This is a genomic window from Methanobrevibacter sp. (genome assembly GCA_022775905.1).
GTDB lineage: Archaea > Methanobacteriota > Methanobacteria > Methanobacteriales > Methanobacteriaceae > Methanocatella.
The window spans coordinates 230,209-287,879 of sequence record JALFJX010000009.1 but is presented as its reverse complement, the minus strand read 5'-3'; the positions used below and the strand labels follow the sequence as shown (position 1 = coordinate 287,879).

Below are 57,671 nucleotides of genomic sequence, written 5' to 3'. Positions count from 1 at the left end.
ATGACCCATTAGAAGACATCCAATTTTTGGAAGAAGAAATTGTAATGTGGATGTATGGAATATTGTCAAGAAATTGGGTAAGGCTTATAAGAAAAGTTGGTGCTGAACATTTAGATATTTCAAAAGTATTATTTGACCAATTATCTGGTACTGGAATAACTATTGAGGATATTATTGAAGCTAAAAGAAATATTGAACCAGATTACAACAAATGGGAAGAAGAAGATTTAATTGAACTCACAAGAAATATCTTAAAAATCGCTAAACCGATGATGGTTATTGCAAATAAGGCAGACCTTCCAACTTCTGCAGCAAATATTGAAAGAATCAAAGAAAAATATCCATATGTAATTCCAACTTCAGCAGAATCTGAAATTGCACTTGTAAGGGCAGCAGAAGCAGGTTTGATTTCATATGTTTCAGGTGATGATCATTTTGATATTTTAGAATCTGAAAAGTTAAATGCAAATCAATTAAAAGCACTTGAATACATCCAAACTAATATTTTGGACAAATATGGAAGTACTGGAGTTCAGGATGCATTAAACTATGGTATTTTTGAATTATTAAATAGGATTGTTGTATATCCGGTTCAAGATGAACACAAATACACAGACCAAAAAGGCAATGTATTGCCTGATGGTTTCTTAGTTCCAAATGGTGCAACTCCTCGTGAATTGGCATACATCGTACACACAGATATTGGTGATAAGTTCATGCATGCTGTTGATGCGAGAAAAAACATGCGTGTAGCTAGTGACTACGAATTAAAAGATGGAGACATTATCAGTATTGTAACAAGAGGATAATCCCCTCTTCTTTTTTTATTTATAGATTTTTATGGTTAAATTAACTAAAAATTTAAGTCCTGATGAATTTAAAGAGTATTATTTTTTAAAAGAGGATTTGAAAGATTTTTGCAGATCTGAAGGTCTTAAAGTCAGCGGTAGTAAAGGAGAATTGGAGAATAGGATTGTCCATTATTTGTCTACTGGTGAAAAGTTGGTGGAAACATCTACTAATCATTCTTCAAATGAAAATGTATCTGAAATTAGTTTGGATTCTCCATTAGGTGAAAATTTCAAATGCAGTGAAGATAAAAGGCGATTTTTTGAAAATAAAATAGGTAAAGGATTTAAATTTAAAGTTAAATTCCAAAAATGGCTAAAGGCAAATCCTAATAAAACTTACGGGGATGCAATTGAAGCATTCTATGAAATTCAAAATTCAAAAGAGAAAACAGATATTGGTAAACAGTTCCAATACAATCAATACATAAGAGATTTCTTTGAAAATAATAATGATAAGTCCTTAGATGATGCAATCAAATGCTGGAAATATAAAAAAAGTCTTAAAGGACATAATAGATATGAAGATATTGATTTGGAGATATTATGAAAAAAGTAAAAATTACAGTCATGAGAAAAGTCAGACATGATGATTTAATTGAAAAATATGAAAATCCGCTAGAACATGAATGTGTTGTTGAAGAAGGTCAGGTTTTCATTGCGAATGGTTGGAAAATACCTGATGACTTCTGCGATAGTGCTTGGGAAAGTCTTTCCCCTTTCGTTTTGGCTTTAGCTAATGGTGCAAGTGACTTTTATGATGGTTGGATGAAAAATAAAAAATCTGCAATGATTTCATGCAATGATGGATTCAGACCGGTAAGTTTTCTTTTGGAAACCCTTGATGAAGATGCCGATTAGTTAGGTTATATTATGGCTAATTTTATGGATAAAACATTTAATTTTTTTAAAAAGGAAAGTGTATTTTCAATATCTTTAATTTTAGCTATTCTTTCTTGTTTTTTTGTTAAACCAAGTATAAACTATCTTAGTTATATCAATTGGGATACTCTTTCGCTGCTTTTTGTAATAATGATATTTGTAGAAATTCTTAAGAATTTGTCTGTTTTTGAGATTCTGGTTCGTAAATTGCTAATTAAAGTTGGGAACTCACGTTCACTTGTACTGTTTTTGGTGTTTACCTGTTTTTTCAGTGCAATATTTATTACAAATGATGTTTCTTTGATTATTTTTGTACCATTTGCAATTTTAGCTTTAAAAAAGTTAATAGAATTGATTTAATAATTTTAACAGTTTCATTGCAGACTATTGCTGCTAACATTGGATGTATGGTGCTTCCAATTGGTGCTCCTCATAATATTGTGATGTATGCTGTATCAAAAATTCCATTTGAATCATTTTTCTCATTGTTATTGCCATATGTTATTGTTTCAGTTGTATTTTTAATTATTTTGGTATTTTTTGTATCAAAAAAGACTATTACTTTGCCTGATGTAAAAAAAGTAGAAGTTAACACAGATGATTTCTTTAAAAGGGTATTTTTAGGAGTAGATTATTATTTGTTATTGACTTTTATTGCACTTTTTATTCTGATTGGTAATTTGGAACATATTTCATTTTTCACATTTATTTTTAAAAAGTGGATTGTTGGTAATGAGGTTGTTTGTGGTATTATTGCATCTCAAATAATGTCTAATGTTCCAGCTGCGATGTTGTTAAGTGGTTTTAGTAACAATTTCGAATCTATTATAATAGGAATTAATATTGGTGGATTTGGAACTTTAATAGCTTCAATGGCTAATCTTATTTCATATAAACTCCTTGTTGATGAGTGTGAAGAATTCAAAACAAAATACTTGGTTGTATTTACAGTTCTCAATGTTCTTTTATTGGTTATTTTGTATGGAGTTTATATTTTAACTAATTAAAAAATAAAAAATTAAAGATTATTATTGTAACCATTATTCGTAGTTTACATCTGTTTGGTTCCAAGTAATGATGCTTCTCCATCAAATCCAATTGTTTTTCCGGTTTTTCTTGCAGTGTTTTTAGCATTAACTGCTAAGCGATCTACTTCATTGTTTAGTCTGTTATTGGAATGTCCTTTAAAACTTTTACAAATCTCAAATTGCATTCTTTTTCAATATCTCTCATTAAATTCCATATTGCTTTGATAATTTCGAGATTTTGAATAGGTTTGCCGTCTCCTTTTTTCCACCCTTTTCTCTTCCAACCTTTGACCCATTGGGTAAATATGTTAATGCAGTAACCGGAATCGGAATGGATTTCTATTTCATCGCCAGGTCTGCAAAATCTGGAAAAATCTTTCATTGAAGCATAAATTGCATAAAGTTCCATTTTCATTATTCGTTGTTGTGGGACAATCGCCTGATGCATTTGAATATTTTTCTCCATCTTTAAGTAAAATAAAAGCCCAGCCACCTGCTTCTCTGAGGTATTTTCCTTTTTTATTTATCATTGTTGCTGCGCCATCAGTATAATATGAATATTTGCTCATTATAATCCTTCTTTATATAGTTCATTGGTAAATTTAATCTTACTGAGGATTTTATTCAGCAATCTGACTATTAAGGATAAAAAACTTTAATTTTTATCCCAATCCCTTAATTACAATATTTGATTTAATCTATCTACTTTTAATGGTTGTATGAATTTAATGGAATTATTCATCCCATAAATCTGCAACTTTATTTGCAATAAATACGCAGCAATCGACACATGGGGATTTGTCATCACCGTTATTTGTTATCGCACCGCAGCATACAGTACCATATTCTTCTTTGAAAGTATTGAAAATTTCTTTTGCATTAGCTTTGATTTTGGATGGATCATCTAAGACTAATCCATTTGCGATTACTGCACCGGTAACAGCACCACATGTTCCTTCATCAAATGTTCCACCAATTCCACCTGCAAACCCACAAGTGATTTTGCACATTTCTGCTTTACTCATTGGATATTCTGCACATTCGCAAAGTCCCATTAATGTTGATTCAGAGCAACTTTTAAAAATTCTGTATTCTCTGATTTTTTCTTCTAAAATTTTTTTGTCAAGTTTCATAAATGCAATCTCCCAATTGTTCAATTGTATAATTATATTAATTAAGAATTTTAAATAATTATTTGTTAAATTAATTTTAGGTGAAAAAATATGCATCCAAGACCAAGTCCAATTGCAGCATCTCTTTATACATTAAGAGATATGAATGTTGATGTTATTGTTATGCACGGGCCAAATGGTTGTTGTTTCAGAACAGGAAGACTCCTTGAAACTGATGGCGTAAGAGTCTTGACAACAGCAATGGCTGAAAATGATTTTATTTTAGGGGCTGGCGAAAAGCTGGAAGAAACTTTAAGGGAAGCTTATGACATGTTTAACCCAAAACTGATGGGTGTTGTAGGTACTTGTGCCAGTATGATTATTGGTGAAGATTTAAAAGAGGCTATTGCTAATGCTGATTTGCCATGTACTGTTGTGCCGGTTGAATCTCATGGAGGTTCTGGTGAAGGAGACAACACTGTTGGTGCAATCATGGTTTTAGAAGCAGCAGTTGAATGTGGCGTAATTCCTCCAGAAGAAGCAGACAGACAAATTGAAATGCTTGAAAAAGCAACCGAAGTTGAAAAAACCAGGGGAATGGCACAAGGTAAATATATCAAGCCAAACTTTGGTGATTCAAAAGAAAGTGTTGCTAAGATAGTTGTTCAAGCAATTAAAGATGGTAAAAAGGTAGCTTTTGTTCATAATGCTAAAAAAGAAACTTCATACTTATTTGCAGACATAATTAATTTTGATTATAAAGACATTAATGAAGACAATAAACCAATCATTGTTGCAAATCTTGATGAAAATATTGGTCTTGAGAGAATCAGAGGTCATGCAAGAAGAATCAAGGAAGAATTGCCAATTGATATCGATTACATTACTGGTGGTCTTGATGAATATCCTATAACTGCTAATGCAGCAGCAGAATATCTAAAAGATAAAGATTTGGACTTACTTGTTGTATTTGGTGTTCCTCATGCATTTCCAATCGAAGATTTTGATGCAGAATCAGTTGCAATCACTGATGGGCCTCGTTTGGTAGGACCTTTAAGAGATTTAGGTTATAATCATGTTGTTGCAGAGCTTGATGCACACTCAAAAACTCTTGGAACTGATAAAATAGTATTTTCAGACTTTGGTGGAATGATTAGATCAGCTATTGGGTGGTTAGACGAATGATTACAATTATTGATTATAAAAGTGGAAACTTAAAAAGTATTTCAAATGGATTTAGAAAGATCGGTGCTGAATTTCAAATCACTGATGATAAAGAAGTAATCGCTAATAGTGATTATTTGGTTTTACCTGGTGTGGGTGCATTTGGAAGTGCAATGGAAAATTTAAGGCCCTTTGAAGATGTGATTTTTGAACATGTATCTGATGACAAACCATTTTTGGGAATTTGTCTTGGCCAACAGGTTTTAATGAGTTCAAGTGAAGAATCAGTTGGTGTTGACGGATTGGACTTATTTAAAGGACATGCAGAATTGTTGTCAGGGGATGTTAAGATACCACATATGGGATGGAATAAATTAAAAGTATGCAATGATTCTCCTATTTTGGAAGGTATTGATGGAGAGTATTTCTATTTTGTACACTCTTACCATGTTGTTCCTGATGATGAAAGCATTATTGCTGGAGTTTGTGAATACGGTGGCGATGTTGTAGCAAGTTTAAGTCAAAATAATTTATTTTCAACACAATTCCACCCAGAAAAAAGTGGTGTAGCGGGACTTAAGATTTTAAAGAATTTTACTAATTTGGAGTTATAAAAATGGATATTGAAGGATTTGTAAGAGCTAGAATTGACGATTATGATTACAATGATTTAGCAGATATTTTGGCTGTAAGAATAAGAGAATACAAAAAAATTTCAGAAGAAAACTCAGTTGAAATGGCAAAAGCAGTAATTGATGAAGTTTCAACAACCCTCAAATTACAGGAAAGTGATGATGAGTTTTTAAAAGAAATTGCTAACGTTAACAAAGCGGATGTTTTAATGGGTGAAATGGGAGTTGGATCTCGTGGAGCTGGAGATTTCTTCGTTCACAGAAAAATTGCAGAAATCGTTTCATCAACAAACACAGCATCACTCGTAAACCCATCAGAACAGGATGATGGTGGGGTTGTTAAAGCAAAAGCAAACAACGATGAAGTTTATATTACCACAGCAGTTGATGGAATTCATTCACGTCTAAGTGAATATCCATTTTTAGGTGGTTTTCACGTAACAAGAGCAACACTTAGAGATGTTTGTGTAATGGGTGCAGACCCTGTTGCAATTTTAAGTGATGTTCACTTGGCTGATGATGGGGATGTTGCTAAAATATTTGACTTTACTGCAGGTGTTGCAGCAGTATCTGAGCTTGTAGATGTTCCAATTGTGGCTGGAAGTACCTTACGTGTCGGTGGAGATATGGTTTTAGGAGATAGGTTTGTTTCAGCAGTTGGAAGTGTAGGTGTATCAAATCATCCTCCAACAGCAAGAAAAGGAGCAACTGATGGTGATGCGATTCTTTTAACTGAAGGTTCTGGTGGAGGAACAATCACAACTACTGCATTATACAATGGATTCTTTGATGTTGTATGGGATACAATGAATGTAAACTTCGTTCAAGCTTCCCATGCATTATTTGAAGCAGATCTAGTAAAAGACATTCACGCAATGACTGATGTAACCAACGGTGGTTTAAGAGGAGATGCACACGAAATCTCAAATACTACTGGTGTCGGTTTGGAATTCTACGAAAAAGAAATCAGACAAATGGTTGCACCAAATGTATTAAATATGCTTGAAACATTAAACATCGACCCACTTGGAGTTTCAACTGACTCATTGATGTTAATTGCACCTCCTGAAATCGTTGGAGATATTAAGAAAGCTGTTGGAAAATACGATGTTGCAATATCTGAAATTGGGGAAGTTAACACTTCTGGTGAACCAATATTAATTAAAGAAGATTCATCTGAAGAGAAACTCGTACCATTATTCAGAGAAGCTGCTTATACTAAAATCAAAAAATTAGTAGGAGATACAACTCCTGAAGACTTTGAAGAAATGAAAGAAAAAGTTCAAAGGGCTTCTGATGCAGCTATTGCTAAAAAAGAAAAAGTGATTAATCACATTCGTGCAAATTAATTTTTGCACACTTTACTATTTTTTTAATATTTTAAAATCCTATTTTCATTCATGTTAGATGAAAAAGGATATTTTTACATAATTGATGCTATTCTTGCAGTATTTTTACTTTTAACAGTATTTTTAGTTGTTAATGTTACAATATCAATTCCAAGTCCGGAATATGCATATGATTCTCATGAAATCAGAACGGCTCAGGATATTATGGAAATTCTAAGTGGAAAAGTGAATTTTACAGATGGTACTTTTATTGGTGATATTTCCAATATCTTAAAAGAAAATGAAAATTCAAAAGAATCAATTAGGAGTGTTTCTGAAATTTGTAAAAATAAATTTAATTGCTTTAATCTTACAAATTATAGGTTTAGTGAGAATAATATTTTAAATGGGAAAGTATTATCTTCTTCTGGTGATTATTCTAAATCTAATAAAGTTTCAGTAGCTACAAGAAATTATGATGATTATTCATATACTTTGTCTGTATGGTAATTATTAAATACTATTAAAATCATAAAATTATATGTTATCTTATTTTATTAGCCCTGGTGGTGTAGTTTGGATAACACATGGGACTGCGGATCCCATTCCCCGGGTTCAAATCCCGGCCAGGGCACTACATTTTTCCGTGATTATTATGTTAAATGCTAATACTTATGTTACATCTCAAAAAGGTATTGGTGGAACAATTAGAAACCAATATGAAGATTTTTACGTTGAAGAAATTCCTGAAATCATTCCTGATGGGGAAGGACCTAATGTTTATGTGTGGATTGAAAAATTAGGAAGAACCACATTGGATGTTGTTTTAGACATTGCTCGTGATTTACATATATCAAGAAAAAGAATGGGCTTTGCAGGAATGAAAGATAAAAAAGCTATCACTCGCCAATGGATTTGTATTGCAAATATGGATTCAGAAGAGCAATTTAAACAGGTTGAAGCTTTAGATATTTATAAAACTGATTTTTTAAAAGTTGTCCGTGGCCGTAAAAAACTTAGGATGGGTCAACTTAGAGGAAACAAGTTCAGAATTCTTGTTAAGGATTTGGATGATATTGAAAAAAGTGCTGATGTTGCAAATGAGGTTTTAGGAGAACTCCAAAAAACTGGTGTTCCTAACTACTTCGGTTGGCAAAGGTTTGGAAAACCAAGAACAATAACTCATTTGGTAGGTGAGGCATTGGTTGAAAATGACCTGGAAAAAGCTGTTGGTGTTTACATTGGTAATCCTCAGGATGATGAGTCTGAAGAAAACCAAAAGGCAAGACAAGCATATGATGACGGCAACCTTGAAGAAGCTCTTGATTTGATGGGTAAAGGCATGCGTTATGAAAAAATGATGCTTAAAGAATTAGTCAGAGCATCTAAAAAAGGTGAATTGACTGATAAAGCATATATGAATGCATTACATGCACTTCCAAAACCACTTCAAAGAATGTTTGTTCATGCTTATCAATCTTATTTATTTAATGAAGCTGTAAGTAAAAGAGTTGAAATGGGAATGGACAAATATATTGAAGGAGATATTATTATTGACACAGAAGAACATATTGTTCGTGATAAAACTCCTGAAGAATTCCAGGAATTGATTGATAACTTCCAAGCTAGTCCAACTTGCCCGTTATATGGTACAAAAGTTCCATTTGCAGGTGGTGAAGTCGGTAAAATGGAAGAGAATATATTGACTAATTATAATATTACAAAAGCAGATTTTGAAGTTCCAAAAATGCCACGTTTAGGAAGTCATGGTCTTAGAAGATCCATGAGATTCCAAGTATGGGATGCATCAGCTACTCCGACTGATGATGGTCTTTTATGTGAATTTTCAATTGATAAAGGTTCTTATGCTACTGCTGTTTTAAGAGAAGTAATGAAAAAAGATGTTATTTAAGTGATTTATATGATTTCATGTAGAAATATTGCAAAAGGAAAAGGAAAAGGGGAATTAATTGTATCATCTGAACCGATTAGTTTCCTTGGTGGTGTTGATCCGGAAACTGGAATTATAATCGACCCTACTCATGAATTAAAGGGAGAATGCATTAAGGATAAAGTTTTATTCATTCCTGGTGGAAAAGGTTCTACTGTGGGTTCTTATGTTATTTTCCAAATGATGAAAAACGATACTGCTCCAAATGCTATAATCTGCCTTAATGCAGAGCCTATTATTGCAACTGGGGCTATCATGTCTGATATTCCTATGGTTGACTCACCAGCTCAAACTAAAGATTTAACTACTGGAACCTTGGTTGAAGTTGATGGGGACAATGGAACAATTGAAATTTTATAGTGATTAAAATGCAAACTCTAATTGAAAATGTAAATATCATTAACCCAAATGATGAAGTAAAAAATCATCAGAATGTCCTGATTGAAGATAATTTAATTAAGGAAATCTCTTCTGATAAAACATCTACAAAAGATAATGTTAATGTCATTGATGGTGAAGATAATTACTTGCTTCCAGGTTTTATTGATTGTCATACTCATATCTTTGCAAAAGGATTCCACAAAGAAGAAAACATGGCGAATCCATTGGGTATTCATTTTTATAATGCAGTTCCTCATTCATTGCAGACAATCAATGCAGGTGTTACAACAATTAGGGATTGTGGACCTGCTGATTTAAGTTTTAAATTGGCTCAACAAAGAAAATTATTTACTGCTCCTAAAATTCACTTGTCAATAACTCCTCTTGTCATGACTGGAGGTCATTTTGATTTGCTTCTTCCGTCCGGATGGGATATGGAGATAATGTATCCCGGATTTCCAAAAGGAAGATGCGATGGTGTTGAAGAGGTATTGAAAAAGACTCGTGAAATAAAAAGGGCAGGTGCTGATTTTATTAAAGTAATGTGTAGTGGTGGAGTTTTAACAACAAACACTTCACCGGAATTTGCACAATTCAACAAAAAAGAATTAAAAACTATTGTTTGTGAAGCTAATGCAAACAACATGAAAGTTTCAGCACATTGTCATAGTTTAAAAGGAATAAACAACTGTATCAAAGCAGGATTTTCATCAATCGAACATGGAACATTCATTGATAGAAAAACAGCTTCCAAAATGGCTAAAAACAATGTAAGTTTAGTTCCAACACTTTTGGTTCATCAATTCTTGTACAAAAACGGTTTTCCTGCATGGGATAATTATGCAGCTGAAAAAACCGCAAAATTAAAAGAAATTGTTAAAGTTCACAAAGAAAACATCTCTGTTGCTTATGAAGAGGGAGTAAACATCTTGATGGGGACTGACAGTGGAGTTATTCCTCATGGACATAACCTGGAAGAATTGGTTCACTTGACTGATATTGGAATGAGTGAAGAAGAAGCAATAGCTAGTGGAACTGTCAAAGCAGCTAAATACTTAGGTTGTGAAAATCTTGGTCAAGTTAGTGAAAACTGCATTGCTGATTTAATTTTGGTCAATTCTAATCCGTTGGATGATGTTTCTATTTTAAGTGATAATGATAATATTTTAACTGTTATGCAAGATGGAATTGTGGTTAAATGAAATTAATTATTGATACTGATTTGTGTACTGCTTGTAAACTTTGTTCACAAGTATGTATTCGTGATAATATTGCTGTTGATGACTTTGCAGTTGAAATAGGTGATAACTGTTTTGAATGTGGACACTGTATGGCAGTATGTAAGGTCAGTGCAATTACTCTTAAAAGCTTTGAAGACCATAAAGATAAAATTCAGGATTATGATTCTAAAAATATTCCAGTTGAATATGATGATTTGCTTCAATTATTAAAGCAAAGAAGATCAATACGATGGTTTAAAAATAAGAAAATTGATAATGAAACATTTGATAAACTTTTTGAAGGAGCATATTATTCTCCATCTGCTCAAAACGAACAGGATGTCGAATTTGTAGTTGTCGATGAAAAACTTGATGACTTCATGAATCTTGTCTATGATATCATTAAAGTCGATGATGACAAATTTTTCAGAATCAAAGAGTTCGGTGAGTATCTAAAAGACAGTTCTACAAAGAAACTCCATCCATTATTGTGGGAAGGAAAACAACTTATCTTAACATTTTCAACAGATAAAACAAGTGCTGTTATTGCAAATACTCGTTTAGAATTACTTGCTTATTCTTTAGGTCTTGGTGGTTTTTATTCATTGTTTATTCTTAAAGCAGATGAGCTTGATCATAATAAATTAATGGAATTTTTCCCAAAAATTGATAAAAACAAACATATGTATTCTACTTTTATTATTGGCTATCCTAAAGTGAGATTCAGAAGGACAATTCCTCACAAAAATATCAATGTCACCTATTACTAACATAAAAGTGACAAAACCTTTATATGTTAGTTAAACTAATACTCGTTTTATAAAAGAAAAAAATATAACGAATGTGATTTAATGGCATATCTTAAAAGTATGGATTTGCCCATTGAAGGAATGCATTGTGCTTCTTGTGTATTAAGTGTAAATAAAACTTTTGGCAAAGTCGAAGGTGTAGAAGAAGTGGATGCTGATTTGGCGGCAAATAGATTACATATCACAATTAACCCTAAAAAAATTTCTTATGAAGAAATGGAAAGATTAGTTAAAAACTTAGGTTTTGAACTTCACTCTGATGAAATGACATTAAGAATTCAAGGTATGCATTGTGCATCTTGTACAATGAATGTTGAAAAATTCTTAATTAGAGTAGATGGTATTTTTGATGTTAAAGCAGATTTAACCTCTCAAACTGCTAAAATTAGATACGACTCATCTAAATTGGATATGAATGAAGTCGAAAAAGTAATCGAATCATTAGGTTTCGAACTTTTAGGTATTGAAGGTCAAACTGAAATAGATGAGGAAGCAATTTATCAACAAGATTTAAAAGACAAGCTCACAAGAATTATTGTTGGTGTAATTTTCACAGCAATTTTGATGGTTTTAATGTTTAGTGGATGGGATCCATTAATGGGACCTATTGCAAGTTTAAATCAAGCTACTGGTCTTCATATCTCAGCAATGGGATTACTTTCATTAATTGTAAGTATTGGACCGTTCATTTACATTTCATTACCTATCTTAAAAGCAGGATGGAATGGATTACGCAATAAAAACTTGAACATGGATGTAATGTATTCCATGGGTATTATGGTTGCTTATGTTTCAAGTATTCTTGGAACATTTGGTATTGTACTTGACCACACTTTCATGTTTTATGATTCTGCTGTAATGCTTCCAGCATTCTTGATGATTGGAAGATACTTAGAAGCAAGAGCTAAGAAAAGAACTTCTGATTCAATTAAAGAGTTAATCGGTCTTCAGCCAACTGTTGCAACTGCAATTGAAGTTGATGAAAACGGTGAGATCCTCTCTCAAAAAGAAGTATCTATTGCAGATATTGTATTAGATGATTTGTTACTTGTAAAACCTGGTGAAAAGATTCCTGTTGATGGAGATGTCGTTGGTGGGGAATCATATGTTGATGAATCAATGATTAATGGGGAACCAATTCCTAAAGTTAAAAAAGATGGAGAAGAAGTCTTTGCAGGTACTATCAATCAGGATGGTGTACTTTATACTAAAGCTAAAAAGATTGGAAAAGAAACTGTATTGTCCAATATTATTCGTTTGGTTGAAAAAGCACAATCCTCAAGACCTCCAGTTCAAAAATTTGCAAATACTATTGTTTCATACTTCATTCCAGTTATCTTAACAATAGCTATTGTTGTATTCATACTTTGGTACTTTGTATTCGGAGCAACTTTACTCTTCTCACTCACATGTTTGATTTCAATTTTAGTTGTTGCATGTCCATGTGCATTAGGTCTTGCAACTCCAACTGCAGTTACAGTAGGTGTTGGAAGAGCAGCTGAATTTGGTATTTTAATTAAAAATGGTGACACATTAGAAAATGCAGGTCAACTTGATGTTGCAGCATTCGATAAGACTGGAACTATTACTGAAGGAAAACCTGAAGTGGATGATGTAATTGCATACAACACTACTGATGAAGATTTGATCAAACTTGCAGCTAGTGTAGAGCAAAATTCAACTCACCCAATTGCAAAAGCTATTGTAAATAAAGCTAAAGATTTAGGTATTGAATTAGACCAGACTTCTGGATTTGAAAACATTACTGGTAAAGGTTTAAAAGCTGAACTTAACTCCAAAGAAGTTCTTGCAGGTAACTTAGCTTTAATGGAAGCGGAAAATGTGGATGTTTCATCTGATCTTGTAGATAAATATCATGAACTTGAAGAATTGTCAAAAACAATTATTTTCCTAGCTGAAGATAAAACTGTTAAAGGTATTTTAAGTTTATCTGATAAAATCAAAGAAAATTCAAAAAGAACAATTGAAGAATTGCATAAAATGGGTGTTGAAACCTATATGCTTACTGGGGACAACGAAGCTACTGCATTGAATGTGGCTCGTGAAGTTGGCATTGACAACGTAAAAGCTTGTGTTCTTCCTGAAAACAAATTAGAAATTGTTAAAGAAGCTCAAGCAAATGGTAGTAAAACTGTATTGTTTGTTGGAGATGGAATTAATGATGCTCCTGCACTTACACAAGCAGATATTGGTGTAGCTATGGGTAATGGTACTGATATTGCTATGGAAAGTGGGGATATTGTTGTAATGGAAGGTGACTTGGAAAATGTTGTTGCTGCAGTTCAATTCTCAAGAAAAGTAATGCGTAGAATCAAAGAAAACATTTTCTGGGCATTTGCATATAACTCAATATTGATTCCTATTGCTGCTGGTGTTTTATATCCTGCATTTGGAATTACATTTGAACCTGCATTAGCCGGTCTTGCAATGGCAATGAGTTCTGTAACTGTTATATCTCTTTCATTATTACTTAAGAGATATGTTCCTGAAATAAAAAGAAAAAGTAATAATTAAAATTAATTGATTTATATCAATTAATTCTATTTTTTTAAATTTTAAAACCATTCTTGTGATTTTTCAAGTAATTCATCAATAATGGTTGGTATAGATCCTGTATAAGTATGTGGATCCATTATTTTGTCAACGTCTTCTTGAGTTAAGTATTTTTTAACTTCTTCGTCTTCTAAAATTAACTCACCAAGTAATAATTTCTCTTTATTAGCTTTAATAGCGTTTTTCCTTACAATTCCGTAAGCAGTTTGTTTTCCCATTCCTGCACGGGTAAGTTCAGCCATTAATCTTTCAGCCATAACGAGTCCGTTGGTGAAGTTTAAGTTTCTTTCGATGTTCTCATCGTAGAATACGAGATTGCTCATTAATTTGATTGTTAAGTTTAAGATGTAATCAGTTAAAATACAACTTTCTGGGAACATGATTCTTTCACAAGAGGAGTTGGTTAAATCTCTTTCGTGCCAGAGTGGGTTGTTGTCTAAAGCTGCATTCACATATGATTTAACGATTCTTGCAACACCACAAATTCTTTCGGCAGTAATTGGGTTCATTTTGTGAGGCATAGTACTACTTCCAACTTGTTTTTCAGGATCGAAGTATTCGCCTAACTCCATGATTTCGGTTCTTTGTAAGCTTCTGATTTCAAGTCCGATTTTGTCTAAAGTACTTGCAATGTTAGCTAATACACTAATGAATTCCACGTGGTTGTCTCTTTGCACAACTTGGTTTGTAATTGTTGCTGCAGGCAATCCTAAGATTTCAGCAACTGTTTTATGAATTTCCCAACCTTGTTCGCCTAATGCTGCAGTAGTACCTACTGCACCATCCATCATTCCAACACATACATTTGATTCAGCATGTTCTAATCTGTCGTATTGTCTGTGGAGTTCATCTGCCCATAAAGCAAATTTCATTCCGTAGGTTGTTGGAAGTGCATGTTGTCCATGGGTACGTCCGATACAGACTTTCATTTTGTTTTCACTTGCTAAATCTAACATTATTTTTGTTAATCTTTCTAATTTTTCTTTTAATACAGTAATTGAATCTTTGATCAATAATGAATTTGAGCTGTCAACAATATCATTAGATGTTGCTCCGAAGTGAACGTATTCACCTGCACCATTTTCACAAACTTCTGTAATGGATTTGGATAATGCTGCAATATCGTGATTGGTTGCTGCTTCAATTTCTTTCATTCTTGCTAATTTAACATATTTTGTGTTAGCTTTTGCTGAAATTTCATCAGCTACGTCCTGAGGGATAATTCCGAGTTTTCCTTCAGCTTGAGCCAATGCAGATTCCACATCTAACATTCTTTGTAATTTATTTTCTTCTTCCCAAATATTTTTCATTTCAGGAGTCCCATATCTAAATTCAATAGGGTGTATAGCCATTTTATCATCTCACATAATAATTATGAATAACAATATAATATTTTCACTTTAAGATTATTATATTTAAGGTTTTGTTTAGGTAACATTTATATAGGTTTTAAATAAAGATTAATAAACGCTATTAATCGTATTTAATAAGTGATATATTTGGAAACAAAAATACGACAGTTGCGCCAAGAGAAAGGCATGACTCAACAAGAGCTTGCTGAATCTGTTGGGGTGACACGTCAGACAATAAATGCTTTAGAAAACGCTCGCTATAACCCTTCCTTATTATTATCCTATCATATTACTAAGATACTGGGTAAAACAGCGATTGAAGATGTTTTCGTCTTTAATGATGATGATTAATGTTAAATTTTATTAAAATATAACAATTGATTATGCTGGTCTATTGCTAAGTAGATTATGTAAGAAACAAATTTCATTTTTTTGATAATATGTCTTTATTCAATGAAAAACTTAATAATATTCAGTTAAAAGACTTATTACTACTTATTATTTTTATTTTAGTTATTAAACTATTTATGGATTATTTAAATTTAATTCAAATAGATTTAAGTTGGATTTATTTTGTTATAATTTTTTACTTTTTTATTAGATTTAGGGGATGTTTTTCAAGTTTTAAAGAAGATTTTTTAAAAATTTTCACTTTTGAATCACTGAAACTTGTTGTGGGTATTGTAATTTTGAATATTTTTGTATCTTATGGTTTACTTTATCTATCTGATTTCATTTTGCAGTTTATTCCATCTTTAAGTCCATTAATATTGTTTAATACTTTTAACTCTGTATTTGCTTTTGGAAGTTTTATAACAACTGTTATTCTTTCACCTATTGCAGAGGAATTAATATTTAGGGGTGTCTTATTAAATAAATTAAAATTAATTGTGCCAATGTCTTTTTCAATATTGATTTCGTCAATATTATTTGCATCTCTACATAGTTTTGGAGGAATTATTGCAGCATTCATTTTTGCTGTTTGCATGTCTATCCTGTATTTAAAAACAGACAATATTTTAGTTCCAATATTTGCTCACTTTTTGAATAATTTCATTGCTGAATGCATTGTCATTATCGATAAGAGTAATGTTTTATTTACTGACGTTAATGTTATGATGGTAATGTCTATCTTGGCTATCATTTCTGCAATTTTGATATTTATTGTAGTTAAAAATCAATGGAATGTATTAAATATTAATAAATTATAGAATATTTTTAAGGAGTTTTAGTATGGATTTAAGAAAAATAGGTATTCTTTTAATTTTTGTTGGAATTTTTGTTACAATCTTTTTCATAAATGATGATAAACTTTTTGTTCCTGCATTGACTGTAACTGTTTTAGGGTTTTTCATAACAGTTGTGGGTTTTGTTATTGAAATTAGAAAACAAAAAATCAAAAATGATCAATTGGAAAAAGATATTGGTTCTATTCTCCAACCATTGATTACCAAATATTCAAATCTCAATAAACAATATCGCAGAGATTTTGAAGGTGATAAGTATACTGAAAAAAGGCTTCAGTTAAATCGTGATTTGGAAAAGGAGATTACAGAAAAAATTCCATATCTTGAAAGTAGGGAAATTAAAAAAATAGTAATTCAGTTTAGCCAAGAACAGGATAAGATGAATTAATTTTTTTTAATAATATACACCAATGTACATTTTATTACAACAAGGATTTAAATAGTACATTATGCATAATAAATTATGAGAATGAAATATTGAGTGATAATATGTTTTCCCCAAGTTTAGATGAAGTAAAGGAAATTGGAAAAAATAAAGAATATAAAAGGATTCCAGTATCTTATGAATTGTTTTCAGATATTGCAACTCCTATAGAAGTTTTAAGAATTTTAAAAGGTATAAGTAACCATACTTACATGTTGGAAAGTGTTGAAGATTCAAAAAAATGGGGAAGATACAGTTTTTTAGGTTTTGATCCACTTTTAGAAGTTACCTGTCAGAATGGTGTTGTCAATGTCAGGGGAGATAAAGATTTCAATGAACTTAATGATGAAGAAGTAGTAATTGAAACTGATGCTCCAGGGGATGTAATCAAAGATTTGGTCAGAAAAAATAAGTCTCCAAAATTGGACTACTTGCCGCCGTTTACAGGAGGTTTTGTTGGATACTTTGCATATGATTACATCAAATATAGTGAACCTTCCCTTAATCTTGATGCTGAAAATCAGGATCAATTCAAAGATATGGACTTGATGTTATTTGATAAGGTTATTGCATTTGATAACTTCAAACAAAAAATTATTGTCATAACAAACATGAAAACTGATGATTTGGAAAATAATTATAATGATGCATGTGAAGAATTAAAAAAGATAGCTAATTTGATTAAAAATGGTAAAAAAGCAGAGATAAAACCACTTAAATTAAAATCAGAATTTACACCTGTATTTTCACGTGAAAAATACTGTGAGATGGTTGATAAAGCTAAAAATTATATTTATGAAGGAGATATATTTCAGGTTGTTCTTTCAAATAGGATTGAAGCGGACATATCTGGAAGTTTATTTGACACCTATAGAGTTTTAAGAACAACAAATCCTTCTCCTTACATGTTCTATTTCTCAAGTAATGATATTGAAATAGCAGGTGCTTCACCTGAAACATTAGTCAAATTAAATGACAATCAGTTATATACCTTCCCTCTTGCAGGAACAAGACCTCGTGGAAAAACTGAAGAAGAGGATTTAAGACTTGAAGAAGAATTGCTTTCAGATGAAAAAGAATTGGCTGAGCATAATATGTTAGTTGATTTGGGACGTAACGATATCGGAAGAATATCTGAAATAGGTTCTGTAAGTGTGGATAAATATTTATCAATTGAAAGATTTTCACATGTAATGCATATTGGATCTACTGTTAGCGGAATATTAAGAAGTGATTTGGATTCACTTGCAGCTATTGATTCAATTCTTCCTGCAGGAACTTTGTCCGGTGCTCCAAAATTAAGAGCTTGTGAAATTATCAACGAGCTTGAGGATAATAAAAGAGGAATTTATGGTGGGGCTATTGGATATGTTGATTTAAGTGGAAATATAGACACTTGTATCTCAATTAGAATTGCATTTGCACGTAACAACAAAGTTTTCATACGTTCCGGTGCAGGAATCGTTGCAGACAGTGTTCCGGATAAAGAGTTTGATGAATGTTTAAACAAAGCAGCAGCAGTAATTAATGCTTTAAAAATAGCTGATGGAGGAATTTTATGATTCTTTTAATAGATAATTACGATAGTTTTTCATATAACTTATTCCAATTGATTGGGGAGGTTAATGAAGATATTCAAGTTTACAGAAATGACAAAATAACCATTGAAGAAATAGAAAATTTAAATCCTGAAGCAATTATCTTATCTCCAGGTCCTGGAAAACCTGAAGACGCAGGAATTTGCATTGATGTAGTTAAAGCATTTCATGATAAAATACCAATCGTAGGTGTTTGTTTAGGTCATCAAGCAATATGTACTGCATTTGGTGGCAATGTTTCACATGCTAAAAGATTGATGCATGGTAAATCATCAAAGATTTCTTTGGATTATGATTTTTTATTCAAAGGATTACCTAATGAAATCACAGTCGGAAGATACCATTCCTTAAGTTTGAAGGAATATACTCTTCCAGATTGTTTGGAAATTATTTCAAAAGCTAAAGATGATGGCGAAGTCATGGCAGTCAAACATAAGGATTACAATGTTTATGGACTTCAGTTCCATCCAGAATCAATATTAACTCCAGATGGTTTAACAATTATGGAAAATTTTATGGAAAAAGTTGAAAGAGGGATATTATGATTAAAGAAGCAATTTTAAAAGTATATCAAAATCAAGATTTAACTTATGATGAAGCATATCAGACTATGGATGAAATCATGAGTGGTGAAGCAAGTGAAGTTCAAATGAGTGCTTACTTAACCGCCATGTCAATGAAAGGAGAAACAATTGAAGAAATTACTGCTTCTGCTGAAGCTATGAGGGCACATTGTGTAAAAATATTGGATGATAGGGAAGTTTTAGAAATTGTTGGAACTGGTGGTGATGGTTCAAACACATTTAACATATCTACTACTTCATCAATTGTAATCTCTGCAGCTGGAGTCCCTGTTGCAAAACATGGTAACAGATCAGCTTCAAGTAAATGTGGTGCAGCAGATGTTTTGGAAGCATTGGGTGTTAACATCTACATTGATCCTGAAAAAAGTATCAAATGCTTAGATGAAATCAATTTATGTTTCCTATTTGCTCAAAATTATCATTTATCAATGAAATATGTTGCTGGCATTAGAAAAGAACTTTCAATAAGGACAATATTCAATATTTTAGGTCCTCTAACAAATCCTGCTGGTGCTACTATGCAGGTATTGGGTGTTTATGAAAAAGACCTTGTTGAACCATTGATTGATGTTTTAAGGAATTTAGGTGTTACTTCAGCACTTTCCGTTTATGGGATGGATGGTATGGATGAAATCTCTGCTAGTGACAAGACCTTCGTATCAGAGCTCAAAGATGGTAAAACATTGTCTTATGAAATCTCACCAGAATACTTTGGCATGGAAGTAGCATCAAAAGAAGATCTTGTAGGTGGGGATGCTAGTGAAAATGCAGAAATCATATTATCTATCTTAAAAGGTGAAAAAGGACCAAGAAGAAATGCTGTTCTATTAAATTCTGCAGCTGGTTTGTATGTTGCAGGCAAAGTCGAGTCTTTAAGGGATGGTGTTGACCTTGCAGCTGAAATGATTGATTCTGGTAAAGCTTTAGAACAACTTGAAAAATTCATTGAATTTACAAATAGTTGATTATTATGTTGGATGAAATTGTCGAAAAAACAAAAGAAAGAGTTGAACAGGCTAAAAAATTAGTTCCTTTAGAAGACCTTAAGAAAGAAGTTTCAACAATGGAAATTAATGATGAATTCTCATTTAAAAAGGCTTTAAAAGAAGATGGAATTTCTATTATTGCGGAAGTTAAAAAAGCATCTCCTTCTAAAGGTTTAATTGCTGAAGATTTTGACTATGTTGCTATTGCAAAGGATTATGAACAGGCAGGAGCATCTGCAATTTCAGTCTTAACTGAACCTTTCTTTTTCATGGGGTCTGATGATTATTTGAGTGAAATTGCTGAAAATGTTTCAATTCCTCTTTTGAGAAAGGATTTCGTCGTTGACGAATATATGATATGGGAAGCTAAACTATTGGGTGCATCAGCTATTTTATTAATTGTTTCTGTACTTGATGTTGTTCAATTAAAGAAATATTTGGATTTAGCGCATAAATTAGGGCTTTCAGCTATTGTTGAGACTCATGATGGTGATGAAATCAGAAAAGCAATGATTGTTGGGGCTGAAATCATTGGTGTCAACAATAGAAATTTAAAAGATTTCACTGTTGATATTAATAATAGTATCAATCTACGTAGATGTGTAAGTGGGGATGTCGTGTTTATTTCAGAAAGTGGTATTAAAACAAAAGAAGATGTCACTAGATTAAAAGAAAATGATGTTGATGCTGTTTTAATCGGTGAAACTTTAATGAAAAGTGATGATAAAAAGTCTATGATTGCGGAGTTAAAAAATGGTTAAAGTTAAAATCTGTGGGCTTAAAAGATTAGAAGATATTGAATTGGTAAACAAATATAATCCTGATTACATAGGTTTTGTATTTGCTGATTCAAAAAGGAAGGTTTCACATGATTTGGCTTCTAAAATGAAAGATGAGTTAAATTCAGGAATTGTTTCTGTCGGTGTTTTTGTAAATGCATCTCAAGATGAAATATTGGATTTATATGATGATGGGATAATTGAAATTGCACAGCTTCATGGTAGTGAAAGTGAAGAGTATATAAAAGATTTAAAAGAAAAAACAAATAATAGGTTAAAAATTATTAATGCTATAGAAATGTCAAATGATGTTGACCTGTTAACATATGATCGATCACAAGCGGATTATCTGTTGCTTGATAGTGGCAAAGGGAGTGGAAAAACCTTTGACTGGCGGTTGATTAGAAATGATTTAAAAAAGGACTTTTTCTTGGCTGGTGGATTAAATAGTGAGAATGTAAAAGAAGCTATTTCTGAATTTAATCCATATGCTATTGATTTAAGTTCTAGCCTTGAAACTGATGGATTTAAAGATGAAAATAAGATTAAAGAACTTGTGGAGGTTATAAATTGAGTAAAGGAAGATATGGAGAATATGGTGGGCAATACATATCTGAAACATTGATGAATGAATTGATCTATTTGGAAGAACAATATAATCATTACATGAATGACCCAGATTTCGTAGAAGAACTCAATACTTTATTAAAAGAGTATGCAGGACGTCCATCCTTATTATATTATGCTGAAAGAATGACAAAAGACCTTGGTGGAGCTAAAATCTACTTAAAACGTGAAGATTTAAACCACACTGGGGCTCACAAGATTAATAATGTTTTAGGTCAGGTTTTACTTGCTAAAAAAATGGGAAAAACAAGAGTTATTGCTGAGACTGGTGCAGGTCAGCACGGTGTAGCTACAGCTACTGCAGCAGCACTATTGGATATGGAATGTGAAGTATTCATGGGTGAAGTGGATACTAAAAGACAAGCTTTAAACGTTTATAGAATGGAGCTTTTAGGAGCAAAAGTTCATCCTGTAAAATCCGGAACCAAAACATTGAAAGATGCTGTAAATGATGCATTCAGAGATTGGATTGCTCGTGTTCATGATACTAATTATGTAATCGGCTCAACTATGGGACCACATCCATTCCCAATGATGGTTCGTGATTTCCAAGCTGTAATCAGTGCTGAAGCACGTGAACAATTCCTGGAAAAAGAAGGAAGACTTCCAACTGCGGTTGTTGCATGTGTTGGTGGTGGAAGTAATTCAATAGGTGCATTCTACAATTTCATTGAAGATGAGGATGTCAGGTTAATCGGTTGTGAAGCTGGTGGAAAAGGTGTTGACACTCCTTATAATGCTGCTGCTTTAACTAAGGGTAAAATAGGAATATTCCATGGAATGAAATCAATCTTCAACCAGAGTCATTCCGGTCAAATTGCACCTGTATATTCAGTATCTGCAGGTCTTGACTATCCTGGAGTCGGCCCAGAACACGCTTACTTAAGAGATATTGGAAGAGCGGAATATGTTCCTGTAAATGATGAAGAAGCAGTAGATGCATTTGAATATCTAGCTAAAATGGAAGGAATTATTCCTGCTATTGAAAGTGCACATGCTGTCGCTCATGCTATGAAAATTGCTCCAGAGATGGATGAAGATGATATTATAATGATTTGTCTTTCAGGAAGAGGAGATAAGGATGTCAGATCAATTGCAGAATATAGGGGAGTTGAATTAAATGAGTAAAATAGCTAACGCATTTAAAAATGGAACTGCATTTATCGGTTTTTTAACTGCAGGAGATCCAACAATCGATAAAACTATTGAATATATCTTGGCTATGGAAGAGGCTGGCTGTGATTTAATTGAGATTGGTATTCCGTTCTCTGATCCTATGGCGGAAGGTGTTGTAATTCAAGATGCTAATGTACGTGCTTTAAAACATGATACAACTACTGATGATGTATTTGAAATGGTGAGAAGAGTTCGTGAAGTAACTGATATTCCATTGGTATTCTTAACTTATATCAACCCTGTTTTCTTCTATGGTTATGAAGAGTTCTTTAAGAAATGTGGTGAATTAGGAATCGACGGTATCATCTCACCGGATTTACCTTATGAAGAAAAAGGTGAAATTAAGGATATTGCTCTTAAGAATGATGTTGATGTCATCTCTTTAATTGCTCCAACTTCAAGTGAAAGAATCAAAATGATTGCTAATGATGCAACTGGATTTATTTATGTTGTATCTTCTTTAGGAGTTACTGGAATGCGTTCAGAAATTAAAACAGACTTGAATGCTATCTTATCTGATATTCGTGAAGTAACTGATTTGCCTTTGGCTGTTGGTTTTGGAATTAACACTCCACAACAAGCGGAAGATATTTCTAAAATTGCAGATGGTGTCATTGTGGGTAGTGCAATCGTAAAAATAATAGAAGAATATGGTGAAAATGCTAGTGAAGCTTTAAAAGAATATGTTTCAAGTATGAAAAATGCCTGCAATAAATAAAAAGATAAACTTATTATATATAAAAAACAAATATAATTACATTATTTATAAGAGGATTATTTATGTTTAAAGCAGAATTAAGTGATTCTAGTATTCTAAAAACCAGTTTTGATGCTATTTCATCCATTGTTGATGAAGTACAAATTCAAACTGACAGTGAGGGCATGAGATTAGATGCCTTAGATCGTAGTCACATAACTTTCGTACACTTAGAGCTTAAATCTAGTTTATTTGATGAATATATTTGTGATGTTCCTGAAAAAATTAACATTGATACTGATGAATTCATGAGAGTTCTCAAAAGAGCTAAATCACAAGATAGAGTTTTAATGTCTGTTGATGAAGGTAATTTCATTATTACTTTTGAAGGTGATGCAACAAGAACTTTCAAAATAAGATTAATTGATATGGAATATGATAATCCTGTTCCACCTCAAATTAGTCATCCAACAACCTTTAAAGTACGTTTCTCAATCTTAAAAGATTGTATCAATGATATTGATATCTTTTCAGATAAAATTGCTTTACAAGTTGATGAAGATTACTTTATTGCATCTGCTGATGGTGAATTTGGTGATGCAAGTATCAAATATCTCCACGGAGAAAATATCCAAGAACATGCAAAATCTTTATTCTCATTAGACAAGATTAGAGAAATGCTTAAAGCGGACAAATTTTCAGAGGAAGCTGAAATTAGTTTAGGTACTGACATGCCATTAAGTTTAACTCTTAACATGGTTACTGGTGACGGTAAACTCAGTTTCTTGCTTGCTCCTAGATTAGAAACAGATGAATAATTTTTCATTTGTTTATCCTTTTTTTATTTTTAAAAGACAACTTTAGAGATGATATTAAGTGGATCAGTTTTATCAAGAATTGCGTAAAATTCAAAAAAAAGAACGTAATAATGGTACTTTAGCTCGTGTAGAAGAAGATTTTTATGCAAGTATTCATGAATATTTGGATGAGCTAAGACAAGAAGCAATGAGAGATCCATTTTCTAATGTACATGGAATGCTTAAAGAGGCTCAAATTATTGCAACAGAGATTTGTGAAAGAAGAGAACATAAAATCACTGATGCTGCTGTTGTTAATATTCACAGGTCTTATCATTTATTTACTGGTAAGCCTAAATTTGATTTAATTGACACTACTCCTCTTAATTTGACTCCAGAAGAGGAAAAATTTTATTTTTCTTTAATTGATACCTTAAAAAACCATAGGGGAAATATTTCTTTAGAAAAATTATCTGATGATGAAGATAAAGTTATCAAACCTAAAGATGTTCAGACTAATACTTTGATTTCACCGGATGAAGTTAAACCTAAAGTTAGTGCAGTGATACCTAGCGATGAAGAACCTAAAGATGAAGTCTTGGAACGCTTGGATGAGATTAGTAGGGCAAAAGTAATTCCTCAAGAACCTCCAAAACCTAAAGTAGCTCCAGCTCCAAAACCTCCTGCGAAAAAAGCAGCTTATGGTAGTATTGAAGACAATCCTAATGCTTTTGATGAACAAGATGAATTCTATGACTTGGAATCTAAAAAATTAGCTAGGGATACAGAACTTGTTACAATGCTTGTTTTTGATGATGTTGGGTCTATTGTTGGTGTTGATGAAAAAATTTATGGTCCATTCAGACCTCAGGATTTGGTTACTCTTCCATTGATAAATGCAAAAATATTTTTCAAAAACAGAAAAGGTAGACAAGTCAAAATTTAACTATTTTCCATTACCTTTAAATAACTTAATAAATAGATATATCAATTGTATCTATTTGTGATAATAAAAAATTATATATTATATAATTTGGATTTTTGCTGTGTGTAGACTTGATGCGTTACAATACAGTTTTAATCTCTAGTTTTTTAATAAAAATATTAGATTTAGATAAATTCATAGATAGGTTTACAATGATTTATTAATTACGGTGAAAATATGAAAATACCAAAAGAAAAAAGAACTTACTGTCCTCACTGTAAAAAACACACTATGCACGAAGTTCACACTGCTAAAAAAAGAAAAGCTAGTGAATTAACCTGGGGACAAAGACAATTCAGACGTGTAACTGCTGGTTACAGAGGTTACCCAAGACCTTTACCTGCTGGAAACAAACCTGTTAAAAAATTAGATTTAAGACTCAAATGTAAAGAATGTGGTAAATCTCACATCAAACAATCTTTCAGAACAGGAAAACCTGAATTTGTAGCTAAATAGGTGATTAACATGGTTAGTAAAGGTAGAGGAAACTTTTTAAAAGTTAAATGTTTAGATTGTGACAACGAACAAGTAATCTTTGATCGTGCAGCTTCTGACGTAAAATGTATTATTTGTGGTAAAACTCTTGTCAAATCTCGCGGTGCTAAAGCTAAAATCACTGCACACATTGAAAAAGTTTTAAACTAGATTTCCTAGTTTAAACTTATTTTTTACTATTTTTTATAATTTTTATTAATGTTGGTGAGAATATGGTAAGAAAAAGTCAAGAATGGCCTGATGAAGGAGAACTTATTGTAGGTACTGTTTATAAAGTTCTCAATTATGGTGCATTCGCTAAATTAGAAGAATATCAAGGCAAAGAAGCTTTTATTCATATTTCTGAAGTGTCTTCTGGTTGGGTTAAAAATATCAGAGATCATGTAAGAGAAAATCAAAAAATTGTTTGTCGTGTTCTCAGAGTTAATCCTAAAAAAGGGCATGTTGATGCTTCCTTAAAAAGGATTCGTGAAGATCAAAGAACTAAAAAAATCCAACATTGGAAAATAGAGCAAAAAGCTGAAAAATTCTTAGAATTATCTGCAAAATCATTAGATAAAAGTTTAGATGATGCTTACGATGAAGTGGGTTATGAACTCATGGACATCTTCGGTGATGTTTATGGGGCATTTGAAACCGCTTCTGAAGAAGGTGCAGAATCCCTTACTGAAGAAGGAATTCCTCAAGATTGGGCTGATGCTATAACTGAAGTAGCTCAGAAAAACATTACTCCTCCTGAAGTTCACATTAGTGGTTATGTCGACATTGAAACTTTCGTACCAAATGGTGTTGAAATTATCATTGATGCTCTTAAGGCTGCTGAAGACAATGGGGATGAAGAGGAAGAAATTAAAGTCCAATGTGTAGGTGCTCCTAGATATAGGATTACTGTAAAATCTACTGATTATATCTTAGCTGAAAAAGCTCTTAAAGCTGCAGCTGATAGATGTATTGCAGTAGTTGAAGAATCTGAAGGTAATGGTTCTTTCCTAAGAGAGTTAGATAATTAGATTCTTATGAATATGAAAATGAATAAATGTCCGGAATGCGGAATTTATACTTTAAAAGATTCCTGCCCTAAATGTGGTGGGAAACTTAAAGTTATTTATCCTCCTAAGTTTTCTGTTGAGGATAAATATGGAAAATATCGTCGTATTTTAAAAAAGGAATCAATGAAGGGGTAATGTAAATGAATGCTGCTGAAATTAATATTTTAGAAGAAGTTGAACTCGAAAATCCTATTTTCATTGAAGCATTACCAGGCCTTGGACATGTCGGTAAATTAGCTGCAGACCATATGATTGATGAATTGGGAGCAACTAAATTTGCTGAAATTTATTCTCCAACTTTTCCACCTCAAGTTCTTATTAAAGAGGATGGAATCATAGGAAATATGCTCAATGAGTTATATTACTTAAAAGATGTTGGTGAAGACAAGTTAGATTTAATTATTCTTGTTGGTAACACACAAGCTTTATCTCCTGAAGGACAATATTTAATCTGTAAGGATATTTTAGATTTTGTTAAAGGTTATGGAATAAGCAGAATTTTCACTCTTGGTGGAATGGCTATCCCTCAGCCGGTTGAAAATCCAAAAGTTTATGGTGCTGCCACTAATGAAGCTAATATTGAGTTATTAAAAGAAGCTGATATTGATATCAGATCTAATGATGGTGGTATTGTTGGTGCTTCTGGTTTATTCTTGGGTTTAGGAGTTCGTCAAGGACTTGAAGGTATTTGCCTCATGGGTGAAACTCCAGGATATTTCATTGATGCTGAATCTGCTGAAGCTATTTTAAAAAAATTGTCATTATTACTTAATTTTGAAGTTAATACTGATAAATTAGATGAAAGAGCTGAAGAAACCAGACAAATGATTGCTAAGGCTCAACAAATGGAACAAGATTTAATTAATAAGGCTAATGCTGGAAATGCCGATGATTTAAGATATATTGGATAATTTCAATATATTATTTTTTTACTTTTTTTTATAAGTGCTATTGCACTAGTTTATTTACTCAAATTTTAATCTAATTAGAAAAATAAATATAATTTTAGTTTCTAACATTTAATCATGTTGGTAAATGCTGATTTTCATGTTCACAGTTGTTTTTCAATGGCTTCCTCAAAGGATATGCTAATAAAAAATATGGCTCCTAAGGCTAAATTAAAAGGTTTGAATCTTTTGGGAACAGGTGATGCTTTTCATCAGGGATGGCTTGATATTGTTGAAGAAAGCACAACTTATTTGGGGGATGGTATTTACAGTATGGATGATATGAATTTTGTCTTAACAACTGAAGTCGAGGGAAAAAATAGGATTCATCATTTAATCATTATACCAAATATTGATATTGCACGTGAATTATCAGATGTGATTCCATCTAAAAATAAGGGAATTGATGGAAGGCCGAAAACAAATTTGTCTGGTGTTGAACTTTTGGAATTGGTCCGTGAGTATGATTGTTTAATTGGCCCAGCACATGCATTTACACCTTGGACTGGAATGTATAAATCTAATGATAGTATTTATGATTGTTATGAGAAAAAAGTTGATTTTGTAGAGTTGGGTTTATCTGCAGATACATTCATGGCTGATAGGATATCTGAACTAAAGGATTTTCCATTTCTTACTAATTCTGATGCACATTCACCATGGCCACATAGGTTAGGTAGGGAGTTTAATCAAATAGACATTAAAGATATTTCATACTCATCAATTAAAAATGCATTTAAACATAATAAAATCAAAGCAAATTATGGTCTAGTTCCAAACTTGGGAAAATATCATATGACTGCATGTACAAAATGCTATAAATTAATCAATCCTGCAGTTGCTCGTGAAAATAAGATGAAATGTAGTTGTGGCGGAACAATTAAAAAAGGTGTTGATTATAGAATTTCTGAAATCGCAGATTATGATCATCCTAAACATCCAGATTTCAGACCTAAATATGTTCATTTGATGCCTTTGGCTGAAATAATAGCTACTGTTTATGATAAAGGTGTCACTACAAAAACAGTTCAGGGCAAATGGCAGAAATTAATTGATAAATTTAACACTGAAATTAATGTTCTTGTTGATGTTTCTATTAAAGATATTGAAAAAATAGATTCTGCAATTGCTCCTGCAATTAAATCATTTAGAAATGATGAACTTGATATTATTCCTGGTGGTGGGGGTAAATATGGGCAAATTTCTTTTAATAAACTAAAAAAGCAAGATTCACCTAAAATTGTTACTTTGGATAATTTTTAAAAAACGGACTTGGAGGGATTTGAACCCTCGATCTTAAGATTAGGAGTCTTACGCCCTTCCAGACTAGGCTACAAGCCCATTAAATATTATAAAATTAATTTAAATAAAATATTCTAGAAAAAAAGAGTATATTAAGAGCGGACCCGCCGGGATTTGAACCCGGGGTCTTCGGATTAGAAGTCCGACGCCCTATCCAGCTAGGCTACGGGCCCTCACATACAACAATAATAATTTTGTTAGTTTTATTATATATAGTTAACTATTTTTCGTATTCTTGATAAAAAATAAAAAAAGGAATAATTTAAAATTATCCTCTTCCAGTAGCACCAGTTGCATCATTTACGCTTATGGTATCTACTGCATTACCATTTGCATCATATACTGTAAAGTACCAGTATCCTCCGGAATATGATCCACTTCCTGCATAACATCCATCTTCCTCAATAGCACTACTTGCAATGCTTTTTGCTTCTGCTTGAGTTAAATGTGTTCCTGAACCTGATCCACTTCCTGAACCTGAGCCTGAGCCTGAGCCTGAGCCAGAACCTGATCCACTTCCTGAACCTGAGCTTGATCCACTGCTAGTTCCAGTTCCACTTCCAGCACCGGTTCCACTTCCTGAGCTTGAACCACTTGATCCTGAATCTGCACTTCCTGAACTAGATGAAGTTGTTGCTATGGTGTCTCCACTTCCATTTCCAGTAACGGTATTATTTCCTATTCCATTTCCAGCGTCATTGTCACTTGAGAACATACTGGTTAAGTCAGAAAAGATTGGATTATCGCTGTTGGTAATGCCATATGCTGCAACTGCTGCTGCAACACATAAAACGATAATGATTGAAATAATTATGTTTGCTTTATCCAATTTTTCCCCTCCTTTAAATTGAATATTAATTATAATAATATAATTTTTTTACATATTATATATATAGTTTTCTATATCTTTTTTTTAGGAGTACTTATTAATATTTGTTAATATATATAGTAACCGTTAGTTTCTAATTTCTATAATTGAGGTGACATATTTGAAAGATAGAGTAGTTATATCTCCTACAACTCGTCAAGAAGGCCATGCCGAATTAGTCATGGAAGTTGATGATGAGGGGATAGTTACAAAAGGTATGTATTTAAGTATTACTCCTGTAAGGGGTTTAGAAAAGATGGTTCTTGACAAAGCTCCAGAAACAGCTCCTGTTTTATGTCAAAGAATTTGTGGTGTTTGTCCAATCCCACATACTTTGGCTTCCGCAGAAGCAGTTGATATGGCATTAGGAATCGAAATTCCTAAAGACGCTAAATTGTTAAGAAAAGCTACCTTAGCAGCACACAACATTAACAGTGCAGCTATCCACCACTTCTTAATTGCAACTGACTTTGTACCTGAAAACTTATTTACCACTGCTGTTGACAGTGTAAGTAACATCAGAAAAACTGTACAATACGTTGTAGATATGATCGCTGGTGAAGGTATCCACCCATCTGATATTAGAGTTGGAGGAATGGCTAGAAACATCACTCCTTTCACTAAAGAAAGATTAGTTGAAAGAATGACTGCACTCAGACCTGCACTCGAAGAACATGTTGAATTAATCAAAGGCTTAGTAGCTGATAAAGGTTTACCTGCTGATTTAGGTGTAGTAGACAGACCTTTAATGGCAACTGATGCAACTTACGGTACCAACGATTTTGATATGGACGTTTTCTCAGAAGTTTTACCTGAAGCATGGTATGATGACCCTGAAATCGGTAAAAAAGCATGTTCTGTAATTCCATTAATCAATGGTGAAAATGTTGAAACCGGTCCTAGAGCAAGAATGGAAAAATTCGCAGGATTCAAAGACAAAGGTGTAATCGCACAACACGTAGCTCGTGCAGATGAAATGTTGAAAAACTACGACGCATGTATGGAAGCTTTAGATGCAATTAACCCTGCAGCTCCTGCAAACGTAAGTTATGATAAAAGAGGAACTGGAGAACTTGGTTTTGGTGTAATTGAAGGTCCTAGAGGAACCAACGTACACATGGCTAAAGTTGTCGAAGGAAAAACCAGATTCTACTCTGCTATCGTACCAACTACCTGGAACATCCCAACCATGGGACCTGCTACCGAAGGATTCCATCACGAATATGGACCACACGTTATCAGAGCATATGACCCTTGTTTATCATGTGCAACTCACGTAATGGTTCTTGATGATGAAGATAAATCCATTCTTAAAAATGAAATGGTGAGAATATAAATTGTGGAGGATAAATAATGCCTTATGATTCAGATATAATCGTTATTGGATGTGGTAATATCTTATTTAAAGATGATGGTTACGGTCCAATTGTTATTAATCTTTTACAAAAATATTTTGAGGATAAAAATGATTATTATGATCCCGCAGTTACAGAATATGTTGAAGAAGAATTTGATAAGGATGTTTTAAATCAAATCAAAGAAAAATTTGAAGATGTAACTTTGCCTAATAGTGTACAGTTTGTTGATGGAGGAACTGCAGCACCAATGAATTTCTTCCCTTTATACAAAGAGTATGATTGGAAAAAACTAATTGTTATTGATGTAGTTGAATCAAATGCTGAACCAGGTACTGTAGATATTTTTGACCCTAATGCTATGCAAGTTGGTAAATATGATAACCCTCATGGTATGACAGTCGAAGAACCTCTTCAAAAAATTTCTGAAAAATGTGAAGTTGTAATTGTTGGTTGTAAACCTGCTTCTATCCCAATACCTGACATCGATGTGGGTTTGTCTGAATCTGTAGAGAAGGCAATTCCTGAAGCTATTGATATTATTTTAAAAGAAATCGGGGTAAAATAATGTTTGATAAATTGAAAAAAGCTTTTGGTGGCTCTAATGCTGAAGAACCAAAAGTAGAGGAAAAAGTTGAAGAGGTAGCTCCTGTAGAAACCAAAGCACCTGCAGAAGAACCTAAAGCAGTTTCATCAAAACCACGTATTGGTTACATACACTTAAGTGGTTGTACTGGAGATGCAATGTCTTTAACCGAAAATTATGATATCTTATCCACAGTTTTAACTGATATGGTTGATATTGTATATGGACAAACTTTAGTTGACAAATGGATTCACGGAACTTATGCTGAAGAAATGCCTGAAATGGATTTATGTTTAATTGAAGGATCAGTTTGTTTACAAGATGAGCACAGTGTTCACGAACTCTTAGAAGCAAGGAAAAAATCCGGTTTAATTGCAGCATTCGGTTCTTGTGCTATTACTGGTTGTTTCACTACCTTTGCACGTGGTGGACAACAAGCTCAACCTAAACATGAATCTTTCTTACCTATTAGTTCATTAGTTAAAGTAGATGTAGCACTTCCTGGTTGTCCTGTAGCTCCTGAAATGATTGCAAAAACTGTAGTTGCTTTATGTGAAGGTAACTTAGATTACTTAAAACCTGCAATGGATTTAGCTGCATGTGACCAAGGATGTGGTTGTGACGTATTAACTAGCGTAGTCCGCCAAGGATTATGTACTGGTTGTGGAACTTGTGCTCTTGCTTGTCCAACTAGAGCAATGGGCTTTTCAGAAGGTAGGCCTAGCTGTGATAGGGACAGATGTATTAAATGTGGTTCCTGTTCAGTAATGTGTCCAAGAACATGGTTACCTGAAACTGAAATTAAAAAGGAAACAGGACTTTAGGAGGAATGGAAATGCCATTAGGTACTTATAAAGAAGCAATCTCAGCTAGATCTACTGAGAAAAAAATCTTAGATGTATCACAAGACGGAGGAATTGTATCTGCATTACTCTGTTACGCACTTGATGAAGGAATTATTGAAGGTGCAGTTGTAGCTGGAACTCCTGATGACGATTGGAGACCTGTCCCTACTGTAGTAACTTCTTCTGATGAAGTAATTGCTGCAGCTGGAACTAAATACTCCATGTCTCCTACTTTATCTGCTTTAAAAACAGCAACCCGTCAATACGGACTTGAAAAAGTTGGAGTTGTAGCAACACCATGTCAAACCCAAGGTTTAAGAAAAGCACAAGCTTACCCATTCACTAGATTTGTCGCTGGTAAAGTTAAATTAATCATCGGTATCTACTGTATGGAAAACTTCCCTATGGCTTCTCTTGACACTTTTGCTACTGCAAAATTAGGATTTGACAGCTTAACTGATGCTACTAAAATGGACATCGGTAAAGGTAAATTCTGGTTAACAAAAGACGGAGAAGACTCTGGTTTAAAAATTAAAGAAACCCACGGTTACGAACAAGCTGGATGTAACATTTGTAATGATTATGTTGCTGAATGGGCTGACGTATCTACCGGTTCTGTAGGATCTCCAGATGGATGGTCTACTGTTTTAACCAGAACTGAAGACGGTAACAGTATCTTTAAAGCTGCTGTGTCTGCTGGTTTAATTGAAACAAAACCAATGGATGAAGTAAAACCTGGTCTTCCGTTACTTGAAAAATTAGCTCAAGGTAAAAAAGACAAAAACAATGCAGAACGTGAAAGAAGAGCAAAAATGGGAGTTAAAATCCCTACAATTTATTAAATCTTCTTTCTTTTTTCTTTTTTTTAAGATAAATTTAATAAAAAAATAAGTTGAAGAAAATTAAATTTCTTCTAAATAGTTGTAACAGTACAACCTTCTTTTTCAATAATTACAGTATGTTCTTTTTGACTTACAAAACAGTTTTCTTTTTCACGAAGAGGTGCATAAGGATAAACTGCCATTGCTTCTGATAATTGTTTTAATGCGATATTTCCTTTTCTCTCACCGAACTCATCTGTAATCCATCTTCCTGAAAACGGAACATCTCTGTGGTTGTGTTGAATATATTTTAATACTCTTTGTGTACTTTTCATTCTAAATGGTTTGTTTGCCATATATGAGAAAATGTAATGTCCTGGTGCATCATTTACAATACCTTCACCGTTAGTTGCAAAAGGTTCAATTGCAATAGCCTGGCCTTCTTCTAAAACGTAATTGTCATGGTTGTCATAATTTGGAATGGATATTCCTGCGTGTAAATTGAATTGTTCTAAACTATGTCCGGTTAAATTGAATATTGGGTTTAAATGATATTCTGCAATTGCTTCATGGACTGCAGCACCAATTTTGGATACTTCGATGCCTGCTCTTGCTGTTGCTATTGCTGCTTCTAGGCCAGCTGCTGAAGCTTCAACTATTTCTTCATGCAAATTAATTTCGTCTTGGGTGTAATTTTCACTAATGTCTCCATCAGCTATGATTGTAATTGCTGAATCTGCAATACATCCATTAACCATTGCTCCTAAATCTAATTTCACCATATCTCCTGCTTTAAATGCAGTTTTATCTCCGACTGGTGATGTGTAGTGAGCAGCAATTTCATTTATGGATACATTACATGGAAATGCAATTTCAGCACCAGTTTTTAATATTTCACTTTCTACGTAGTTTACAAGATCTATAACTAATGCTCCATCGGTTATCATTTTTGAAGCTTCACTACGTATGTCTGAAACAATTTTTCCAGCTTTTATATAAGATTCTATCATATGTTATTACCTTCTTGAATATAATAATTAATTATTTAATAAATAAAATTTATATTTATATTTATATTAGTTTACTCTATAAATATACTTGGAGGTTAAAAAAATGGACACTTTTACTGCAATCCCTGATCAAATTTTTTATTTGATTATTTTAGTAATTGTTGCTATTGTTTTAATTGTTATTGTTTTCCAATGGAAAAAAGTTGCAGAATCAAGAAATTCAATTTTAATCCTTGAAAAAGAGATTGAACTCAAAAAAATGTCTATGGTAGAAAAAGACATTGAATCTAAAAGATTAATGGACAATCCAATTCCATTACCACAAGAGCAACAAGACAGTCTTTCAGCAATCAGACAGTCTACTACTGAAGTAAGAAGCAATGTTGGTTATCTTCATTCAGAAATCAATGAAAGATTGGCTAGACTTGAAGCTGAAACTGAACAAAGAAAATTAGAAAAAATGCTTAAAGAAATTGAAGCAAAAGAGAAAAAACTTAGCAAAATGAATAAATAGGTGGTAATATGGATGCTATTGAAGCAGTTGCAATATTAATTTTGGTTGTTGCGATTGTTATTTTAGTTTATTATTATTTACTAAACAGTCCATCCACTATGGATAAATTAAAAAGTATTGTTCCTGAAAGTGCTGATGCACATATGGATGAAGTTCTAGGCAAAAATAAAAAAGATGCTACTTCAGAATATGAAAATTTATCTAAAGAGGATATTTTGGACGATAAAGAAGAATCTGAATCAATGGGTAAAAGAATCAAAGTTAAATTAAGTGATATTGAAGGTTCTACTATCAATACCAGTGCATTTTCACATAAGCTTGATGCATTCTTGGACCAAAAAAGCGATCAATTAATTAAAGATTGGTCATTAGCTACAACAAATGATTTGGACAATCTTGAAGCTAAATTCAATGAAACCACTAATAATGTTGATAATTTGGAAAAAAGTTTCAATGAATTTAAACAATCATCTGAAGAATTCCAAAAGCTCACTGAGGAAAGATTGGGTGATTTGGATAAAAGAATAGAATCTTTGGAAAATAAATAATTTATTTTTTTAAAATAAATTTATTTTCTTTAATTTATTCTATTTTTCCGAAATCTTTATATAGTATGTTTATCATAAGATATAGTATAAACATATACTTGTTTTTATTCGTATAGCAGGGTGGGGTAGTCTGGTGATCCCGCGGGGCTCATAACCCCGAGATCCCTAGTTCAAATCTAGGCCCTGCTACTATTATTATAATTAATTATTTTTTCATGGCAAGTTAAAGACAGCTGCTGGTTTTTTATTAAACTAAGGAAACTCCGCCCATCGCACAATACTATGGCGTTGAAAAACGTATGCTGAGAGGCATGACACTGGAGCAGAAACGATACGTCTTTTAATGGTAGACTATGATATTTAATTGAGGACATTAAAAGAATAGGTGAAACGGCCATTCCATAGGATGCAAGAGCAAATTTGCCGATAATCTGTTGAGTAGGCAAGGTAGCACGCTAAGACGAATGCTGTATAAAACAGAAGGTGGGTTACTCTTAACAGGCCATGATTAATTAATTATATGTGCTTATTTTGAAAAGATTTAATTATTTTTATATTAATATTTTATTTTATGGAAAAAATTACCTATGATGATGTTGTTGAGTATAATTATCTGTTTACATTTGCACCTTCTTTTTTATTAGAAAGAATGGCTAAAAAGAATTCTAATTTAGTTAAAAAATTTAAATCAACAATTCAATCTTATATGGATAATTTGACAGATATTCAATGTGTTAAACTAAATGTCATATTGGATAGTGATGTTTCTGAATTGCAAGCGATTATGCAGGAAGCATATGAAAAAACTAATAAAAAACAATATAGAATTTTAGCTAATCCTAATTATAGTCAATTTATCGAGTTAAATCTCAATGAATTAAAAGGTATGGTTTAAAAAGTAAATTAGGACTATTGGTTAAATAGTCCATCTAAAAAGTCTGTTTCTGAAGTATCATTGGTGCTATTCATTACATCCGATACTTCAGTTTGGTAACTGTTAATGTCTCCTTGAACATTTTGTATTTGCTCAATACTGTCTGCAAGGTTTTCAATATCATTGTTTGAAAGGTTGATGTTGTAATTAATGGTAGTGTTATTGATTATATTTACGATAGTTTGATGATCTGTAATGTTTTCTTCTTTAACGGTTTCTTTTACATCGTCAACTAAGTTGGATAAGTCATCAGCACTAACATTTGATTCTTTTACAATTTCTGCTTGTGTGTAAATTTCGTTGTTTGCAGCTTCTTTAACAGTGTCTGGAATTTCAACATCAGTAGCAACTTCATATGAATTCATAATTCCTGCTAATGCAGATTCACCAGTTGCAGTTACTGGGCTTGTTACATATACATGTCCACTAGTAATTCCTGCTGATTTTAATGCAGATAAGTACATGTCACCAGTTATTGTGGTGATTTTTGATTTATCTACGGTAACTTTAAGGTTTTCGTTATCTCCTAAATCAACTAATGCTGATGAGAAAATTTGATTTGAATTATAATTTTTTCCAGTAATTGTACTTGAAATTTTATTTACCTCACTAGCAGTAATTATTTTTGAACTTACTCCTTTTAAATCTATATGTGCTTGATTTTCAAAGAATGAATCAACGATATTCTTGTAATCAGCATTATTTTTTGTAGTTTCACCATAGGTTAATACAACTTGATTGTCATTAGTTGAAAAACCTGCTGGTATAATCATTCCAATAATGATTATTGATAAAACAATCATAATAATACTATTTTTACGCATTAATGTCACCTCTTTTCTATTGGTACATTTTATTAGTAGGATTATATATTTAAATGTATCTTATTTGTGTTAACATATATATGAAAAGTATTAAGTTTATTTTAATTTTAATAAACTTTATATGTTTTCAAATTAAATTTAATAGTATAGTAGATTATTAAAATTGCTATGTAATCAATGTAAAAAGGGGGTGAAAATCACGAAAAAGTTAGACAATAGGTTATTATTTACATTATGCGTGTTAATTTTAATTTTATTCTCTGTAAGTTGTGTTTCAGCACAGGATAATGAAACTGCGTCTGATTTAATATCAGTTCCTGCAGATTCTGTGGATGTTGATCAAGTTCAAAGTTCACAGGTTGATGAGCCTGTGTTGGAAGCGACTGACAATGCAATTAAAATTATTAATGTTAAGCATCATTATAATGAGACTGCCAATACTTGGGATGAAGAGGGTTATGCTTTAAAAGATGCAACAGTTAAGTTGTATGATTCAAATAATAATTTAGTTTCAACACATAAGACTGATTCAAAAGGTTCTGTTGTAATTAAAAACTTAAAATCAACAAAATATCATGTTGAAGTCAGTTATGCTGATTATGAAACTCAATCTTCAGGAATTCTTGATTTTACTAAAAAATCAGGTACTTTGGAAGGTTCATTTGATTTCATTCCGGACATTTTGCTGTTAGTTGATTATACTTCTCATAAGGAAAAAATCAATGTTTTAATGAATATGTCCAAACGTGTTGCATATATTGATGTTAGAAACTATGATTCATCTAGGGAATGGTTGGTTGAAAATGCAAAGTTCATTCATATTGACATGTTTGCTGAAGGTTCATATACTGCATTTACTGCTGAAAAACTAAAGCAGTTGCTTGCAGTTGCTCCGGCTAATGCAAATTATAATGTTGCATATACATTTGGTGTTTATAGTGATAGTATTTTAAATTCAACAGGTTTGCACATTGTTGGTGCAAGTTCAAATAACAATACGTATCATACAATTGAAAATACATATATTGGATCATATTTCCAGGCTGAAGATATTAATTCATCTGATGTTTTGTATCATAATATGGAAAATTACTTGAAATATGTTTATTATTTGATTAATCCGTCAAAATACGAAAATCCTACTCTTGACGATGCTAATGCTCCTCAAATGGGTGCTGAATGTGGTTTTTATCATCCAGATTTAGGTGTTTATACAATATCACCAGAAGGTAGTTTAATTAATCAATGGATTAAGAAAAATCCTGGTTATAATTGTGATGGAAAAGGTAGTTTAAATTGGATGGTTCAAGACTATTCTGACTGGTTTGAAGAGGTTTTAGATCCTACTTCATTATTTGAACAGTTTGAATATGCTTTTATCGAAAAATTCGATCCAGATACAAAATTCATAGCTATCGTTACTTATTATTGTGGTGGAGACGTAGTTGATTCCTTGATTAGAGGTTTTGAGGATGTTGGTAGGCCTGCATTTAATATTTTTAAATTTTCTACAAACCCTTCAATGTCTTCAATATTGAATAAAATTAACAATATCTCAAAAGTAGGAATCTCTTCTATGGTTTCATTATATAGTTGGTCTTTAAGTTATGCTAATGGTACTGCAGAAAGCGATTTATCTGATATTGATGTGGAAATCCTTAAAGGAGTAAATGAAATTTCACAATCCAGTTATGAAAGTACACTTGGGCCTCAAACAGAATGGACATATTCTGTAACTTATCCAAGTTTTGAAGGAGTATTCAGTCCGGTTATTTTATCCTATGTTGATGATAATGGGAAAGTTCATGTTATTCAATCTGGTGTGGATAAGATGGTTCAGCTCAGCAGTAAATGGGCTGATTTAAAGGATTTGGAGAACTCTGAAAAGGTAATTGTTATAGTCCTCTACAACTATCCTGCAGGTAAGGCGGAAATTGGTGCATCTTATTTGGATGTAGTGCAAAGTACTTATGATTTGATTCTCAAGTTATATGAAGCAGGTTATACTACTTGCAATATCAGTGAATTGATGAATATAACAGAGTTCAGTGATTTGCTATTTGATAATGGCAACAAAGGTTCATGGGCTGGAGGTGTTCTTAAGGAATATGTTGAAAGAAATTGGGATAGTCTTGTTGAACATCATCAATTAATATCAATGGATGATTTCATTAACTTGACTGATGATCTTTCTGACAGTTTATATGAGCAAATGGTTACTCAATGGGGTGCCGGTTTAGGTAAATGTATGGTTTATACTGCTGATGATGGTCAACAATATTTAGTTATCCCAGGTTTCTGGTTAGGTAATATTTTCATTACATATCAGCCAAGTAGAGGTTGGGAAGAAGCTAATGTTACAGAAGTTGTTGAAGATTATCATGATTTGACCTTGGCTCCTCATCAACAGTATGTTGCATTCTATGAATGGTTGGATAAGGTTGCTGGTGTAAATGCAATTGTAAGTATGGGAACTCACGGAACATTGGAGTGGTTACCTGGTAAAACTTTAGGTGTTGGTGAAGGTGATTGGTCATTTGAATTAACCAAGATTCCAACAATATATCCATATATTGTATCTAACCCTGGAGAAGCTATGGTTGCAAGAGATAGAAGTTCTGCAATGGTTATTACTCACATGACTCCAGCTATTGTAAATTCAGAGTTATATGGTAACTATTCTGTATTGAATAATTATATTACTTCTTACAAGGATCAAATGAAACTTAATGTAACTTCCAATGCGGAAGTGTACAGGGAAAAAATTCTTAAATTGGCTCCATCATTAGGTTTTAGGAATATGTCTGAAGGTGAATCCTTTGATGACTGGTTGGATGAATTGCATCTTTATCTTGAAAACATGGCTGATGATTTCATTACATATGGTTTGCATACTTTAGGTAAGGTTTTAACTGGTGATGAATTGTCTGGTGAAGTTGTTACAATTGTAACTTCTCAAACTAAAATCTATAATCAAATCATGGAATTCCTATATCCTGAACTCAAAGGCAAGGATTTCTATAGTGATATTCAATCAGATGTAAACTATTTAACTGAACGTCATGCAATTGAGGCTTTCATGCAGAATATTGCTGATGAATTAGTCAATGGATCTTCTGTTGATGAATTGGCTGATAAATTGGGAATTGATAAGAATAGTTCTTTATATAATTCAATAAGTTATGCTGCACAGGTTATTGTAAACATCCAGAACAACAATGAATGGAATGCAATTCTCACTGCATTGTCTGGTGGTTATGTTGAAGCTGGTTTACTTGCAGATCCAGCATATGGAGATTCTATTCCTACTGGATATGATGGATATGCATCTGACTCAACAAAAATGCCTTCTAAAGCAGCTTATGAATCTGCAGTTAAAATTGTGGACTTGTTGCTTTCAGAATATTATGAAGAACATGGTGAATGGCCTGAAATGACTGCATTGATCTTGTGGGGTACTGAAATTTCAAGAACTGAAGGAATTGGTATTGCTGAGTTCTTATATCTCTTAGGATGTCAACCAGTATGGTCTGAAAATGGAAAAGTTATTGGTGTTGAATTACTTCCTTTGGAAAATTTAACAGTGACCTTAAGTAATGGTTCTGTAGTCAACAGACCTAGAATTGATGTATATGCAAGTACTGTAACCAGTAATAAAGATTGGATAACTTGGATGGTGACTGCTACAAGATTGGCTGCAAATGCTAATGAGACAGAAGAGGATAATTATGTTATAAAACATTATAATGAAAATCCTACACTAGACAGGATATTTGGTCTTTCAGGTAATGTTCTTGAGGGAACTGGTATGAGTACTCTTATTCCAAGTACTTCTGAATGGAATATTTCAACTGTTAATGAAGTTGGAATGAACACTTATTTGGATACAGTTTCATTTGCGTGGACTATTGATGAAGATGGTAATATTCAAATCAGTAAACAAAAAGATACCTATGAGTATCTCCTTAAAAAGACAGATTTAATTACTCAAAACCTTGACAGTACATGGAGAATTTTAGATTCTGATGATTACTATGATTGGTTTGGTGGATTATACAATGCTGCTTCAATTTTGAGGGAAAGAGATGGTTTAAGTAGGCCTGACACTTCATTTGTAGATATACGTGACAAAAACAGATATGTTGCTAGATCATATGAGGATGAAATGGAGTTTGAACTTAGAACAACTCTTTTAAATCCAAAATATCTGGAACCTCTTAAAGGAACTGCTGCAGGTATGAACTGGATTGCATCTAGAATGCAGAATACATTTGGTTTATTGACTGTAAGTAACAATAAGTTAAATACTGAATTGGGAAATCAAATGACTGATACTTTATTAGGTTTGCAGAGTAGTGTTACCAGTGCAAGTACTTCTGTAGGTTTGCAGTCTTCTCTTGCGCACATGTTTTATCTTGGAACTCAAGGTACTTGGGCTGCAGACAGCAAAACACTTCAAAAGATTGCAGACGCATATATGCAACAAGTTCTTCAATATGGTGTTGCATGTTGTCACCACACTTGTAAGAATTTAGATTTTAATATGAAAATTATTCAAGCAAGTTCTTTGACTGCTGCTCAAAAAGCACAGTTTGCAAAGATATTGGCTGAAGCTACAAACACTGATCCGTTGTATGAAATGGATGAAAAGGATTCCACAACTGATGATAATAAAAATGCACAGGAATTGGGCAATGGAACTAATGCTGAAAAACAATCAAGTAGTAGTTCTGGTGGTAAAACATCTGCAGGTCAAGATGCATCCCAAACAGGTGATGCAAAATCTGCTTCACAATCTGATGCTTCAAGTTCTTCATCAGGAGAATCTGGTGCTAATGCATATGAATTATCTCAACAATCTGCTTCAAAATCCGCAGCTTCATCTGAATCCAGTATGCCAATATTTGTTATAATTGCTATTATTATATTAATTGCAATTTTCTTGGTTGGATACGTTAGAGATCAAAAAGACGAAGATTATGATGATTATTAATTTAATCATCAACTTTTTTTATTTTAGAAATTTTTAAATATACTTTAATTATAAAAGTATTAGTGTATTAGATTATTTTTAAAGTTAACTTAAATTTAGCTTTAAAATATAATTGAATTTAATGTGATTGAGGTATATTGAATGGTTAAAAAAATTAATTTTTTATTAGTTTTATTATTACTTATTTTTATTTCAATGGCTAGTGTATGTGCTAGTGATGATTTAAATGAAACTGTAAGTAGTAATGATGCTATTTTAGATAATTCATTATCTGATGAAGTATTATTTTCTTCTGATGGTGATTTATTAAGTGAACCTGTTACATATGAGATAAGTTCGGATGATTATTCCACTTATTTTAGTAGTAATGGAAATCTAATTTCTTCCAAGGTTAATTCTGGGGATACAATCAAATTAACTGGAGATTGGAATAATAAGGAATTTAAGTTTAATAAAACTGTAAATGTTGTTTATTCTGGATCTAAAACCATGAAAAATTGTATTTTTACATTTACTAATGGTGCTAATGGAAGTTCTATTGTTGGTTTGAAAATTGCCAATAATAAAGATTATAATTATGGAATCTTTTTGAATGGTGTAATAAATTGTACTGTAAAAGATTGTTTCATTAATAATACTGGAATGTCTTCCTATGCGATTTGTATAGCTAATGAAGCAAATTACAACAACATAACAAATAATGTTTTTAACACTTATGGTATAACTTATGGTCAGGGAACCCGATCCACATCTCCTGTTCTCTTGTGTGGTGCTCATCATAATTACATTGCAAACAATCAAATCAGTTGTGATGATGCAAATGCAATATATTTGTCCAAATTTGATGGAGGTCCTTTGAAAGGTGGTGTTTCCAATTATAATTTAATTTACAATAATACTATAAAATATAATGTATTGCCAACTTCATGGGCTTATGGTATTCAAGTTATGGGTGGAAATAACAAAATTGATTCTAACATTGTCATTGGTGCATTTAGAGGTATTGCAACTACTGATGGTAATTATAATGAAATAATTAACAATAAAATTGTAAATGTCACTGGTGCTGATTACAATAATCCTAATGTTGTATCTGGAGGAGAATTTGCAATTGTCGGTTCTTCATATTCAATAATAGCAAACAACACAATTGTAAATGCAAATGTTCTTTCAGGTTTTGCCGGAATTTATGCTGGAACTAACGTTGTTGTTGAAAATAATTCTATTGAGATTATATCTTCAGGATATGGTATTCAGGCTGCTGGAAATAATGTTACTATTAAAAACAATAATGTAAGTACTAATTTAGGAGCCGGAGTTTTCTTGAAAGGCAATTTTGTTGAATTGCATGTAATTGGTAACAATATTACAAGTAATTCTGGTGTGGGTGTTTTAATAACAAAAGAAAGTGCTAAGAAAATGCCTGGAAATGTAACTATTGTTGATAATTATATTGCAACTGGAAACTCATATGCAATTAATGCGGGCGATATTGATTCATCAACTGAAAATACTATTGAAGATAATGAGATTCCTAAAGGTAAGGGTAATGTAGTAACTCCGGAAGGTACTTATGACCCATCAAAACCTAAATATATATTCAATGGTGCTGTGTATACAGTAACTCCAGAAAATTATAATGATTACTTCGATGTTGGAGGTACATTAAATCCTTCAGTTAAGAATGGTGATATTTTATCATTTGAAGGGAATTTCATAAATCTTGGTGTAATCTATGTTAATGCGGCTATTAAATTAACTGGAAGTAATCCAACATTCACCAATACAACATTCAGATTGTCAGATGGTGTTTGGATTGAAAATTTCACTATTAAAAATAAAAATTCCGAAAGAATTAATGCATGGGGAATTCTTGTTTACAATACTTGTGGTGCAAAAATTTTAAATTGTACTATTGATGTGACAGATCCAAATGCTGCTTATGCAATTTATGTTGTTGAATCCAGTGATGTGGATGTCATAAACAATACATTGACTTCAAGCGGTAATTATTTAACTTACACATTGCTTGCAATATCTGTTGAAGACTGTAATTTCATCAACAATACAATTTATACTGTGGGAACTGGTATTGAACATGGATTTGAAAGCAATCATTGTGTAGATGGTAATTCTACCTGTGTGGATGGAAACACTAACTGTGCCGATGGAAATACAGTATGTACTGATGGTAGTTGTGTGGATGGTTCTTCTTGTGTTGGTGGGGATTCTGTTTGTACTGATGGTAGTACTAACTGTGCTGATGGCAATTCAGTTTGTGCAGATGGGTCAGTATGTACAAGTGGAAATACAATAACTGGAAACCATGTTTTAAGGGAAGTATACAGGACTTATGGTATATTGATGACTTATTCATCTGGATGTAATGTTTCTGGAAACAAAGTAAATGTCACATCTAAATTAAGTAAAACTGCAAGTTCAACCAATTCTTCTGTTAGTGGTCATAATAACTTGTCAACAAACTCTGTTGTAGGTATTGATTTATATTATGATAGTCACAATAATGTATTTTCAAATAATGAAGTTTACATAAAAGCTAATGATACTTATATTTATGGAATGGGTGTTTTAGGATATTACACTGGTCATGATGCTCCTGAAGGTCAAGGTGCAACTGATAATCAATTTATTAATAATAAAATAGTTTTAGAAGGAACATATTTTGTCCAAGGTTTGGTCATTGGCGACTCATCTGAAAGTACAATAATTATTGGTAATGATGTCAGTGCAAAATCTATGAATTATTCATATGGTATTAATTTAGAAATGTCTCAAAATTCAACTATTAAAGATAATGCTTTCACATTAAATTCAGATATTGTTTATGGACTTGAAGCATTCACTTCTAACAATAATATTATTAATGGAAATAAATTTGACATAAAAGCTAAACAAGCGTATGGTATGGTACTTTCCAATGCGGAAAATAACATTATTTTGGAAAATATTATCATGAATAATGTAACTGGTGAAAAGATAACATATAGGATTTATGATTCTGTTGGTAGTGGTGTTGCTGCTGTTTACATTAAATCCAAGTCTTTGAATAATGTGATTAGATGTAATAATTTCACTTCAGTAAAAGGTTATGCAGTGCTTGTTGATGATTTGGCAGTTAATAATGAAATTGCGGATAATTATCTGATGTCTGAAAAAGGCAGTGGAAATGCAGCTATCAATAATTCAGACAGTAATAACATTAATGGTAATTATGTTTATGTGTTTAATGGTTCATTTGATGAAGTGTCTAGTAAATATTTAGATACTGTAAATATTACTGTAAATGTTGATGTTGATGGTGCATTGGTCAAGTTTTACATTGGTGATGAGGAAATTGGAAGTACAATTTCTTCAAATGGTGTTGCAACATTAAAATATAAATTGGGTTCTGATTTTGATCCGGCTACTTACAAAGTGAATGCAATAATTACTAAGGATAACTATTTATCTAATGAGTTATCTTCTACTTTATATGTTGGAGAAGGCTCTTTGGATGTTACTTTTAATGATGTGTCTGCATATATTGGAAATAAAGGTAAATTCATAGCTACTGTAAAAGATGCTGATGGAAATCCTATATCTGGAATTACAGTCAAATTTTACAAATTCCAAGGTAGATATGTTTATGTGGGAATGGCAAAAACAGATAAAAATGGTGTAGCTACACTTAATGCAGAAGTACCTACTACAATTGGCAGTTATAAAATGCTTGCCAACATTTCAGATGACTCCAATACTTTTGAATCTTCAAGTAAAGAATCTAGTTTGACTGTAACCTATAAACCGGCAATTACTCTTTATAAAACCAGTTCGGTTTATTATGGAAACACAATCAAGTATAAAGTTCGCATTAAAGATGATACCGGTAAATATGCTGTTGCAGGTAAAATTGTAACTATTAAAGTAAATGGCAAATCTTACAGTGTTAAAACAGATAAGGGTGGTTATGCATACAAGTCTATTGCACTTAAAGCAGGATCTTACACTGTATCTGTCCAATATAAAGGAATCTCTTCATCAAGTAAGATAACTTTCAAGCCAATTTTGATAGCTAAAAGCATTACTAAAAAGAAAGCTAAAACAATTAAGTTTTCTGTTAAATTAGTTAATAAATACGGTAAAATCTTAAAATACAAAAAAGTCACCTTCAAGTTCAAAGGCAAAAAATACACAGCTAAAACCAATAAGTACGGTTATGCTACTGTATCTCTTAAAAACTTGAAAGTTGGCAAGTATGCTATTACATCAACTTATGGTGGATGTACAGTTTCAAATAAAATAACTATAAAAAAATAAAGGTTTCATCCTTTATTTTAACTTTTTTTCAAAAATAATTTAATAACTTTTAAATATACTTAAATATAAATCATTATTTGTAGTCAATTAAATTAAAGTTTATATCAAATAATTTAGACTATTAGTATAATTTAATATTTTTTAAATGAGGTGGAATTATTAAAGGGAAAAGGTTTTTCGTCTCTTTGATTTTACTTTCAGTAATCTTGTTGTCTGTTGGCGCTGCTTTTGCGGTGTCTGATGATAATAGTACTATGGCTGTCGATGAGGCGATTCAAGATGATAATGCTCTAGCAATTGATCCTGATGATTCTAGTTTATCAGATGATTCAATTCCGGAAACACAATCTAGTGTAGTAACAAAAGACACATTCCATGATTATTTTGATGAGTCTGGAACTTTAAAAGATGATGTTTCTAGTGATGAATTGATATTTGAAGGAGATTTTACTGGACTTGATGTTAGTTATATGACAATTGGTAAATCTATTAAATTATCTGGTAATAATGTTGCACTTAATGGTGTTTCTTTTGCTGTTATTGCAGATAATGTTGTAATTGATGGATTCAACCTTATTCATTCTGATTATAGTATATTTACTGTTTATGGTGTATCTGGTGTAACTTTATCAAATAACTTAATTAATTTTAAGACACTTGAGGGAAATGAGGGTTATGCTATTCATGCTGATACAGTATGTGACTTGAAAATTTTAAACAATACAATAAATTATGTTGGAAACACTGATGGTACTGTTGTAAACAATGCTATCCGTGTAACTGGTGATGAAGATTCAGAAATTACTTCTACAAACATTGTTGTTGATGGTAATGTATTCAATATAGAAATTCCTTCTGTTGTTGTAGGTTATGACCCTGAAACTTGGGCAACAAAAGCTCTCTCTGAAGGTATTGTATTTTATTACTGTGATGGTGTTAAATTCACAAACAATCGTGTTGACTTGAAATATAATAGTGCAAAAGGTTCTTATGATACTATATATGCAGTAAGTGTAAGGGGAAATGCTTATAACTTCGAATCAGAAAATCCTATTGTTTCTTCTAATGTTGAAATTTTCAACAACACAATAACTGCTGCTGGTCACAATTATATTTATGCGCTTTTCGTATCTGCTGAAGATTTCAATGTTTCATACAATGTAATCAATGCAACTTCTGATGTTTACTATGCTAATGCAATTACAATTGATGGTCCTGCATCTGAAGGTATGATAAATAATAACTTTATTGTTGTTAATTCCCCAAAATGTGCTTATGGTGTTTATTCTTACCAATACAATGGTGCAATTCAAGATATTTCTTATGTAAATAACACAATCATAGGTAACTCTTATGCTGTCTGCGGTATGGAAATATTCGAGGATAATCCTTATATTGAAAACAATGTAATTTCAGTAGTGGGTAACTATTCTACAGGTATTGTTGCAGGTATGAAAAAAAATGGTACTATTTCTAATAATTATATAGTTGCTACTGGATCCAATAATGGTACAGATCCTACTGGGGATCCTTTACTTCCATATAATTCTGTAGCTGTTAAGGTTAAAGGTAATACATCAATTAGAAATAATAGAATTGAATCTACTGGTATTGGTATTAATCTTGTAAAAGAAGGTGCTGTAACTATTGAAAACAACATTATTGATGTTAATAATTTTGGTGCTGTTGAAAGTTATGCAATCTATTCTGAAATCGGAAATTTAACTATTTTAAACAATGAAATCAAATTTACTGGAAATACAACTGGTGCTGTCGTTAACAATGCAATTTTTGTAACTGGTGATGATGATAAACAGAAAGCTGCTAAAAATATTGTTGTTAAAAATAATACTTTTGACATTAAATTGCCTTCTGTTGCTGTAGGTTATGACCCAGATACTTGGGCTTCTACTGTCATGTCTGAAGGTATCGTTTTCTACTACTGTGAAAATGTAACTTTCACTGATAATCGTGTAAATCTCAAATATAATAATGTAAATGGTTATTATGATACCCTTTATGTTGTAAGTGTTAAAAGTGATGCTTATAATTATGATATGGATGATGATTATAATATGATTTACAATATTGTAAGTTCTAATGTTTTAATTTCCAATAACACTATTGTTGCTGAAGGTCACAGCTATATTTATGGTGTTTTTGTTGCAGCTGACAACTTCTCTGTAAGTGATAACTCCATTGCAGTATCCTCTGATGCATATTATGCAAATGGTGTTGATGTTGATTCATTATCTACAAATGGATTTGTGAAGAATAATGAAATTTCTGTGACTGCTCCAAATAGTGCTTATGGTATTTATTCTGCAAATTGGATGGGTCCTGTTGAAAATGTGACATATGATAAAAACACAATTAATGTAAATGCATATGCTGCTTGTGGTATGGAATTGAGTGAAGCAAATCCATATATTTCTAATAATGCTGTTGTTGCAATTGGTAATTACACTTATGGTATTGTAGCAAGTATTAAAGATAATGCAACACTCATTTCTAATGATATTAAATGTATTGGTACTGAAACTGGTGAAACTAGTACTGGTGATTCTCTTTTACCTAAAACATCTTTAGCTATTAGTACTAAAGGTGATGTATTAATTAAAGAGAATAATGTTACAGCTACTGGTACTGGAATAAAAACTTTAAATGGTGAAGTTGAAATAGAAAATAATACTATTAAAACAACTGGGGACTATGCAATTGAGGCTACTGGTTCTGATTTAACTGTTAAAAATAATTATTTAGCAGCTAAAAAAGGTGTTGGATCAAATTCAATAGTTTCTGATAAATCAGTTGCTTCAGAAAATAATGTTCCTGAATTTAAAGTAATCATTTTAGCTCCAAGTGTATCTACTGAATACATTAAAGGTGCTGTTTTCTCAGCTTATGCATATGATGAAAATGGTGATCCGATTTCAAACATTGTCATTTCAGTAGCTATTGATGGTGTTGTTTATAATGCTACAACTAATGCAAATGGTTTAGTTAAATTTAATTTCAATCCTGATGCTGGTGTTCATGATGTTGTAGTTTCATTTGCAGGTAATGATGTTTATGGACCTAAAGAAGTAACAAGTAATATTATTGTAAATCAATCTGCAAGTAAAGTAGTTGCAAAAACTTCTTCTACTGTTTACTTAACTACTGTTAAATCTGGTTCTTATTTCACTGTAAAAGTAACTGACATTAATGGTAAAGTTTTAGCAAATAAAAAAGTTTCTATTACATTCAATGGTAAAACTAAAACATACACAACCAATGCTAATGGTGTAATAAAATACAAACTTTCTGCTTCTAAAACAGGAACTTACACTTTAAAAATGAAGTTTGCAGGTGATAACAATTATGTGGCTTCTTCTGCTACTGCAACAATTAAAATCACTAAACAGGCATCTAAAGTAACTGCTGCTAAGAAAACTTTCAAAGCTGCAACAAAAACCAAAAAATACACTGTTACTTTAAAAGACAGTAAAGGTAAAGTTATTAAGAATGCAAAACTCACAATCAAAGTTAATGGTAAAACATATAAAGCAACTACCAATTCCAAAGGTAAAGCTACATTTAAAATTACCAAATTAACTAAAAGAGGAACTTTCTCAGCTAGAGTTAAATATGTAGGTAACACCTACTACAAAGCAACTTCAAAAACTGTTAAAATTACAGTCAAAAGATAGGGATTTTTAATCTCTGTCTATTTTTTTATTTTTTCATGTAGATTACTTGATTTAAATTTATTATTTTTTGATTATGGATTAATTATTTTATATATTTACTTTATAATAATTAATAATTAACCGATAACTATCTATTTAATTAATCACATTTCTTATTATTCGATAGTTAAATTCTCTTTGTGTTTTTCAATATCTATAAAAAAAGCAAATTGAGTATATTGAAAATAATTTCTTAAAAATAGGAGGAAAGTAAATCAGCACAATGCCAATTTACTTCATTGCATCTTTGACTCTGTCGAAGAGTCCTTTTTCAACATGTTGTATTTCGTCTCCGCTGATTTCAGCGAATTCTTTAAGTAAGTTTTTTTGTTTTGAACTTAATTTTTTAGGAACAACAACTACAACTTTCACATAGAGGTTTCCTCTGCTTGAATGTCTAACAGAGTTCATACCTTGTCCTCTTAATTTGTAAACAGTTTCGCTTTGTGTCCCAGGAGTGACTTTGAATTCAACTTCTTTTCCTTCAATGGTTGGGATGCTAAGCACATCTCCAAGTGCTGCTTGAGGGAAGCTGATTTGTTTTTCTAAGTATAAGTGATCTCCTTCACGTGTGAATTGCTTATGTTTTTTAACATGTACTGTAACAATTAAATCTCCTTCAAGTCCTTCTTTATCACCATTGTTTCCTTCACCAGAAACTCTTAAGTGGTTTCCTTCGTCAACTCCTTCAGGAATCTCAATTTTAATTGTTTTAGTTTTTCTTACACTACCTCTTCCGTGACATTCATCACAAGGGTCTGTAATAATCTTACCAGTACCTCCACATTCTCTACATGGTCTTACATTAACCATTTGTCCAAGGAATGTGTTACTGACTTCTTTGATTTGTCCTGTTCCTCCACAAACTTTACATGTTTCTGGATTGGAACCTGGTTTAGATTTAGATCCTTTGCAGGTTGGACATAATTCACTTCTAGTGATTTTTATTTCTTTTTCGCATCCGTTGAATGCTTCTTCTAAAGTAATTGGTATCTCGGTGTAGATATCTGAACCTCTTTGAGGACCTGCTCTTCCACCTTTAGAACGTGCTCCTCCACCAAAACCGAACATATCGAAAATGTTTCCTATATCAAATCCCTGGAAAATATCTTCAAAGTTTACGTTTTGATAGAAATCTTCAGCACTAAATCCATCCATTCCTGCATGACCAAATTGGTCGTATCTTTGGCGTTTATCATCATCGGACAAGACAGCGTAAGCTTCACTTACTTCTTTAAACTTATCTTCTGCATCCGGTTCATCACAAACATCTGGATGGTATTTCCTGGCTAATTTACGATAAGCTTTTTTAATTGTTTTTTCATCAGCAGATTTATCTACTCCAAGAACTTCATAATAATCACGCTTGTCTGCCATTTATTCACCCTAATAAAAATAATTTTAAATAGATAGAAAAAATAAAAGTTTTATCTATTGTTAGTTTATTGATTGATTCTGATTCTGATTGTTGTTAACCTAACAATGTAATAAAACTTTATTATTTAATCTAGTCTTTTACTTCATAGTCTGCATCAATTGTGTCATCATCTTGTCCTTGTGCACCAGCGTTAGGGTCAGCACCTGCTTGTTGTTGTGCTTGTGCTTCAGCTTGTGCTTGTGCTTCAGCTTGTGCTTGTTGGTAGATTTTTGCACCAATCTCTTGAACTACATTGGATAATTCATCGGATTTTGCTTTAATGGCATCAACGTCATCGCCAGCTATAAGTTCTCTTAATTCTTTAACAAGGCCTTCAACTTTTGTTTTTTCATCTTCAGATACTTGATCTTTGAGTTCATCTAAGGTTTTTTCTGAAGTGTAAATTAATGAGTCTGCGTTGTTTCTGATTTCGATTTCTTCTTGTCTTTTTGCGTCTGCTTCAGCATTCATTTCTGCTTCTTTGATTTTTTGTTCGATTTCTTCATCAGATAATTTAGTTGAGGAGGTAATGGTAATTGCTTGTTCTTTACCGGTTCCTTTGTCTTTAGCAGTTACATTAATAATACCGTTAGCGTCAATATCGAAGGTTACTTCAATTTGTGGAATACCTCTTGGTGCAGGTGGGATACCTACAAGTTGGAAACGTCCAAGTGAGGTGTTGTCTGCAGCCATTTTTCTTTCTCCTTGTAATACATTAATGTCTACAGATGGTTGGTTATCTGCAGCTGTGGAGAATACTTGGCTTTTCTTGGTAGGGATAGTAGTGTTTCTTTCAATTAAAGTGGTTGATACTCCACCTAAGGTTTCAATACCTAAGGATAATGGAGTTACGTCTAAAAGAACGATATCTTTAATTTCACCAGCTAATACTCCTCCTTGGATAGCAGCACCCATGGATACACATTCCATTGGGTCAATACCACGTTCTACTGGTTTACCTATGAATTTTTCAACGAATTTTTGTACAATTGGCATTCTGGTAGGTCCACCAACTAAGATAATTTTATCAATTTCAGATTTGCTCATATTAGCATCGTCTAATGCTTGTTGCATTGGTTTACCTGATTTTTCTACAATACTGTCAACTAATTCTTCTAATTTTGCTCTGGTAAGATCAATGATTAAGTTTTTAGGACCATTTGCATCCATAGCAATGAATGGTAAGTTAACTTGAGTAGTGGTGGTAGTGGATAATTCAATTTTTGCTTTTTCAGCAGCTTCTCTTAATCTTTGTACTGCTTGATCGTTATCCATTAAGTCGATACCTTCTTGAGCTTTGAATTCATCAACTAAGTATTTGATTAATACATTATCCATATCAGTACCACCGAGTTGGGTATCTCCACTGGTAGCTCTTACTTCAAATACTCCTCCACCGAATTCCATAATGGTTACGTCTAAGGTACCTCCACCTAAATCGTATACCATGATGTTCATGTCTTCATCATTGTCAGATTTATCAAGACCGTATGCAAGGCTTGCTGCGGTTGGTTCGTTTACGAGTCTTACAACATCAAGTCCAGCAATGGTTCCTGCATCTTTGGTTGCAGTCCTTTGGTTGTCGTCAAAGTAAGCAGGTACGGTAATTACAGCTTTTTCGATTGGTTCGCCTAAGAAAGTTTCAGCATCTTTTTTGATTTTTTGTAAGATGAATGCAGAAATTTCTTGAGGTGAGTATTGTTTTCCATTTACTGTAACTTTGTGATCAGTACCCATGCTTCTTTTAATTGCACTGATAGTATTTTCAGGGTTGGTTACAGCTTGTCTTCTTGCTGGTTCACCTACTAACATTTGACCTTCTTGGGTAAATGCAACGTAACTTGGGAAAGATTTACCGTATTGGCTTGCTCCTTCTGCGGATGGGATTGTAGTTGGTTTACCTCCTACAAGCACAGATGCAGCAGAGTTACTTGTTCCTAAATCAATTCCAATAATTTTTTCTTTTTTAGTATCAGACATAATTTTCACCTATTTTTTTATAAATAATTTAATAAACGTTATTTTTTACAAACAATAACTTTTGAGTATTTAAGGACTTTATCTTTGTACATGTAGCCTTTCATTAATTCTTCTATAATATAACCATTTTCAACATCTTCAGATTCTTGAACCATCATTGCTTCATGCTTGTTCAAGTCGAATTTTTCCCCTTTTGCAGGAATTTCAGTAATACCTTCTTTGGTCAATACATCTTTAAATTTATTATAGATAAGTTTTACACCTTCTTTCAAGTCTTCGTCATTCTTAATTTCTAAAGCTCTACCGAAATCTTCGTAGCAATCAAGAAAATCTTTAATTAAATCTTCATTTGCGAATTTAACAAGATCTTTGTTTCTTCTATCAGTAATTTTTTTGAAATTTTCGAAATCTGCTTGAAGTCTTTGTGAAAGTGAAATATATTCTTTGTTTTCTGCTTCTTGTTTTTCAAGATTTTCTTTGATTTCAGCCAACTCTTCATCTTTTTGAGTTAACTCTTCAAGAAGTTCATCATACTTTTCTTGAATATCTTGAGTTTCAACTTCAGTTTCGCTTTTAATTTCGTCAGTCATATTTGCACCTTTTCTAGGTTTTTTGAAAAACTTTTGTAATAACTCTCTTACGAGAACTTGAACTTTAGGTTCTTTAACATTGGTTTTTGGGAATTTATGGACATATAGGAAAATGGTTCATTAATTTAAAGTTATTACGTTAAGTTTTTCTGAACCAAATATTAAAGTAACCAAAAGTTATCTTTCTCTTATACTATTATAGTAACAAAAAGTTATATAAATGTTTCGATATAATGTATAATCATGAGTAGAAATGATGACATTGATAATATTAGAAAAAATCGCAAAAATGTCAATTCTTCTAATGGCCACATAGAAATTAGAGGAAACTATAATGACCAATTGGGAGGGATTGACAAAGAAGACATCCTCGATGTAATGGGTTGTAAGACTAGAAGAGACATTATAAATCTTTTAAGGGAAGAGCCTATGTTTGTTAGCGAAATCTCAAATGAACTGGATATTGGTCAAAAAGCAATTATCGCTCATTTGCGCGCAATGGAAGATATAGGGATATTGAATTCTTCTTATAAAAAGATTTTAAGAGGTCGTCCACGTAAATACTATGATTTACAAAATGAGGTTAATATCCATATTACCATTAACAGGAATACTTTTGATGTTAACTTGTCTGAGGACATGCTCAATACATTGCAACTTCCATCAGGTGACGAATGGTCTAAATTATTAGATATTGAAAAAAGAATAGATGATGGACAACTTGAAGCTATTGATGAGTTGAAAAATCAAATAAGATTATATAGTAATCTTAAGGAAAGGGCAGAGTATATTCTTGAAAGAACTCTAAGAAATAGATAAACTTCTTTTGGCCATTTATTGGATGGTTTTTTAAACCATCTTATTATAATTTTTTAGCTATTATCGCTTGACCGAGTGATACAGATCCATCTCCAGCACAAGTGTTTTTGTGTTGAATAAAATTAAATCCATTATTTTCTATGCAATTTTTAACTGTGTTTGTAATTGCTTCGTTGTAGAATACACCGCCTGTAGCACCAATTTCTTTTATGTATTTTTTATCTGCTGATTGGATTGCAAGTTTACTTAAACCACGTGCAATGGCATTTTGACCAGCTGCAGCAACATCTGCTTTCTTCTCACCACTTTGATATAGTTTTACAACTTCTTTTAATATTTCACTTGTATTTAAAATGTTGTCTTCAATGATTATTGGGATTTCTATATCTTTAGTTGAGTAATATGCAGCAGATTCAAGTTTCATTGAGCATTCTCCTTCATAGGTACGTTCATGACATATTTCAAGAGCAACTGCCATTGAATCAAGAATTCTTCCTGTACTTGTGGTTTTACCAACATTGATTCCAGCGTTTATCTGTTTAAAAATGTTTTTTATTTCGATTTCTCCATATTTGAAGTAATTTGAATAATTTTTAATTAAATCTTCATCATCCAATATACTTGCAAGCATACGGGCAGGATGTTTGGTTGCAACATCTCCTCCGGGCATCATTTGAGGTTGCAAGTGTCCCATTCTCTCAAAGTTTTTGACATCAGTGTAGAGAATTTCTCCACCCCAACTGGTTCCGTCACTTCCATAACCTACTCCATCAGCAGCAATTACAATCATTTCATCAATTGCACTGTCATTTGCAAGGGCAATTGAATGTGCATGATGATGTTGGATTGGGATGACTTCCGCATCATATTTTTCAGCCAGTTCATGTGCAAGTCTTGTTGTGAAGAAATGAGGATGCATATCACATGCAATTGTATCAAATTCATTGATTTTTGTAATTCTTTCCATGTTTTCAATAGCTTTTCTTAGAAATACTAATGTTTTAGGTTTGTTTGTATTTCCTATGTGTTGAGAAGGATATACTATATTGTCTTTTGCAATTGAGAATGTAACATCAAGTTCCGGACCTAATGCAAGTACATTCAAGTCATTTACATCGTAATTTATTGTGTAAGGCTCCGGAGTGTATCCTCGAGATCTTCTGATGAATGAAAGTTCATTGTTTCTAAATCTTATCACTGAATCATCACATCTGTTTAAGATTTTACGATTGTGGACTAATGAATAATCGTTAACTCCTTTGATTATATCTTCATTTTCAATCATCATAGGCTCTCCAGGGATATTTGCAGAAGTCATTACGTATGTGTCAATGTCTCCTTCATCAAAGAGCAAATAATGCATTGGTGAGTATGGAAGCATAACTCCTATGTTGTGAAGTCCCGGAGCTAAACTTTCAGGGAAAGGATAATTGTCCTTTTTCTTCAAGATAACAATTGGCCTTTTGTTTGAGGTTATTGTTTCAATTTCTTTTTGGGTCAATTCAGCATATTTTTGAAGGCTTTTCAAATCTTTGCACATTACTGCAAAAGCCTGGTTTGGACGGTTAAGGCGATTTCTTAATTCTGTTATTGCATCGTCATTGTATGCATCAACAACTAAATGTGTTCCCCCAATTCCCTTAATGGCTACTATTTTTCCTTCTTTTAATTTATCTGCACCTAATTTAATTGGATTGTCAGTAACTATTTTTGTTTGACCTTCATATATTTCCATTTGTGGTCCGCAGTCATTGCAGCATATTGCTTCACCATGATAACGTCTGTTTAATGGTTCTTTGTATTCTACTAGACAGTCGTCACATAATGGGAATTCATCCATTGAAGTTCTTATCCTGTCGTATGGCACACTTTCAATTACTGTGAATCTGGGTCCGCAGTCAGTACAGGCATTAAATGCATATTTGTAACGTCTATCATTTGGATTACGGATTTCTTCAAGACATTTGTCACATATTGCAATGTCAGGAGGAATTACACTAATTCCAGAATATGAATCTCCACTTTCAACAATTTTAAAATCAGAATAATTATTAAAATCAATTGCTTCAACGTTCATTGAATTGATTTTTGCTATTGGTGGCAACTCTTTCGGGAGTCTTTCAACAAACAATTCTGTATCTTCACCTTCAATAATGATTTCAACAACATTTCCAAGGTTTCTCACATGTCCTTTAAGATTTAGGTCAGCTGCCAATCTATAGACATATGGTCTAAATCCTACACCTTGCACTATTCCCTGTGTTAAAATCTTTAAAGCATTCATTAAGTTATAATATTGTAAGTCAAATTTTATATAATTTTATCTTATATACTATTAATTATGAAAGATATTCTTGAAAGATTAGTCAATAGGGAAATTAATATTGATGATGCAGAAAGATTGATCAATGCAGATAAAATTTTGGAATTTGATGAAATTGCTAAATTTGATGCTAAAAGAAAGGATCGCACCGGTTTTCCAGAAGCTGTTTTTGCGCAAAGCAAAGCTTTTGAAGATTTGCTTTTAATAATTGACAAATACATG

At 32.3% G+C, this 57,671-nt stretch carries 55 protein-coding genes, 4 tRNA genes and 1 other RNA gene (2 of these 60 only partly in view); 47 read left to right on the top strand and 13 right to left on the bottom strand.

Features of this window, described 5'->3' with window-relative positions; genetic code table 11:
- The 5 genes in view from MR875_03610 to MR875_03590 are tightly spaced (at most 31 nt apart) and all read left to right on the top strand, a layout consistent with a single transcriptional unit that may run on beyond the window.
- On the top strand, positions 1–809 hold the 3' portion of the coding sequence (locus MR875_03610) for a redox-regulated ATPase YchF (GenBank protein MCI6993929.1). It extends 382 nt beyond the left edge of the window; only the last 809 of its 1,191 coding nucleotides appear in the window; its start codon lies off the left edge, out of view; the stop codon is at positions 807–809.
- 31 nt (positions 810–840) lie between these two features.
- On the top strand, positions 841–1,398 hold the full coding sequence (locus MR875_03605) for an SAP domain-containing protein (GenBank protein MCI6993928.1): 558 nt from the start codon (positions 841–843) through the stop codon (positions 1,396–1,398).
- Positions 1,395–1,709, top strand: a complete 315-nt coding sequence (locus MR875_03600; protein MCI6993927.1) for a TIGR04076 family protein — start codon at positions 1,395–1,397, stop codon at positions 1,707–1,709. The genes MR875_03605 and MR875_03600 overlap by 4 nt, the downstream gene beginning before the upstream one ends.
- Positions 1,710–1,721: 12 nt before the next feature.
- The gene (locus MR875_03595; protein ID MCI6993926.1) at positions 1,722–2,090 is read left to right on the top strand and encodes a hypothetical protein; all 369 of its coding nucleotides are present in this window, start codon (positions 1,722–1,724) and stop codon (positions 2,088–2,090) included.
- A gap of 17 nt (positions 2,091–2,107) precedes the next feature.
- Positions 2,108–2,737, top strand: coding sequence for a hypothetical protein (locus tag MR875_03590; GenBank protein MCI6993925.1), 630 nt, complete (start codon positions 2,108–2,110; stop codon positions 2,735–2,737).
- Between the two features lie 44 nt (positions 2,738–2,781).
- Here the strand turns inward: MR875_03590 and MR875_03585 are convergent, their stop codons facing one another.
- The 3 genes from MR875_03585 to MR875_03575 all read right to left on the bottom strand — a co-directional run bounded on the left by MR875_03585 (position 2,782) and on the right by MR875_03575 (position 3,891).
- Positions 2,782–2,943, bottom strand: coding sequence for a hypothetical protein (locus tag MR875_03585; GenBank protein MCI6993924.1), 162 nt, complete (start codon positions 2,941–2,943; stop codon positions 2,782–2,784).
- Positions 2,892–3,206 (bottom strand): hypothetical protein, encoded by a 315-nt coding sequence (locus tag MR875_03580; protein ID MCI6993923.1) that lies wholly within the window; start codon positions 3,204–3,206, stop codon positions 2,892–2,894. Before MR875_03580 ends, MR875_03585 begins: the two co-directional genes overlap by 52 nt.
- Before the next feature lie 286 nt (positions 3,207–3,492).
- Positions 3,493–3,891, bottom strand: a complete 399-nt coding sequence (locus MR875_03575; GenBank protein MCI6993922.1) for a C-GCAxxG-C-C family protein — start codon at positions 3,889–3,891, stop codon at positions 3,493–3,495.
- A 90-nt stretch (positions 3,892–3,981) separates the two neighbouring features.
- Between MR875_03575 and cfbD the strand changes: the two genes are divergently transcribed.
- From cfbD to cadA, 10 genes are all read left to right on the top strand, one after another.
- Positions 3,982–5,055, top strand: coding sequence for a Ni-sirohydrochlorin a,c-diamide reductive cyclase catalytic subunit (cfbD, locus tag MR875_03570; protein MCI6993921.1), 1,074 nt, complete (start codon positions 3,982–3,984; stop codon positions 5,053–5,055).
- Positions 5,052–5,648, top strand: coding sequence for an imidazole glycerol phosphate synthase subunit HisH (gene hisH / locus MR875_03565; GenBank protein MCI6993920.1), 597 nt, complete (start codon positions 5,052–5,054; stop codon positions 5,646–5,648). Before cfbD ends, hisH begins: the two co-directional genes overlap by 4 nt.
- A 2-nt stretch (positions 5,649–5,650) precedes the next feature.
- Positions 5,651–7,015 (top strand): AIR synthase-related protein, encoded by a 1,365-nt coding sequence (locus tag MR875_03560; GenBank protein ID MCI6993919.1) that lies wholly within the window; start codon positions 5,651–5,653, stop codon positions 7,013–7,015.
- Between the two features lie 51 nt (positions 7,016–7,066).
- Positions 7,067–7,504, top strand: coding sequence for a hypothetical protein (locus MR875_03555; GenBank protein MCI6993918.1), 438 nt, complete (start codon positions 7,067–7,069; stop codon positions 7,502–7,504).
- Positions 7,505–7,554: 50 nt separating this feature from the next.
- Positions 7,555–7,628 (top strand) — tRNA-Arg (locus MR875_03550).
- A 21-nt stretch (positions 7,629–7,649) separates the two neighbouring features.
- Positions 7,650–8,906, top strand: coding sequence for a tRNA pseudouridine(13) synthase TruD (truD, locus tag MR875_03545; protein MCI6993917.1), 1,257 nt, complete (start codon positions 7,650–7,652; stop codon positions 8,904–8,906).
- Positions 8,907–8,915: 9 nt separating this feature from the next.
- Positions 8,916–9,305, top strand: coding sequence for a DUF126 domain-containing protein (locus tag MR875_03540; protein ID MCI6993916.1), 390 nt, complete (start codon positions 8,916–8,918; stop codon positions 9,303–9,305).
- 8 nt (positions 9,306–9,313) lie between these two features.
- The gene (locus MR875_03535) at positions 9,314–10,528 is read left to right on the top strand and encodes an amidohydrolase family protein (GenBank protein MCI6993915.1); all 1,215 of its coding nucleotides are present in this window, start codon (positions 9,314–9,316) and stop codon (positions 10,526–10,528) included.
- Positions 10,525–11,316: a nitroreductase family protein gene (locus MR875_03530; protein MCI6993914.1), complete on the top strand. Its 792-nt coding sequence runs from the start codon at positions 10,525–10,527 to the stop codon at positions 11,314–11,316. Before MR875_03535 ends, MR875_03530 begins: the two co-directional genes overlap by 4 nt.
- A gap of 81 nt (positions 11,317–11,397) precedes the next feature.
- On the top strand, positions 11,398–13,890 hold the full coding sequence (gene cadA / locus MR875_03525) for a cadmium-translocating P-type ATPase (protein ID MCI6993913.1): 2,493 nt from the start codon (positions 11,398–11,400) through the stop codon (positions 13,888–13,890).
- Positions 13,891–13,931: 41 nt separating this feature from the next.
- Here cadA and purB read toward each other — a convergent pair whose 3' ends face one another.
- Positions 13,932–15,281 (bottom strand): adenylosuccinate lyase, encoded by a 1,350-nt coding sequence (gene purB / locus MR875_03520; protein MCI6993912.1) that lies wholly within the window; start codon positions 15,279–15,281, stop codon positions 13,932–13,934.
- A gap of 147 nt (positions 15,282–15,428) precedes the next feature.
- On the opposite strand from purB, the gene MR875_03515 reads away from it, so the two are divergent.
- The 18 genes from MR875_03515 (at position 15,429) to MR875_03430 (ending at position 28,935) form a co-directional block, all read left to right on the top strand.
- Positions 15,429–15,632, top strand: a complete 204-nt coding sequence (locus MR875_03515) for a helix-turn-helix transcriptional regulator (protein MCI6993911.1) — start codon at positions 15,429–15,431, stop codon at positions 15,630–15,632.
- 176 nt (positions 15,633–15,808) lie between these two features.
- Positions 15,809–16,492 (top strand): CPBP family intramembrane metalloprotease, encoded by a 684-nt coding sequence (locus tag MR875_03510; protein MCI6993910.1) that lies wholly within the window; start codon positions 15,809–15,811, stop codon positions 16,490–16,492.
- Positions 16,493–16,514: 22 nt separating this feature from the next.
- Positions 16,515–16,916, top strand: a complete 402-nt coding sequence (locus MR875_03505) for a hypothetical protein (protein ID MCI6993909.1) — start codon at positions 16,515–16,517, stop codon at positions 16,914–16,916.
- Between the two features lie 101 nt (positions 16,917–17,017).
- Entirely contained in the window at positions 17,018–18,514 is a 1,497-nt protein-coding gene (trpE, locus tag MR875_03500) for an anthranilate synthase component I (protein ID MCI6993908.1), read from the top strand.
- Positions 18,511–19,095: an aminodeoxychorismate/anthranilate synthase component II gene (locus MR875_03495; GenBank protein MCI6993907.1), complete on the top strand. Its 585-nt coding sequence runs from the start codon at positions 18,511–18,513 to the stop codon at positions 19,093–19,095. The genes trpE and MR875_03495 overlap by 4 nt, the downstream gene beginning before the upstream one ends.
- The gene (gene trpD / locus MR875_03490; GenBank protein ID MCI6993906.1) at positions 19,092–20,099 is read left to right on the top strand and encodes an anthranilate phosphoribosyltransferase; all 1,008 of its coding nucleotides are present in this window, start codon (positions 19,092–19,094) and stop codon (positions 20,097–20,099) included. Before MR875_03495 ends, trpD begins: the two co-directional genes overlap by 4 nt.
- Positions 20,100–20,104: 5 nt before the next feature.
- A complete protein-coding gene (gene trpC / locus MR875_03485) occupies positions 20,105–20,881 on the top strand; it encodes an indole-3-glycerol phosphate synthase TrpC (GenBank protein ID MCI6993905.1) in 777 nt (258 codons plus the stop codon).
- Positions 20,874–21,473 carry a phosphoribosylanthranilate isomerase gene (locus MR875_03480; GenBank protein ID MCI6993904.1) on the top strand — a complete coding sequence of 200 codons (600 nt, stop codon included), beginning with the start codon at positions 20,874–20,876 and terminating at the stop codon, positions 21,471–21,473. Before trpC ends, MR875_03480 begins: the two co-directional genes overlap by 8 nt.
- Entirely contained in the window at positions 21,470–22,654 is a 1,185-nt protein-coding gene (gene trpB, locus MR875_03475) for a tryptophan synthase subunit beta (protein MCI6993903.1), read from the top strand. The genes MR875_03480 and trpB overlap by 4 nt, the downstream gene beginning before the upstream one ends.
- Positions 22,647–23,420: a tryptophan synthase subunit alpha gene (gene trpA / locus MR875_03470; protein MCI6993902.1), complete on the top strand. Its 774-nt coding sequence runs from the start codon at positions 22,647–22,649 to the stop codon at positions 23,418–23,420. Before trpB ends, trpA begins: the two co-directional genes overlap by 8 nt.
- A 62-nt stretch (positions 23,421–23,482) precedes the next feature.
- Positions 23,483–24,217: a proliferating cell nuclear antigen (pcna) gene (gene pcn / locus MR875_03465; protein ID MCI6993901.1), complete on the top strand. Its 735-nt coding sequence runs from the start codon at positions 23,483–23,485 to the stop codon at positions 24,215–24,217.
- A gap of 79 nt (positions 24,218–24,296) precedes the next feature.
- The gene (locus MR875_03460) at positions 24,297–25,142 is read left to right on the top strand and encodes a hypothetical protein (GenBank protein MCI6993900.1); all 846 of its coding nucleotides are present in this window, start codon (positions 24,297–24,299) and stop codon (positions 25,140–25,142) included.
- A 216-nt stretch (positions 25,143–25,358) separates the two neighbouring features.
- Positions 25,359–25,637 carry a 50S ribosomal protein L44e gene (locus MR875_03455; GenBank protein MCI6993899.1) on the top strand — a complete coding sequence of 93 codons (279 nt, stop codon included), beginning with the start codon at positions 25,359–25,361 and terminating at the stop codon, positions 25,635–25,637.
- Positions 25,638–25,646: 9 nt separating this feature from the next.
- A complete protein-coding gene (locus MR875_03450; GenBank protein ID MCI6993898.1) occupies positions 25,647–25,826 on the top strand; it encodes a 30S ribosomal protein S27e in 180 nt (59 codons plus the stop codon).
- Between the two features lie 62 nt (positions 25,827–25,888).
- Positions 25,889–26,686: a translation initiation factor IF-2 subunit alpha gene (locus MR875_03445; protein ID MCI6993897.1), complete on the top strand. Its 798-nt coding sequence runs from the start codon at positions 25,889–25,891 to the stop codon at positions 26,684–26,686.
- A 6-nt stretch (positions 26,687–26,692) separates the two neighbouring features.
- Entirely contained in the window at positions 26,693–26,860 is a 168-nt protein-coding gene (locus tag MR875_03440) for an RNA-protein complex protein Nop10 (protein ID MCI6993896.1), read from the top strand.
- 5 nt (positions 26,861–26,865) lie between these two features.
- Positions 26,866–27,636 (top strand): proteasome assembly chaperone family protein, encoded by a 771-nt coding sequence (locus MR875_03435; GenBank protein ID MCI6993895.1) that lies wholly within the window; start codon positions 26,866–26,868, stop codon positions 27,634–27,636.
- 114 nt (positions 27,637–27,750) lie between these two features.
- Positions 27,751–28,935, top strand: coding sequence for a TIGR00375 family protein (locus MR875_03430; protein ID MCI6993894.1), 1,185 nt, complete (start codon positions 27,751–27,753; stop codon positions 28,933–28,935).
- 4 nt (positions 28,936–28,939) lie between these two features.
- Here the strand turns inward: MR875_03430 and MR875_03425 are convergent.
- The 3 genes from MR875_03425 to MR875_03415 all read right to left on the bottom strand — a co-directional run bounded on the left by MR875_03425 (position 28,940) and on the right by MR875_03415 (position 29,803).
- Positions 28,940–29,013, bottom strand: a tRNA-Arg gene (locus tag MR875_03425).
- Between the two features lie 60 nt (positions 29,014–29,073).
- Positions 29,074–29,147, bottom strand: a tRNA-Arg gene (locus MR875_03420).
- Positions 29,148–29,242: 95 nt separating this feature from the next.
- Positions 29,243–29,803 (bottom strand): endoglucanase, encoded by a 561-nt coding sequence (locus MR875_03415; protein ID MCI6993893.1) that lies wholly within the window; start codon positions 29,801–29,803, stop codon positions 29,243–29,245.
- A gap of 160 nt (positions 29,804–29,963) precedes the next feature.
- On the opposite strand from MR875_03415, the gene frhA reads away from it, so the two are divergent.
- The 4 genes from frhA to frhB are packed head-to-tail and all read left to right on the top strand — an operon-like array spanning position 29,964 to position 33,470.
- On the top strand, positions 29,964–31,178 hold the full coding sequence (frhA, locus tag MR875_03410) for a coenzyme F420 hydrogenase subunit alpha (GenBank protein MCI6993892.1): 1,215 nt from the start codon (positions 29,964–29,966) through the stop codon (positions 31,176–31,178).
- Between the two features lie 17 nt (positions 31,179–31,195).
- On the top strand, positions 31,196–31,765 hold the full coding sequence (gene frhD, locus MR875_03405) for a coenzyme F420-reducing hydrogenase, FrhD protein (protein MCI6993891.1): 570 nt from the start codon (positions 31,196–31,198) through the stop codon (positions 31,763–31,765).
- Positions 31,765–32,607 carry a coenzyme F420 hydrogenase subunit gamma gene (gene frhG / locus MR875_03400; GenBank protein ID MCI6993890.1) on the top strand — a complete coding sequence of 281 codons (843 nt, stop codon included), beginning with the start codon at positions 31,765–31,767 and terminating at the stop codon, positions 32,605–32,607. Before frhD ends, frhG begins: the two co-directional genes overlap by 1 nt.
- 11 nt (positions 32,608–32,618) lie before the next feature.
- A complete protein-coding gene (gene frhB, locus MR875_03395; GenBank protein ID MCI6993889.1) occupies positions 32,619–33,470 on the top strand; it encodes a coenzyme F420 hydrogenase subunit beta in 852 nt (283 codons plus the stop codon).
- Positions 33,471–33,541: 71 nt separating this feature from the next.
- Here the strand turns inward: frhB and map are convergent, their stop codons facing one another.
- Positions 33,542–34,459, bottom strand: coding sequence for a type II methionyl aminopeptidase (gene map / locus MR875_03390; protein MCI6993888.1), 918 nt, complete (start codon positions 34,457–34,459; stop codon positions 33,542–33,544).
- Positions 34,460–34,562: 103 nt separating this feature from the next.
- Here map and MR875_03385 point away from each other — a divergent pair, with 103 nt between their 5' ends.
- From MR875_03385 to MR875_03365, 5 genes are all read left to right on the top strand, one after another.
- On the top strand, positions 34,563–34,973 hold the full coding sequence (locus MR875_03385) for a hypothetical protein (GenBank protein ID MCI6993887.1): 411 nt from the start codon (positions 34,563–34,565) through the stop codon (positions 34,971–34,973).
- Positions 34,974–34,981: 8 nt separating this feature from the next.
- Entirely contained in the window at positions 34,982–35,521 is a 540-nt protein-coding gene (locus MR875_03380; protein ID MCI6993886.1) for a hypothetical protein, read from the top strand.
- A gap of 114 nt (positions 35,522–35,635) precedes the next feature.
- Positions 35,636–35,710, top strand: a tRNA-Met gene (locus MR875_03375).
- A 29-nt stretch (positions 35,711–35,739) separates the two neighbouring features.
- Positions 35,740–36,024: RNase P RNA component (gene rnpB, locus MR875_03370), an RNA gene on the top strand.
- Between the two features lie 68 nt (positions 36,025–36,092).
- Positions 36,093–36,416 carry a hypothetical protein gene (locus tag MR875_03365; GenBank protein MCI6993885.1) on the top strand — a complete coding sequence of 108 codons (324 nt, stop codon included), beginning with the start codon at positions 36,093–36,095 and terminating at the stop codon, positions 36,414–36,416.
- 14 nt (positions 36,417–36,430) lie between these two features.
- Here the strand turns inward: MR875_03365 and MR875_03360 are convergent, their stop codons facing one another.
- The gene (locus tag MR875_03360; protein MCI6993884.1) at positions 36,431–37,279 is read right to left on the bottom strand and encodes a DUF1002 domain-containing protein; all 849 of its coding nucleotides are present in this window, start codon (positions 37,277–37,279) and stop codon (positions 36,431–36,433) included.
- A gap of 238 nt (positions 37,280–37,517) precedes the next feature.
- On the opposite strand from MR875_03360, the gene MR875_03355 reads away from it, so the two are divergent.
- From MR875_03355 to MR875_03345, 3 genes are all read left to right on the top strand, one after another.
- Positions 37,518–42,272: a cobaltochelatase subunit CobN gene (locus tag MR875_03355; GenBank protein MCI6993883.1), complete on the top strand. Its 4,755-nt coding sequence runs from the start codon at positions 37,518–37,520 to the stop codon at positions 42,270–42,272.
- 195 nt (positions 42,273–42,467) lie between these two features.
- Entirely contained in the window at positions 42,468–46,589 is a 4,122-nt protein-coding gene (locus MR875_03350; protein ID MCI6993882.1) for a right-handed parallel beta-helix repeat-containing protein, read from the top strand.
- 185 nt (positions 46,590–46,774) lie between these two features.
- Positions 46,775–50,281: a right-handed parallel beta-helix repeat-containing protein gene (locus MR875_03345; protein MCI6993881.1), complete on the top strand. Its 3,507-nt coding sequence runs from the start codon at positions 46,775–46,777 to the stop codon at positions 50,279–50,281.
- 270 nt (positions 50,282–50,551) lie between these two features.
- On the opposite strand, the gene dnaJ is transcribed toward MR875_03345, so the two are convergent.
- The 3 genes from dnaJ to MR875_03330 all read right to left on the bottom strand — a co-directional run bounded on the left by dnaJ (position 50,552) and on the right by MR875_03330 (position 54,307).
- On the bottom strand, positions 50,552–51,697 hold the full coding sequence (gene dnaJ, locus MR875_03340; protein ID MCI6993880.1) for a molecular chaperone DnaJ: 1,146 nt from the start codon (positions 51,695–51,697) through the stop codon (positions 50,552–50,554).
- Positions 51,698–51,827: 130 nt separating this feature from the next.
- Positions 51,828–53,717 (bottom strand): molecular chaperone DnaK, encoded by a 1,890-nt coding sequence (gene dnaK / locus MR875_03335; GenBank protein ID MCI6993879.1) that lies wholly within the window; start codon positions 53,715–53,717, stop codon positions 51,828–51,830.
- Between the two features lie 38 nt (positions 53,718–53,755).
- A complete protein-coding gene (locus MR875_03330) occupies positions 53,756–54,307 on the bottom strand; it encodes a nucleotide exchange factor GrpE (protein ID MCI6993878.1) in 552 nt (183 codons plus the stop codon).
- Positions 54,308–54,550: 243 nt separating this feature from the next.
- On the opposite strand from MR875_03330, the gene MR875_03325 reads away from it, so the two are divergent.
- Positions 54,551–55,126, top strand: coding sequence for an ArsR family transcriptional regulator (locus MR875_03325; protein MCI6993877.1), 576 nt, complete (start codon positions 54,551–54,553; stop codon positions 55,124–55,126).
- Positions 55,127–55,169: 43 nt separating this feature from the next.
- Here the strand turns inward: MR875_03325 and hypF are convergent, their stop codons facing one another.
- Positions 55,170–57,410 carry a carbamoyltransferase HypF gene (gene hypF, locus MR875_03320; GenBank protein MCI6993876.1) on the bottom strand — a complete coding sequence of 747 codons (2,241 nt, stop codon included), beginning with the start codon at positions 57,408–57,410 and terminating at the stop codon, positions 55,170–55,172.
- A 57-nt stretch (positions 57,411–57,467) separates the two neighbouring features.
- Between hypF and larB the strand changes: the two genes are divergently transcribed.
- Positions 57,468–57,671: the 5' portion of a nickel pincer cofactor biosynthesis protein LarB gene (gene larB, locus MR875_03315; protein MCI6993875.1), read on the top strand. Its footprint extends 561 nt past the window's final position; 204 of the gene's 765 nt are visible here — the first part of the coding sequence; the start codon lies at positions 57,468–57,470; the stop codon falls past the right edge of the window.

Bases quoted from the DNA above. Each gene is read 5' to 3' on its own strand.
- MR875_03435 (MCI6993895.1), top strand. From the start codon at position 26,866: ATGAATGCTGCTGAAATTAATATTTTAGAAGAAGTTGAACTCGAAAAT.
- MR875_03455 (MCI6993899.1), top strand. From the start codon at position 25,359: ATGAAAATACCAAAAGAAAAAAGAACTTACTGTCCTCACTGTAAAAAA.
- MR875_03450 (MCI6993898.1), top strand. From the start codon at position 25,647: ATGGTTAGTAAAGGTAGAGGAAACTTTTTAAAAGTTAAATGTTTAGAT.
- frhB (MCI6993889.1), top strand. From the start codon at position 32,619: ATGCCATTAGGTACTTATAAAGAAGCAATCTCAGCTAGATCTACTGAG.
- dnaJ (MCI6993880.1), bottom strand. From the start codon at position 51,697: ATGGCAGACAAGCGTGATTATTATGAAGTTCTTGGAGTAGATAAATCT.
- dnaK (MCI6993879.1), bottom strand. From the start codon at position 53,717: ATGTCTGATACTAAAAAAGAAAAAATTATTGGAATTGATTTAGGAACA.
- trpD (MCI6993906.1), top strand. From the start codon at position 19,092: ATGATTAAAGAAGCAATTTTAAAAGTATATCAAAATCAAGATTTAACT.
- MR875_03540 (MCI6993916.1), top strand. From the start codon at position 8,916: ATGATTTCATGTAGAAATATTGCAAAAGGAAAAGGAAAAGGGGAATTA.
- purB (MCI6993912.1), bottom strand. From the start codon at position 15,281: ATGGCTATACACCCTATTGAATTTAGATATGGGACTCCTGAAATGAAA.
- MR875_03505 (MCI6993909.1), top strand. From the start codon at position 16,515: ATGGATTTAAGAAAAATAGGTATTCTTTTAATTTTTGTTGGAATTTTT.
- pcn (MCI6993901.1), top strand. From the start codon at position 23,483: ATGTTTAAAGCAGAATTAAGTGATTCTAGTATTCTAAAAACCAGTTTT.
- MR875_03430 (MCI6993894.1), top strand. From the start codon at position 27,751: ATGTTGGTAAATGCTGATTTTCATGTTCACAGTTGTTTTTCAATGGCT.
- map (MCI6993888.1), bottom strand. From the start codon at position 34,459: ATGATAGAATCTTATATAAAAGCTGGAAAAATTGTTTCAGACATACGT.
- MR875_03575 (MCI6993922.1), bottom strand. From the start codon at position 3,891: ATGAAACTTGACAAAAAAATTTTAGAAGAAAAAATCAGAGAATACAGA.
- frhD (MCI6993891.1), top strand. From the start codon at position 31,196: ATGCCTTATGATTCAGATATAATCGTTATTGGATGTGGTAATATCTTA.
- hypF (MCI6993876.1), bottom strand. From the start codon at position 57,410: ATGAATGCTTTAAAGATTTTAACACAGGGAATAGTGCAAGGTGTAGGA.
- MR875_03580 (MCI6993923.1), bottom strand. From the start codon at position 3,206: ATGCATCAGGCGATTGTCCCACAACAACGAATAATGAAAATGGAACTT.
- MR875_03440 (MCI6993896.1), top strand. From the start codon at position 26,693: ATGAATATGAAAATGAATAAATGTCCGGAATGCGGAATTTATACTTTA.
- MR875_03560 (MCI6993919.1), top strand. From the start codon at position 5,651: ATGGATATTGAAGGATTTGTAAGAGCTAGAATTGACGATTATGATTAC.
- hisH (MCI6993920.1), top strand. From the start codon at position 5,052: ATGATTACAATTATTGATTATAAAAGTGGAAACTTAAAAAGTATTTCA.
- truD (MCI6993917.1), top strand. From the start codon at position 7,650: ATGTTAAATGCTAATACTTATGTTACATCTCAAAAAGGTATTGGTGGA.
- MR875_03360 (MCI6993884.1), bottom strand. From the start codon at position 37,279: ATGCGTAAAAATAGTATTATTATGATTGTTTTATCAATAATCATTATT.
- MR875_03595 (MCI6993926.1), top strand. From the start codon at position 1,722: ATGGCTAATTTTATGGATAAAACATTTAATTTTTTTAAAAAGGAAAGT.
- frhG (MCI6993890.1), top strand. From the start codon at position 31,765: ATGTTTGATAAATTGAAAAAAGCTTTTGGTGGCTCTAATGCTGAAGAA.
- MR875_03555 (MCI6993918.1), top strand. From the start codon at position 7,067: ATGTTAGATGAAAAAGGATATTTTTACATAATTGATGCTATTCTTGCA.
- MR875_03510 (MCI6993910.1), top strand. From the start codon at position 15,809: ATGGATTATTTAAATTTAATTCAAATAGATTTAAGTTGGATTTATTTT.
- MR875_03480 (MCI6993904.1), top strand. From the start codon at position 20,874: ATGGTTAAAGTTAAAATCTGTGGGCTTAAAAGATTAGAAGATATTGAA.
- cfbD (MCI6993921.1), top strand. From the start codon at position 3,982: ATGCATCCAAGACCAAGTCCAATTGCAGCATCTCTTTATACATTAAGA.
- MR875_03445 (MCI6993897.1), top strand. From the start codon at position 25,889: ATGGTAAGAAAAAGTCAAGAATGGCCTGATGAAGGAGAACTTATTGTA.
- MR875_03385 (MCI6993887.1), top strand. From the start codon at position 34,563: ATGGACACTTTTACTGCAATCCCTGATCAAATTTTTTATTTGATTATT.
- MR875_03585 (MCI6993924.1), bottom strand. From the start codon at position 2,943: ATGCAATTTGAGATTTGTAAAAGTTTTAAAGGACATTCCAATAACAGA.
- MR875_03365 (MCI6993885.1), top strand. From the start codon at position 36,093: ATGGAAAAAATTACCTATGATGATGTTGTTGAGTATAATTATCTGTTT.
- trpA (MCI6993902.1), top strand. From the start codon at position 22,647: ATGAGTAAAATAGCTAACGCATTTAAAAATGGAACTGCATTTATCGGT.
- MR875_03330 (MCI6993878.1), bottom strand. From the start codon at position 54,307: ATGACTGACGAAATTAAAAGCGAAACTGAAGTTGAAACTCAAGATATT.
- MR875_03325 (MCI6993877.1), top strand. From the start codon at position 54,551: ATGAGTAGAAATGATGACATTGATAATATTAGAAAAAATCGCAAAAAT.
- MR875_03600 (MCI6993927.1), top strand. From the start codon at position 1,395: ATGAAAAAAGTAAAAATTACAGTCATGAGAAAAGTCAGACATGATGAT.
- cadA (MCI6993913.1), top strand. From the start codon at position 11,398: ATGGCATATCTTAAAAGTATGGATTTGCCCATTGAAGGAATGCATTGT.
- MR875_03380 (MCI6993886.1), top strand. From the start codon at position 34,982: ATGGATGCTATTGAAGCAGTTGCAATATTAATTTTGGTTGTTGCGATT.
- trpC (MCI6993905.1), top strand. From the start codon at position 20,105: ATGTTGGATGAAATTGTCGAAAAAACAAAAGAAAGAGTTGAACAGGCT.
- MR875_03535 (MCI6993915.1), top strand. From the start codon at position 9,314: ATGCAAACTCTAATTGAAAATGTAAATATCATTAACCCAAATGATGAA.
- MR875_03350 (MCI6993882.1), top strand. From the start codon at position 42,468: ATGGCTAGTGTATGTGCTAGTGATGATTTAAATGAAACTGTAAGTAGT.
- MR875_03495 (MCI6993907.1), top strand. From the start codon at position 18,511: ATGATTCTTTTAATAGATAATTACGATAGTTTTTCATATAACTTATTC.
- MR875_03530 (MCI6993914.1), top strand. From the start codon at position 10,525: ATGAAATTAATTATTGATACTGATTTGTGTACTGCTTGTAAACTTTGT.
- MR875_03605 (MCI6993928.1), top strand. From the start codon at position 841: ATGGTTAAATTAACTAAAAATTTAAGTCCTGATGAATTTAAAGAGTAT.
- trpE (MCI6993908.1), top strand. From the start codon at position 17,018: ATGTTTTCCCCAAGTTTAGATGAAGTAAAGGAAATTGGAAAAAATAAA.